The organism is Streptomyces curacoi (assembly GCF_001513975.1).
Classification (GTDB): domain Bacteria; phylum Actinomycetota; class Actinomycetes; order Streptomycetales; family Streptomycetaceae; genus Streptomyces; species Streptomyces curacoi.
The window spans coordinates 115,344-172,892 of sequence record NZ_KQ947995.1 but is presented as its reverse complement, the minus strand read 5'-3'; the positions used below and the strand labels follow the sequence as shown (position 1 = coordinate 172,892).

The 57,549-nt window shown below is 70.0% G+C and carries 52 protein-coding genes and 1 pseudogene (2 of these 53 running past the window's edge); 13 read left to right on the top strand and 40 right to left on the bottom strand.

From position 1 onward, the window contains the following. From AQI70_RS33275 to AQI70_RS40450, 7 genes are all read right to left on the bottom strand, one after another. On the bottom strand, positions 1-1,328 hold the 5' portion of the coding sequence (locus tag AQI70_RS33275; RefSeq protein WP_062156165.1) for a hypothetical protein. The gene continues 967 nt to the left of window position 1, outside the view; 1,328 of the gene's 2,295 nt are visible here — the first part of the coding sequence; the start codon lies at positions 1,326-1,328; its stop codon lies beyond the left edge, outside the window. Between the two features lie 15 nt (positions 1,329-1,343). After that, positions 1,344-1,820: a hypothetical protein gene (locus tag AQI70_RS33270; RefSeq protein ID WP_062156164.1), complete on the bottom strand. Its 477-nt coding sequence runs from the start codon at positions 1,818-1,820 to the stop codon at positions 1,344-1,346. Positions 1,821-1,991: 171 nt separating this feature from the next. Further along, the gene (mycP, locus tag AQI70_RS33265; protein WP_062156163.1) at positions 1,992-3,200 is read right to left on the bottom strand and encodes a type VII secretion-associated serine protease mycosin; all 1,209 of its coding nucleotides are present in this window, start codon (positions 3,198-3,200) and stop codon (positions 1,992-1,994) included. A gap of 1,842 nt (positions 3,201-5,042) precedes the next feature. Continuing rightward, positions 5,043-5,633, bottom strand: coding sequence for a hypothetical protein (locus AQI70_RS39865; protein WP_208607497.1), 591 nt, complete (start codon positions 5,631-5,633; stop codon positions 5,043-5,045). A 599-nt stretch (positions 5,634-6,232) separates the two neighbouring features. Further along, on the bottom strand, positions 6,233-7,186 hold the full coding sequence (locus AQI70_RS41010) for a UvrD-helicase domain-containing protein (protein ID WP_244181940.1): 954 nt from the start codon (positions 7,184-7,186) through the stop codon (positions 6,233-6,235). A gap of 159 nt (positions 7,187-7,345) precedes the next feature. After that, positions 7,346-11,590 (bottom strand): DEAD/DEAH box helicase, encoded by a 4,245-nt coding sequence (locus tag AQI70_RS33245; protein WP_244181930.1) that lies wholly within the window; start codon positions 11,588-11,590, stop codon positions 7,346-7,348. 9 nt (positions 11,591-11,599) lie between these two features. Next, positions 11,600-12,094 carry a hypothetical protein gene (locus AQI70_RS40450; protein WP_244181929.1) on the bottom strand — a complete coding sequence of 165 codons (495 nt, stop codon included), beginning with the start codon at positions 12,092-12,094 and terminating at the stop codon, positions 11,600-11,602. A gap of 611 nt (positions 12,095-12,705) precedes the next feature. On the opposite strand from AQI70_RS40450, the gene AQI70_RS33235 reads away from it, so the two are divergent. Next, positions 12,706-13,032: a hypothetical protein gene (locus AQI70_RS33235; RefSeq protein ID WP_062156160.1), complete on the top strand. Its 327-nt coding sequence runs from the start codon at positions 12,706-12,708 to the stop codon at positions 13,030-13,032. A gap of 9 nt (positions 13,033-13,041) precedes the next feature. Here AQI70_RS33235 and AQI70_RS33230 read toward each other — a convergent pair whose 3' ends face one another. Both AQI70_RS33230 and AQI70_RS33225 read right to left on the bottom strand, forming a co-directional pair. Next, positions 13,042-13,236, bottom strand: a complete 195-nt coding sequence (locus tag AQI70_RS33230; RefSeq protein ID WP_159042726.1) for a hypothetical protein — start codon at positions 13,234-13,236, stop codon at positions 13,042-13,044. Between the two features lie 33 nt (positions 13,237-13,269). Further along, on the bottom strand, positions 13,270-13,461 hold the full coding sequence (locus AQI70_RS33225; protein ID WP_062156221.1) for a hypothetical protein: 192 nt from the start codon (positions 13,459-13,461) through the stop codon (positions 13,270-13,272). A 289-nt stretch (positions 13,462-13,750) separates the two neighbouring features. Between AQI70_RS33225 and AQI70_RS33220 the strand changes: the two genes are divergently transcribed. Then, positions 13,751-14,203 (top strand): type II toxin-antitoxin system PemK/MazF family toxin, encoded by a 453-nt coding sequence (locus AQI70_RS33220; protein WP_062156220.1) that lies wholly within the window; start codon positions 13,751-13,753, stop codon positions 14,201-14,203. A 55-nt stretch (positions 14,204-14,258) separates the two neighbouring features. Here AQI70_RS33220 and AQI70_RS33215 read toward each other — a convergent pair whose 3' ends face one another. From AQI70_RS33215 to clpS, 7 genes are all read right to left on the bottom strand, one after another. Then, the gene (locus AQI70_RS33215) at positions 14,259-15,209 is read right to left on the bottom strand and encodes a PLP-dependent cysteine synthase family protein (protein WP_062156158.1); all 951 of its coding nucleotides are present in this window, start codon (positions 15,207-15,209) and stop codon (positions 14,259-14,261) included. A 16-nt stretch (positions 15,210-15,225) separates the two neighbouring features. After that, entirely contained in the window at positions 15,226-15,504 is a 279-nt protein-coding gene (locus AQI70_RS33210; protein WP_004000921.1) for a MoaD/ThiS family protein, read from the bottom strand. 116 nt (positions 15,505-15,620) lie between these two features. After that, entirely contained in the window at positions 15,621-15,716 is a 96-nt protein-coding gene (locus AQI70_RS40840; protein ID WP_020270288.1) for a putative leader peptide, read from the bottom strand. Positions 15,717-15,853: 137 nt separating this feature from the next. Further along, complete coding sequence (locus tag AQI70_RS33205; protein WP_062156157.1) at positions 15,854-16,276, bottom strand: M67 family metallopeptidase; 423 nt, start codon at positions 16,274-16,276, stop codon at positions 15,854-15,856. A 159-nt stretch (positions 16,277-16,435) separates the two neighbouring features. Beyond that, on the bottom strand, positions 16,436-17,872 hold the full coding sequence (locus AQI70_RS33200; RefSeq protein ID WP_062156156.1) for an amino acid permease: 1,437 nt from the start codon (positions 17,870-17,872) through the stop codon (positions 16,436-16,438). A 359-nt stretch (positions 17,873-18,231) separates the two neighbouring features. After that, positions 18,232-18,840 carry a DUF2017 domain-containing protein gene (locus AQI70_RS33195; RefSeq protein ID WP_062156155.1) on the bottom strand — a complete coding sequence of 203 codons (609 nt, stop codon included), beginning with the start codon at positions 18,838-18,840 and terminating at the stop codon, positions 18,232-18,234. Positions 18,841-18,904: 64 nt separating this feature from the next. Further along, positions 18,905-19,222, bottom strand: coding sequence for an ATP-dependent Clp protease adapter ClpS (gene clpS / locus AQI70_RS33190; protein WP_004000915.1), 318 nt, complete (start codon positions 19,220-19,222; stop codon positions 18,905-18,907). Positions 19,223-19,314: 92 nt separating this feature from the next. Between clpS and AQI70_RS33185 the strand changes: the two genes are divergently transcribed. Further along, positions 19,315-20,673 carry a nicotinate phosphoribosyltransferase gene (locus AQI70_RS33185; protein WP_062156154.1) on the top strand — a complete coding sequence of 453 codons (1,359 nt, stop codon included), beginning with the start codon at positions 19,315-19,317 and terminating at the stop codon, positions 20,671-20,673. 136 nt (positions 20,674-20,809) lie between these two features. Beyond that, positions 20,810-21,400: an isochorismatase family protein gene (locus AQI70_RS33180; RefSeq protein ID WP_062156153.1), complete on the top strand. Its 591-nt coding sequence runs from the start codon at positions 20,810-20,812 to the stop codon at positions 21,398-21,400. 114 nt (positions 21,401-21,514) lie between these two features. Here the strand turns inward: AQI70_RS33180 and AQI70_RS33175 are convergent, their stop codons facing one another. Together AQI70_RS33175 and AQI70_RS33170 are read right to left on the bottom strand one after the other, a co-directional pair. Continuing rightward, positions 21,515-21,859, bottom strand: coding sequence for a hypothetical protein (locus AQI70_RS33175; protein ID WP_004000912.1), 345 nt, complete (start codon positions 21,857-21,859; stop codon positions 21,515-21,517). Positions 21,860-22,004: 145 nt separating this feature from the next. Further along, a complete protein-coding gene (locus AQI70_RS33170) occupies positions 22,005-24,350 on the bottom strand; it encodes an immune inhibitor A domain-containing protein (protein ID WP_208607496.1) in 2,346 nt (781 codons plus the stop codon). Between the two features lie 398 nt (positions 24,351-24,748). Between AQI70_RS33170 and AQI70_RS33165 the strand changes: the two genes are divergently transcribed. Beyond that, positions 24,749-25,000, top strand: coding sequence for a hypothetical protein (locus tag AQI70_RS33165; RefSeq protein WP_062156218.1), 252 nt, complete (start codon positions 24,749-24,751; stop codon positions 24,998-25,000). Between the two features lie 6 nt (positions 25,001-25,006). Here AQI70_RS33165 and AQI70_RS38015 read toward each other — a convergent pair. Together AQI70_RS38015 and AQI70_RS33155 are read right to left on the bottom strand one after the other, a co-directional pair. After that, positions 25,007-25,712: pseudogene (locus AQI70_RS38015) on the bottom strand (RDD family protein). A 90-nt stretch (positions 25,713-25,802) separates the two neighbouring features. Next, entirely contained in the window at positions 25,803-27,407 is a 1,605-nt protein-coding gene (locus AQI70_RS33155) for an RDD family protein (RefSeq protein WP_062156151.1), read from the bottom strand. Between the two features lie 263 nt (positions 27,408-27,670). Here AQI70_RS33155 and AQI70_RS33150 point away from each other — a divergent pair, with 263 nt between their 5' ends. After that, a complete protein-coding gene (locus AQI70_RS33150; protein WP_062156150.1) occupies positions 27,671-28,084 on the top strand; it encodes an SsgA family sporulation/cell division regulator in 414 nt (137 codons plus the stop codon). 31 nt (positions 28,085-28,115) lie between these two features. Here AQI70_RS33150 and AQI70_RS33145 read toward each other — a convergent pair whose 3' ends face one another. Beyond that, entirely contained in the window at positions 28,116-29,522 is a 1,407-nt protein-coding gene (locus AQI70_RS33145) for an FAD-binding oxidoreductase (RefSeq protein WP_062156149.1), read from the bottom strand. A 92-nt stretch (positions 29,523-29,614) separates the two neighbouring features. Here AQI70_RS33145 and AQI70_RS33140 point away from each other — a divergent pair, with 92 nt between their 5' ends. After that, positions 29,615-31,078 carry a tetratricopeptide repeat protein gene (locus tag AQI70_RS33140; RefSeq protein ID WP_062156148.1) on the top strand — a complete coding sequence of 488 codons (1,464 nt, stop codon included), beginning with the start codon at positions 29,615-29,617 and terminating at the stop codon, positions 31,076-31,078. 48 nt (positions 31,079-31,126) lie between these two features. Here AQI70_RS33140 and AQI70_RS33135 read toward each other — a convergent pair whose 3' ends face one another. Then, positions 31,127-31,996, bottom strand: coding sequence for a phage baseplate protein (locus AQI70_RS33135; RefSeq protein ID WP_062156147.1), 870 nt, complete (start codon positions 31,994-31,996; stop codon positions 31,127-31,129). Positions 31,997-32,114: 118 nt separating this feature from the next. Then, positions 32,115-33,260: a 4-hydroxyphenylpyruvate dioxygenase gene (gene hppD / locus AQI70_RS33130; RefSeq protein WP_062156146.1), complete on the bottom strand. Its 1,146-nt coding sequence runs from the start codon at positions 33,258-33,260 to the stop codon at positions 32,115-32,117. A 138-nt stretch (positions 33,261-33,398) separates the two neighbouring features. Here hppD and AQI70_RS33125 point away from each other — a divergent pair, with 138 nt between their 5' ends. Genes AQI70_RS33125 through AQI70_RS33105 form a run of 5 tightly spaced genes read left to right on the top strand, consistent with a single transcriptional unit; the run spans position 33,399 to position 37,559 of the window. Beyond that, on the top strand, positions 33,399-33,875 hold the full coding sequence (locus tag AQI70_RS33125) for an Lrp/AsnC family transcriptional regulator (protein ID WP_004000902.1): 477 nt from the start codon (positions 33,399-33,401) through the stop codon (positions 33,873-33,875). 28 nt (positions 33,876-33,903) lie between these two features. Then, on the top strand, positions 33,904-34,551 hold the full coding sequence (locus tag AQI70_RS33120; RefSeq protein ID WP_062156145.1) for an ABC transporter permease: 648 nt from the start codon (positions 33,904-33,906) through the stop codon (positions 34,549-34,551). Further along, positions 34,544-35,794, top strand: a complete 1,251-nt coding sequence (locus tag AQI70_RS33115) for an ABC transporter ATP-binding protein (protein WP_062156144.1) — start codon at positions 34,544-34,546, stop codon at positions 35,792-35,794. Before AQI70_RS33120 ends, AQI70_RS33115 begins: the two co-directional genes overlap by 8 nt. Continuing rightward, on the top strand, positions 35,791-36,603 hold the full coding sequence (locus tag AQI70_RS33110) for an ABC transporter permease (protein ID WP_062156143.1): 813 nt from the start codon (positions 35,791-35,793) through the stop codon (positions 36,601-36,603). Before AQI70_RS33115 ends, AQI70_RS33110 begins: the two co-directional genes overlap by 4 nt. After that, positions 36,600-37,559, top strand: a complete 960-nt coding sequence (locus tag AQI70_RS33105; protein WP_062156142.1) for a glycine betaine ABC transporter substrate-binding protein — start codon at positions 36,600-36,602, stop codon at positions 37,557-37,559. The genes AQI70_RS33110 and AQI70_RS33105 overlap by 4 nt, the downstream gene beginning before the upstream one ends. A gap of 88 nt (positions 37,560-37,647) precedes the next feature. On the opposite strand, the gene AQI70_RS33100 is transcribed toward AQI70_RS33105, so the two are convergent. From AQI70_RS33100 to AQI70_RS33065, 8 genes are all read right to left on the bottom strand, one after another. After that, the gene (locus AQI70_RS33100) at positions 37,648-38,439 is read right to left on the bottom strand and encodes a S16 family serine protease (protein ID WP_062156141.1); all 792 of its coding nucleotides are present in this window, start codon (positions 38,437-38,439) and stop codon (positions 37,648-37,650) included. Between the two features lie 75 nt (positions 38,440-38,514). After that, positions 38,515-39,615, bottom strand: a complete 1,101-nt coding sequence (menC, locus tag AQI70_RS33095; protein WP_062156140.1) for an o-succinylbenzoate synthase — start codon at positions 39,613-39,615, stop codon at positions 38,515-38,517. Next, positions 39,612-40,391: a hypothetical protein gene (locus AQI70_RS33090; protein WP_062156139.1), complete on the bottom strand. Its 780-nt coding sequence runs from the start codon at positions 40,389-40,391 to the stop codon at positions 39,612-39,614. Before AQI70_RS33090 ends, menC begins: the two co-directional genes overlap by 4 nt. A gap of 72 nt (positions 40,392-40,463) precedes the next feature. Then, the gene (locus AQI70_RS33085) at positions 40,464-41,105 is read right to left on the bottom strand and encodes an IclR family transcriptional regulator (protein WP_037888473.1); all 642 of its coding nucleotides are present in this window, start codon (positions 41,103-41,105) and stop codon (positions 40,464-40,466) included. A 361-nt stretch (positions 41,106-41,466) separates the two neighbouring features. After that, a complete protein-coding gene (locus tag AQI70_RS33080; RefSeq protein ID WP_062156138.1) occupies positions 41,467-43,260 on the bottom strand; it encodes a DEAD/DEAH box helicase in 1,794 nt (597 codons plus the stop codon). 126 nt (positions 43,261-43,386) lie between these two features. After that, complete coding sequence (locus AQI70_RS33075; protein ID WP_062156137.1) at positions 43,387-43,767, bottom strand: type II toxin-antitoxin system death-on-curing family toxin; 381 nt, start codon at positions 43,765-43,767, stop codon at positions 43,387-43,389. Continuing rightward, entirely contained in the window at positions 43,764-43,964 is a 201-nt protein-coding gene (locus tag AQI70_RS33070; RefSeq protein WP_062156136.1) for a ribbon-helix-helix protein, CopG family, read from the bottom strand. The genes AQI70_RS33075 and AQI70_RS33070 overlap by 4 nt, the downstream gene beginning before the upstream one ends. 51 nt (positions 43,965-44,015) lie before the next feature. Beyond that, positions 44,016-45,479: an MFS transporter gene (locus AQI70_RS33065; RefSeq protein ID WP_062156217.1), complete on the bottom strand. Its 1,464-nt coding sequence runs from the start codon at positions 45,477-45,479 to the stop codon at positions 44,016-44,018. A gap of 197 nt (positions 45,480-45,676) precedes the next feature. Between AQI70_RS33065 and AQI70_RS33060 the strand changes: the two genes are divergently transcribed. Continuing rightward, complete coding sequence (locus AQI70_RS33060) at positions 45,677-46,927, top strand: LPXTG cell wall anchor domain-containing protein (protein WP_062156135.1); 1,251 nt, start codon at positions 45,677-45,679, stop codon at positions 46,925-46,927. Between the two features lie 236 nt (positions 46,928-47,163). Here the strand turns inward: AQI70_RS33060 and AQI70_RS33055 are convergent, their stop codons facing one another. The 9 genes from AQI70_RS33055 to AQI70_RS33020 all read right to left on the bottom strand — a co-directional run. Next, a complete protein-coding gene (locus AQI70_RS33055; RefSeq protein WP_062156134.1) occupies positions 47,164-48,360 on the bottom strand; it encodes an SUKH-4 family immunity protein in 1,197 nt (398 codons plus the stop codon). A 195-nt stretch (positions 48,361-48,555) separates the two neighbouring features. Further along, entirely contained in the window at positions 48,556-49,083 is a 528-nt protein-coding gene (locus AQI70_RS33050) for an AAA family ATPase (protein WP_062156216.1), read from the bottom strand. Continuing rightward, positions 49,083-49,205, bottom strand: coding sequence for a hypothetical protein (locus AQI70_RS40725; RefSeq protein ID WP_279616769.1), 123 nt, complete (start codon positions 49,203-49,205; stop codon positions 49,083-49,085). Before AQI70_RS40725 ends, AQI70_RS33050 begins: the two co-directional genes overlap by 1 nt. Further along, positions 49,202-51,511, bottom strand: a complete 2,310-nt coding sequence (locus AQI70_RS33045) for a xanthine dehydrogenase family protein molybdopterin-binding subunit (protein ID WP_062156133.1) — start codon at positions 51,509-51,511, stop codon at positions 49,202-49,204. Before AQI70_RS33045 ends, AQI70_RS40725 begins: the two co-directional genes overlap by 4 nt. Next, positions 51,508-53,154 (bottom strand): 2Fe-2S iron-sulfur cluster-binding protein, encoded by a 1,647-nt coding sequence (locus AQI70_RS33040; protein WP_062156132.1) that lies wholly within the window; start codon positions 53,152-53,154, stop codon positions 51,508-51,510. The genes AQI70_RS33045 and AQI70_RS33040 overlap by 4 nt, the downstream gene beginning before the upstream one ends. After that, entirely contained in the window at positions 53,151-54,044 is an 894-nt protein-coding gene (locus AQI70_RS33035) for an FAD binding domain-containing protein (RefSeq protein ID WP_004000882.1), read from the bottom strand. The genes AQI70_RS33040 and AQI70_RS33035 overlap by 4 nt, the downstream gene beginning before the upstream one ends. A 226-nt stretch (positions 54,045-54,270) precedes the next feature. Further along, on the bottom strand, positions 54,271-55,914 hold the full coding sequence (locus AQI70_RS33030) for a beta-N-acetylhexosaminidase (protein WP_062156131.1): 1,644 nt from the start codon (positions 55,912-55,914) through the stop codon (positions 54,271-54,273). A 1-nt stretch (position 55,915) separates the two neighbouring features. Next, positions 55,916-56,749, bottom strand: a complete 834-nt coding sequence (locus AQI70_RS33025) for a carbohydrate ABC transporter permease (protein ID WP_062156130.1) — start codon at positions 56,747-56,749, stop codon at positions 55,916-55,918. A 5-nt stretch (positions 56,750-56,754) separates the two neighbouring features. Then, positions 56,755-57,549, bottom strand: partial view of a carbohydrate ABC transporter permease gene (locus AQI70_RS33020; protein WP_079051580.1) — the 3' portion only. It continues 117 nt past the right edge of the window; the window shows 795 of its 912 coding nt (coding positions 118-912); its start codon lies beyond the right edge, outside the window — the gene reads right to left on this strand; its stop codon occupies positions 56,755-56,757.

Genomic DNA, 57,549 nt, shown 5'->3' with positions numbered 1-57,549 from the left:
GATTCGTCGCTGCCAGCGTGGGCGAGGCTGTCCGGGGCCCACTCGAAGTCCGTCTTGTTCAGCTCATCGAAGTAGTCATAGTCGAGCGATGCGTTCTTGTTGACAGTGCCGTCTTCGTTGTACACGGTGGGTGTGTCGGTGAAGAACTTCTTCGCGGCGTCCGGGCTGTGTCCGAGTCCTTCCAGCACGCTGGTGAGCGGGTCGTAGCCCGCGCCGTTCTTTCCGGACGGGTTGTAGCCCCAGTCGAGGTCGGATCCGGGAATGTCGGGTTTGCTGCTCATGAACCGATACGGGTCCTCGCGATGCAGCTGGACGACGTGCTCGGCGATGGGGTTGATGAACCGCGCATCGTAGTTGCCATAACGCAGGATTCCGCCCAAGACCTGATAGCCGTACGGTGCGCTGCTCCCACCGGGATAGAGCTGGAGCTGCTGCGTGCCCAGCTTGCGGAACTCCGTCGCCCAGTTCGTCGGCAGGTGCGACTTGTTGTCGGGGTCGGTCGCCGAGGCCAGGGCCACACCCATGTTCCGCTGGAGCTGTCGGGCGAGGGCGAGCCGCCCCTTGTCGTCGCCGATCGTGCCGTCCAGCGACATGCGGCCGTAGAACTCCAGCGCCTCCTTCGGGCCGCCGAGTGACTTGTAGAAGTCCGTGGAGAAGTCAGCGTCCTTGGAGTTGAACCTCATGATGGAGTTCAACTCCATGTACTGCTTGTCGCTCATCTTCGGGCCGAGATCGGCCAGTTCGGCAGCGCGTTGGGCCTGGGCGTCGTCGAGGGACTCGTACGAGCTGTGGCCGGCGTTGTGTTTATCCCCGCCGTGGCTCTTGCGCAGGGCGCGAGCGACCGACGCGTCGATCTCCGCGGCGTGGGCGAGAATCCGGTTGATCCGGTTCTCCAGCTCCTGCTTGGCGTCGAGCTGTTCCTGGGTGCGTTCGTCGCTGTCGCCGCGGATGTGCCGGAAGAAGCAGCGGACCTTGGCCTCGCCGATGTCCTGGACACTGATCCCGAGGTTCGCGGCGTCCGTCTCCACTGCGGTCCTGATCTGCTTCTGCAGTGAGATGAGTTCGGTGTGAGCGTCGGCGAGTACTTGGTGGATGCTGCTCGCCTCGGTGTGGAGGTCCGCGATCTCTTTCGTGGTCTTGGTGACGAAGCCCCGCGTGACGGTGGCGTTCACCCCGGCCCACCGGGCTTGGTCGGACTTGGCCTGCATGCCCTTCCGGGCGTTCTCCGCCAGGGACTTGAGGCCACTGACGGTGTCCTTCCAGTCGGAGACCGCCGTGCTGAGCTTGCCGAGGTCGACCTCAGACAGGTCCAGGTACGTGAAAGTCATCGCCGCGTCCCCTACCTACTTGAAGTACTTGCTGATCTCGGACACGGGCACGGCAGAGCCGTCGTCACGGCTGATCACGGCCGCGACCTTGGCGTCCTCCGACGCGTGCAGCTTCTTGCTGTAGTCGAGGTGGTTGGAGATATGCGCGCAGGCCTGGAGTACGGATTTGACCTGGGAGGTCCAGATCTCGACGGTCGTCTCCAGGGCGCCTCCCATTGCGAAGTTGTGGGACTTCAGCGAGGTGGCGGCCTGTGTCGTGGAACCGACGCCGTCCTTGTTCGCGCCCGCGCCGGCGACATCCGCCTCCCTACGGAGGCCCTCGCAGAGGAGGAAGGCCTCATGGCCAACGGTACCGAGGTCGTCCTGGTTCACCACCAGGTCACCGCCTCCGCCGCTCCCGCTTCTCTCCGCAGGCAGCTGGTTAAGTTGCATCTGCGTCGAGCGGCGCTGCGCCGCCTCAGCTTTGAGTTGCTCCCACTCGTCCCAAGCCATTCCCCCGCACCTTCCTTGGTCCCCGTGATGCGACAGTCCGCAGCGACTGGCCGCAGTGGCAATACCCAGCGCCTCAACCTACCAACGGTGCTGTTGCGCTAGATCACCTGAACGACAACACATGCATCATTGCTTCACAATTACACTGCCCGTTTCACGCCGCGGATCTGCCTACTGCCCCATGAACGTCGTGTTGCGGCGCCGGGCGCGCACTACAGGGACGGCGATTGCGGCACCCAGCAGAGCAGCAGCACTTACCCCTAGCGTGATCCAGAGAGCCGTGTCGCTGTCATCCTCACGTGCAGGGGCAGCGGCGGACTGCTTGGCCTCCCCGTTCTTCGTCCCAGCAGACTCGGAGACCTTCGGCGACGGCGACTTGGGCTCCGCGGCGGCCAGGTCGGGGAGCGGGTACTCGTCGGCAGGGCCGGGGTCGCCGGGGGTCTTCAGGGCGACCCGGGGACGCACAACTCCGTGGCCAATGTAGTCGTTTCGCTTGGCGCCGCTTGTGGGGCCGGCTGCGGTGTTGATCATGACCCTGAGGACCTGATTGTTGGTCCAGTCAGGGTGCTCCGACCAGATGAGGGCTGCGCTTGCGGAGGCAATGGCGGTGGCGTCACTCGTACCACTGGTCTTGCACAGGCCCGACTCGCCGCTGCACGCGTGGACCATGTCGACGCCTGGCCCTGCCAGGTCTACCTGGGGACCGTACTGTGATGCGGCGGTCTTGCGGAGATCCTGGTCCACCGCGCCCACTCCGACCACCCCCGGCGTGGCAGCGGGGTAAGCGAGAGACGAGTCTCCGTCGTTGCCGACGCCCGCGAAGACCAAAGCTCCCTTATCCAGGGCGTACTTCACAGCCTCGCTCTCTTGATCCCATTCAGCGCTCCCTCCTCCCGCCATGGAAATGTTGATGACCATGGCCCCTGCATCGACGGCGTACCTGATCGCTTTGGGGAATATCGCTGCGTTCAGGGACACACGAATGGGGAGGATCTTCGCCCCGGGGGCGAGGCCGAAAGCACCGTCCCCTCCCCCGCTCTCGCCGGTTCCGGCGATCAATCCGGCCATGCCCGTGCCGTGGTCCCGGTAATCGGTGTGCTGATCGCCTGGGGTGCTTGGCGCGAAGTCCTTTCCCTCCAGTACCCGCCCCAACAGGTCGGGGTTCTTGTCATCGACCCCGCTGTCGATCACCGCGACGGTGACGCCCTCACCCTTGGTGACCTTCCACATCTCCTCCGCCTTCATGGCGGTCAGATGCCACTGCTGGGCACGGATGGACTCCGCATGTGACGGCGTGGTGGCGACGCCCACCAGCAGGGCTGCCAGCACTCCCGGCAGCAGGGTCCTGTGAGTGACGCGCTGCATTTTGCTGGTGGGCATCGGCATTCCTCTTGCGGTCCTAACGAGATCAGTCCACGACAGGCGGTGTCGCGCGACGTACACCCTGCTGCCAGGTCTCTTCATCTTCAGTGAGGTAGGCGGGGCGCTCGCCTCGACGATCCTCAGGACGGGACTCCCCCGGGCGAGAGCCCGGCGGCACCACGGGTCCGCCACGCCCAACCGGTGCGGCACCGTGCTGTGGCTCGCCTGTCCGGCGCACCGCGCCTGGGGCCGAGGGCCCGCCGCGCGTGCCGCCCTGACCTGCAGGGCCCGCAGGACGTCCGCTGCCGCCCGAGACGCCGTGTACCGCTCCTGAGCCGCCTGGGGTGAAGGGGCGTGCGCTCCCCGTCCCGGCCTGCTGGGGACGGCCGCCGACGATGCCTCCAGTTTCCGAGGCGAAACGGCGACCACCCGTCCCACCGCCTGGCGCCGAGGGAGCCGTGCCACGCGCCGTGGTCGAGCCGCCGGCACTGATGGGGCGGGCGTTCACGCCTCCCGGTCCCTGCGGCCGGCCACCAACAATGCCCTCGGGCTGTCCTGCGATGCGCCGGCCGCTCCCCGTTCCGCCCTGGACGGCCCCAGGCCTTCCGGTACCGACAGGCTGGCCCGCTGGTCCACGGCCGTACACACCCTCACCGCCGATCACGGTGCCCCGGGGGATGCCCCCAGGGCCCCGTCCCGGAGACGGAGGCACTGGCCTTCCGCCCGTGATTCCTCCTCCTGCGGTGGGGCGCTGGGCGGCAGGCCCGGTGCCCATCGGAGTCTGCCCAGGGGCTACCGGGGGTCGGAATCCAGGAGAGGGGCGGCCCGCCCCTGCTGAAGGACCTGCTGGCCTTTGTGCGCCTCCAGTCGCCGGGGGCACCACTCCGGGAGGCATCATCGCAGTTCCCTCAGGCCGCCCCCCTGCCATCGGAGGGGCACCCGTCGGCCCCGACGGTGCGGTTGGCGCCTCAGGCAGGGTTGCAACGCTGTCGATTTCCACCCTCGTGGGTGGCTGCGGACTCGCAGCTCCTTCGGAGGGGCCTACGGGGGCATCGGCTGAGGTCTCGGGAGCACCAGCCGATCTGCTGGGTCCGTTACCTTGGCTTACCGAGCCGTAGGTCCGTCCACCAGCCGTAGCCGCTCCGGCCGTGCTGGCTGCGCCTGCGCCTGCGCCACCGGAGCGTGCGAGACCTTCGTTTGTGTCGTCGACAGTCGCCCGCGGCATCACAGCCTTGGGCGGCGGCGGAAACGCCGGCTTGTCCAACGCGTTCATCTGCTCCGCAGACAGCGTGTAGGATTCCCCGAGCTTCTTCATCTGCCGAGCAGCCTCTTGCCGCTCCGCCTCCCGCTTGGCCATCACCATCTGGATGTCCCGGGTGGCGTCACGGGTGACGGAAGCCGAATCGGCGTCCTTGGGCGTGGTCTTCGCTGCTTCCAGGTTCGCCTGTGCCGTGGTCAGGGTGGACTGGCCGTACTTGGTGTCCCGGGGGATCGACGCCTGGACGCTCCCGATCGTGCCAGCGGCTTCGGTGAGCCACTTCGATGCGCCGGAGCTATAGTCCGCCAGCCTCAGTGTCGCGTTCGCGAGGTCTGCGCTCCAGGTGCGGAACGCGTCGGCCCCCTCGCCCTTCCAGCTCACCCACTGCGGGCGCGTCTTCAGCTCCTCGCCAACCTTCTTGATCTCCGCGGCCACCAACACGAGCTTGGCCGCAGCGGCGAGCACCATGCTGGCGTCGGCCTGATCCAGCCAGGCAAGCATGTCCTCGTGGCTCATGTTCTCGAACGACGTCTTGCCGCCGCCCTTGCCTTTGTCGCCCATCTCGTCTCCCCGCTATCCCCGTGATGCGTGACGGGCCGTCATCAGAAGCCCGATGCGCCGGATGTGTCGCCGCTTCCGGAGGTATCGCCCGGCTTCGTGGTCGCTCCACCCGGCGCACCCGGAACCTGCGGCTCGTAGCTTCCGCCGTAGTGCTCGGTCGTGTCCTTGCTGATGGCCAGCATGCGCTGGCTGACGTCGGCGTCCACGTTCTCATAGCCCTTGTGTGAGGCCAGGACCGCGATGCTCATGCCCTCGATGGAGTCGGTGAGGAGCTTGGAGAGCTTCTCAAGCTCCGTCATCACCGTCTCGTACGAGCCAAAGAGGTTGGTTGCCTCGGCCCAACCGTCGGATCCGCCACCGAAGTTGGCTCGCGACGCCACGGTCTGTCCCACCTGCTTCGGACCGGCCGCGCCTTCCCGCAGGTCACGCAGGAGCGCGTCGATGCGGTCTCGGAACTTCGTGAAGGACTGAAGCTCGGTGATGACGTCCCCGACAGCTGAAACGGCTGCCTGGAGGCCTGACCCGACGCCGAATACATCTGCGGCCGCCGATGCTACTGGTCCCCCCAAAAAACCCTCCGCCCGTGCGGCTGGGTCCGCCAGAGGTGCGTCGATCGGCTCGTCCTCCGCCACAGCGTCCTCCCCGTTAGCCAAAGCGTCAGGTATCACTTTAGCTACGGGCACTGACAATTCGCGCCCCTTCTTTGCGGCTGCAAGTAAGTGCACAAGCGGGCAAGTTGGGTGCAGTCGGTCACAACTGAACGTCACGAGTTCGCGACAGTCACTCTCGTCGTCAGTACAACCGGTGGCCGAAAAGCGTTGCTGCCGACCGGTGGCCTCGCAGGGCGGATGCGCCAGTCCGGACCGCAGCCCGGTGAACCAACCGGCAGCGGAAGAGCCACGCCTTGTTTTCCAGCCAGAGCACGAATCCGACTCACGTCAGGTTTCGTGATGCGAATGCCGAGGACTCCCAAGCACCATTCCCTTTGTGCTGTTGGGGCGTTGACTGGTTGTGCGGATCTGGTTGAGCGGATGGTTCCGGACGAGTTGTGGGTCCTGTTCCGGCGGGTGGTGCCGACCGCGGAGCTCAAGCGTAGGCAGGGCGCAAGATCTGCCGGCGTCCGCCAGCCGAGGTTCTGGTGCCCTACGGGCATCACATCTTGTGCTGAAACACCTGGGGGCTTCCTACCCCCTTGTCGATGCTGTACATGATCTCGACACAGTGTGGTCAGTCAAAGCGAGGCATGCAAAAGGTCGGGGCCCTTTGCACCTGCTTCTTGGTGCCCTCTCAACATGTCCTCACTCGGTATTGGAGGACAGCAGGAACTGGCTGGCCTTCCCCGACCAAGTGATCGACAGCTGCTCGCGCGCGTTGCAGAGACGAAGAGCAGTGACTGCTCGCGGCGCAGGTCGGCGGCGTACTGAAGCCGATCTTCGGCCTCAGGCGTGAGGGCGGTAGGTAGCGGCATGTGCTGAGCACCGGTTCCGACGATGGCAACGGCACGGTACTCAAGTCCCTTGATGCGGTGCATGGTCATGGCCTGCACGCCCTCGTCGGGATCGGGGACGCGGGAGTCCTCAACCTTCACCGCGTCGAGCTTGGCGTCGCGCAAGGCTTGGACGGCCGCATCGGTCAGCGCATGAGTCCGGGCAACGACCGCGATCTCATGGGGCTTGATGCCCTCCTGCTGCCACCCTTCAACCCGGTGCACCAACGCGGTCATCTCTTCTGCGGGGGTGCGGTAGCCCTGAGTCTCGGGGATGGCTCCCGAGAGAACGGAACGGTAGCCGCGTAGCTGCTCCGGATTCCCGTCAAGGTCATCGTACTTGGCGTTCCCGAGTAGGTCGAGGGAGGCCACGAGGATCTGCCGAGTGGTCCGGTAGTTGAGGGTCAGCCGCTTGGCGCGACCGCGGATGTTGATGCCGTGAGCGCTGAGGGATGTCCGGTTGTCGTAGATCCTCTGGTGGGCGTCGCCGACGATGAAAAGGTCGTCGTCTCCTTCCGGGACCAGAGCGCGCAGCAGCTTCCAGTGGGCTGCGTGTAGGTCCTGTGCCTCGTCCACGACGATGTGCCGGTATGGCCGCTCCTCGTCCGACCAGCCGGAGGCGATCCGGGCCGCCTGAGCGGCGAGTTGGATGACACCCGCCGACTTCTCTCGGTCGAGTCGGCGCTCAAACTCCTCGATGAGGGACCAGACTTGGGCACGCTCGGGACGGTTGAGCCGTCGGCCACGTCCCGCGCGCTTGGCGACGAAGTACTCGTCGCGGCTGCGGATGTCCTGGGCGAGGACGACCTGCTTCCATTCGGCGTCGAGGAAGCGGCCGTCGAAGCAGTGCCCGGGCTGTTACTGAGCGAGTTCGATCCAGCGGTTGAGGATTTCGCTGTCCTTGAGCCTGCTCGGTGCCTCGGGCCCGAAGGTCTCCTTCACCGTGCCGTAGGCGACCTTGTCGATGTTGCGGACGTCGACCTTGGCCAGTAGCTGGGTGCCACCGAGGTCCTTGAGCTGAGACTTGAGCAGGTTGGCGAGGTTGGTGGTGAAGGTGGTCAGCAAGATGGCCTGGCCAGGCGGCAGGCGATCGGCGAGGGCCCCGACGCGGTGCAGCGCCACCACGGTCTTGCCGGTGCCGGGGCCTCCGGTGACGCGTGCGGGGCCTCTGTACGGGGTCTTCCGTTCGGCCAGGGCCCGCTGAGCGGGGTGGAGGAAGATCCGCCAAGCGGAGAGCGGTTCGGTCAGGATGCGTCCGAACTCCGCGATGTCGCCCGTAACCACGAAGGCTTCCTTGGTGGCTGGGCGCTCGATGGCAGCCTCGTAGTCCTCGGTGTCGATCTCATCCAGTTCCTGTGCCGCGAAGGCCTGGACCCCCTGGCGGGCCTCCTCGCTCATCGCAAGGAAGAGTTTGATGAATGCGGTGGACAGCTGGGCATGGCGGGCGGTCGCGACGTCGAGGAAGCGGCGGAACCACCCGTCTGCGGCCAGTCCCGGCCCGAAGAGCTCACCGATACGCGGTGGCATGGGGCGTTCGGGGATCGCTGTGCCTTCCCACAAGGTGCGGTCGGCAGCGCGGTCGAAGAGGAAGGCCAGGTACTGGCGGCGCAGGATCTCGGAGGCGTCCAGGTAGCAGTCCGGCGGGATGATCCGGCCGGCCAGCATGTGCTCGGGGGTGTGCAGGTAGTAGTGGTTGCGGTTGCCTCGGGGGACGAAGGTGGCAGCCAGGGAGTTGCCAGTGCTGCGTCCTGCTCGGCCGATCCCCTGGGCGTAGTTGGCGGGTCCAGGCGGCATGGAGGCCAGTAGCACGGCCGACAGGTCGCCGATGGCGATGCCGAGTTCGAGGGTCGGTGTGCAGGTGAGCACGTTCGGGTCGAACGCGGAGGCCCCGTTCTTGAAGGCGGCCTCGACCTGCTCACGCCGCTCCCGGCTCAGCGCACCTGTGTGTTCGGCGGTCAGCACGTCACCCGGCCGGTCGACGGTGTACAAGCGCCGGTAGTAGTCGGCCGTATAGTCGCGGTCGTCCTCGACGAACTGGCCCGAGCAGCGGAACCGCAGGCACGCGGTCCCCAGCCACTGCTCACGTCGCCCCGGCGGCACGGTCTGCCGCCAGGTGCAGGTGTTGCAGCGCACGCCGCACGCGTTGACACCGTCCTCGTCGGGTGAGGCGGCGTCGTCGATACGGTGTACAAGGACGTTGCGAGGCTTGAGGGCGTAGACGAGGGCCCCGCCCTCGGCGTGGTAGGTGGCCAGTACGGCGTGCTGAGCGAGCAGCTTCATGGCCAGTTCGGTCACCGCGCGCGCCTCGCGCCGGTCGCAGCCGAGTGTGCGGTGGCCCCAGGCCGCGAACCAGGTGTTGTCCCGGGTGAGGGAGTCGAAGCCGGTGGTGCGGATGCCCCCGGACACCGGGAACACCGGCGCAGCGAGGCTGCGCGGGAAGGCCGGCATGCCAGTCGGCCGACCTCCCCAGATCGGCCAGCGCCGCGCTCCGGCTTGGCGGATGTACTCCTGCAGCCAGGGGTGGAACAGCGCTCCGCGCAATCGCAGCCGTTCGGCCAGGCCCCGCAGGAAGACCTCGTACGCCGTGTCATCGGTCGGCAAGGAGATCTGTCCAGGGAGACGCTGATGCCGATCCCTCAGCTCCGCGCACAGCTGCGGAAGTTCCTTGAGATCGACCTCGACAGCCGCCGTACGGGTCAGCTCCAAGGTGCGGCCCAGGCGGGAGCGCAGGCCGAACTCCAGCAGGGTCTGGAACACCAGGCGGCTGTGGAGCATCTCCGCGCCGGCGTCGCTGAAGCTGTTCGACTCGTCCAGCAGGGTCTGGATGTCGGGGTTCTCTCGCAAGTCTGGGGGAACGATCGAGGCGAGTTCCTCGCGCTTTCCGCCACCGGCGGCCATGACAACGGCCTCTGCGGCATCGGCCGCGAGATGGTGCACCGCGATCGGCTGTCCAGGAGTGAGGTGCTTGGCGAGGAGACCTCGAAGGGTGAAGCCGAAGTTGCGGTTGGCGATAAACGCAGCCCTGTGGGTCGCGTCCTGCACCGCGTCGGTGAACACCAGCAGCTTCCGCTCGCTCTTCGCCAGTCCCCGCTCCGAGAACATCTGCGTGGTGGCCACCGATGCGAGGGTGGCCGTGCCGGCGCCGAGGAAGCGCATGCCATCGCCCAACCCGCATGAGGGGCACTCGTCATCGTTGTCGGCGGGCAGCGGCCCTTGCGGGGTGACGACCGCGACTGTGTCCTGCGCCGGGTTGGTCGACAACCGTTCGTTCTCCGCGTGCAGGTGCAGCACCGGGTACTCATCCGGCCGGGCTCGCAGCATCCAGCGCACGGGCCGCTTCTTCTGCGCGGCAGCCTTGTAGATCTCCAGCGTGTTCGTCTTTAGCTGCTGCCACTCCAGTTCGGTGGACAGCGCGGCCCAGCCCGACCGCCCGCAGTGACGGCAGTAGACCGCCGGAAGGTGGCGCCGGTACGGCGGCCCCACGGGGCGACGCGACGCGTCCTCCCGATCGCCGATCTCGCCGGCGCTGTCGACCTCCGTCGGCTGGTAGATGGCGAGGTGGGCCGGGTTCGGGCGTGAGTCACCTGTCGGGCCGTCGTCGTCGTACCAGCGGAAGTGCGGCTCGGCGGTCGCTGCCCGAATGACGCGCCGGACCTCTCGCACCCACAGCTGCGCCTCGACACGCAGGAACGGAACGGGCTTTCCCGTGACGGGATGCGGAGTGCGAGCGTGTGAAATCAGCGCGAGGATCCGCGCGAAGGCGAGTTCCAGCACGCCCGGGTCGCTGCGGGCCGCTTCGTCCCACGCCGGACCGCCACCGCGCTGCGCGAACTCCCTAGCGATCTCCGGGACGGTCACCGGTGTACTGCCGGCGACGTCAAGGATCGCCTTGACCAGGATGTGCTGCTTCAGCTTGGCCCCGACCTGCAGCGGATCGGTTATCGGCTGACCGAGCATGAGCCGCGCCAGCTCCACAAGGGCTGACTCGTCGTCCAGTGGATCAGGCAACGCGGCCAAGGCAGCGGGAGCCGGGCTAGGAAGCAGGAAGTCCGGTTCATCCACCACTTCCTTGGGCAGCAGCCGGTCCTCACCGACGAGCGCGGCATCCTGGAACGGTGTGCCGAAGACTTTCTCCGCGAACTCCAGCAGCAGTTCACGGTCGGACCGCTCGGGCCCCTCCGCGACCGGCCCGTCGGGCACGCTCCCGCCCAGCGTCGCCGACGTCGCCACCGGCGTGATGTCGCCGAGCGGACGCCCCTCACGTGCCGCTCCGGTCGCCGCTCCGAGGCGGCGCAGCAGCATGGCCACGTCAGTGCCCTGGGCGCCGTCGTAAGTGTGGAACTCATCGAGGACGACGTACGCCAAGGAATCGGACTGCCACAGCGGAACATCCGGAATCCGCTGCAGCAGCAGATCGAGCATCTTGTAGTTCGTGAGAAGGATGTCCGGTGGGTCGGCCCGGATCGCGTCCCGGTCGGTGATCAGCTTCTTGACCGTCGGGTCGCCGGCGAGGGACGTCGATCCGGTGTCACGGCCGTACGAGCCGGGCTCGTTCTCATCCCCGTCTGAGGCCGATCGAGGCCCGGAGGCACCGCCGATGTAGATGCCGGCCGTGACGTCCTTCAGCGCTTCCTCGGTGGCGAGGAAGTCGTCGATACGACGGGCCTGGTCGTCGGCCAGAGCGTTCATCGGGTACAGCAGCAGGGCCTTCACACCCCGCTGTCCTGCAGCCCGAGCCCGCGCGCAGTGCTCCAGGATCGGCACCAGGAACGACTCGGTCTTCCCCGACCCGGTACCCGTCGTGACGATTGTGGGTTCCGGCTGCTGCCCTGCCTTCGACGACAGCCGTTGCCAGGCGGCGGCCTGGTGGGTGTACGGCGTGAGCTCGTCCGGGTGCCAGTCGAGTGCCGCTTCCCATCCCTTCTTGGCTTCGCGGAAGGGCGTCCGGACACGGAGATACGGCCCACGGAACAGTCGGCTCTCCGGGCGCTCCAGGAATGCGTCAAGTTCCTCGCGCACGTCATCGTCGGCGAGCGCGAAGCTCGTCGTCAGGTAGGTGGCCAGGGCTCGACGCAGGTCCTCGGCGACCAGAGAGGGCAGCATGACGGCGGCTTACCTGCTTTCTACCGGAACGTCGGAAGGAGCCAGCTCGGTTTCGGCTCCGCCGAGGAGGTTTCCGTGATCCCCGTGCTCGGCGCCATACGCGGCGTAGTCCCCGTACTCGCCAGCCAGCAGCCGGCCCGTGAAGTCCGCATGAGCCCGGGCCATCTCAGCCTCGCGGTCAGGCTTCACCCAGCCCTCAGGCATATCGGGAGCCAGGTCGCCAGCTCGAGCGGCCTTCACCCATGCCTTGACGAAGAAGGTCTCTTCGGGAGTCTGCCGGATACCGACGTTGTGGGTCGCCGCACCAATCTTGTGCCCGTCTGCGGCGAAGAACATCTCCCACTCGTACTTCCGCAGAACCCCGAATTGCGACCGGTAAATGGCACAGAGTTGCTCGGCGGTCAGTCCCAGCATCACTGCGACGATCGCATCGATCTCGACGAGCGCCATGCGGCGGTCATACTCCGTGCGCAATGGCGTCGCCATGGACCAGGTCGGCTCCACGTCTTGGACCCTGAGCCGACATGCTTCTGTGGCGGCCCATCGATCCGCGAGCCAAAGGGGATCGAACAGCTCCTCCCACCGGGGCGCATAGTCGCGTGTCAGGCAATTGAGTCGCAGGGTGCGCACGAGGAGAGGGGTAACGAGGGGATGAGTGAGAGGTGTAGGGAAGCTGCGAGTCAGCTCAATGTTGACCTTGGTGGCACCAGATACCTTGACCAGATAGTCAAAGGGAAGCGACGCCCACAAACCAGCCACAATACGGTGCCTCGGTTTGAATTAAGCGCAAGCGTATGGACGTTGTCTACATGAGTTGGACCGGGAGGCGGTGGAGCGTTCGCTGCTTGATCCTCTATCTGACGGTGCTGTCGGCCCTTGGGCTGTGACCATGTGGAGGCCCTGGAGGAGAAAGCGGATCTCCGGAGCCTCCGCCGCGCCGATGTAGACGCTGCCCTGGTCCTGGAGCTTTGTTCTCCCGAGCCTATGTCCTGTTTGTTCATTCTTGACATAAGTTGGACTGTGAGGCAGGGGAGGTCGACATGGGTTGGAAAGCAGGCTCACTGCCAGGGTCACTGCACACAAAGAAGGAGCCCGAGGGTTGGGAAGCAGGGTCATTGCCCGCGAAGAAAAAGCCGAGGCAGGGGCCCATCAACAAGGTCAAGGCGGAAGTGGCGGCGGAAGCCGCACAGCATGCCATCGACGCAGGCCGTCACGTACTCGTCTACAAGTTCATCGAGGCAGATCAGGGCCGCTCATCTACCGGCCCCATGACCGGCATGAACGACCAGATCGAGGCGATCGAAGCTCTCGGCTGGACGCTCGACAAGATGTCCGTCACCCAGAGCGAGGTACTGACCGGATCGATCACAGGGTTCACCAAGTACGCAAGCCACCCCATGAATGAGCGCATCGCGCTGGTGTGTATCTTCCGCAGGTCGTAGCCACGACCCTCACTGATCAGCCGGACCGCCCTCCAACTGCCAGAGATCGCGGTAGAAAGCCACCACCATCCTGCACTTGTCGATCAGATCGAGAGCCTCCTCGGGCGGCGCGGTGTCGCAGTAGTCCCGGATGTCGGCGAGGATCTTCGCCAACGCCGGATCGATCTCCTCTGCGAACGCGAGTCCTTCGTCTTCGCTGGCCATGGTGATCACTTCTTCGCGCAGAGGCCGCGGCGCTCAGTCCCGGAGGTAGGGCCGGTGCCAGTGGCGTTCGCTGAGGACCTTGGTCCACTCGGCAGCGAGCCGCTCCCGCCTGTCGTCAGGAAGCTCATCAAGGGTGGGGCGGAGCCCCTCGATGATCTTCGCGACCTCCTGCGGGTCGCGTCGGACGGGCAGACCGAGGTGGTGGGCGATGGTGCGGAGAGTCATCGTGATCAGCTTCTTCGGGGTGGTGATTCCAGTGTGCGCCCCGCTCCGGGCATCCGGCCGAGGGCACATCGAGGGCACATCGGTGCGGGAAACGCCGCGAAACCGCGAGAACCACTGAGAGGCGTTTCCGCAGGTCAGAAGCCCTTCACCGGCATCCGTGCACCTCATAAAACCGCCCAAATCAGTCGCGGGCGAACTCACCTGTGGTGTCACGCGTTCGGCCGGAAGCGGGGCGCAGGAGGCGGGAGAGAGGGCGCGCGTCAGTGTGCGCGCCGGTACCGTCGTGCCCATGGACACGTCCTGGTGGCTGGCGCTCGCGGCGGTGGTACTGCTCGCGCTGGTCGCCGCGCTCGTGGACGGATGGGGGCGCGGGCGACGGCCGGAGGGGCGGCGGGCACGGCGGCCGGAGCGGCCGGACGGGGATGCGCCGGCTCGTCCGGAGCCCGCGGAGATCTGGTGGGCAAGCGTGCCGTACGAGGATGGGCCGGGGGCGAAGGACCGGCCGTGTCTGGTGCTGGCGGTGCGCGGGCAGCAGGTCACCGTCGCGAAGATCACCAGCAAGTACCGCGACGAGCGGTGCGGGGTGATTCCGTTGCCGCCGGGCTCGGTCGGGGACACCCGGGGGCGGGCGAGCTTCCTGGAGACGGGCGAGCTGCGGCACGTACCGGTGTGGGACTTCCGGCGGCGGGTGGGGGTGATGGACCCGGTCGTGTGGGACCAGGTCCGTCACCTCGCGACATAGGGCGCCGTCACTCACCCCCGTCAGGGCCTCGCGGGCCCGGAGCCGGCCGGCCGGCTCATGCCCAGAGCTGCCCCTGGAGCGTCTCGATGGCCTCTTCCGTCGTCGCCGCGGTGTAGACGCCGGTCGAGAGGTACTTCCAGCCGCCGTCCGCGACGACGAACACGATGTCGGCGGACTCCCCCGCCTTCAGCGCCTTCTTGCCGACGCCGATCGCGGCGTGCAGGGCGGCGCCGGTGGAGACGCCCGCGAAGATGCCCTCCTGCTGGAGGAGTTCGCGGGTACGGGTGACCGCGTCGGCCGAGCCGACCGAGAAGCGCGTGGTCAGGACGGAGGCGTCGTACAGCTCGGGTACGAAGCCCTCGTCGAGGTTGCGCAGGCCGTAGACGAGGTCGTCGTAGCGCGGTTCCGCCGCGACGATCTTCACGTCCGGCTTGTGCTCGCGCAGATAGCGGCCGACGCCCATCAGCGTGCCCGTGGTGCCGAGGCCGGCCACGAAGTGGGTGACGGAGGGCAGGTCGGCGAGGATCTCCGGGCCGGTGGTGGCGTAGTGGGCGCCCGCGTTGTCCGGGTTGCCGTACTGGTAGAGCATCACCCAGTCGGGGTGCTCGGCCGCGAGCTCCTTGGCGACGCGTACGGCGGTGTTGGAGCCGCCCGCGGCGGGGGACGAGATGATCTCCGCGCCCCACATGCCGAGCAGGTCCCGGCGTTCCTGCGAGGTGTTCTCGGGCATCACGCACACCATGCGGTAGCCCTTGAGCTTCGCCGCCATCGCCAGGGAGATGCCGGTGTTGCCGCTGGTCGGCTCCAGGATCGTGCAGCCCGGGGTCAGGCGGCCGTCCTTCTCCGCCTGCTCGATCATGTGCAGGGCCGGGCGGTCCTTGACCGAGCCGGTGGGGTTGCGGTCCTCCAGCTTGGCCCAGATGCTGACGTCGGCGGACGGCGACAGCCGCGGCAGGCGCACCAGGGGGGTGTTGCCGACCGCGGCCAACGGGGAGTCGTAACGCATCGGTGGTCAGCGGGCCTTAGACCATGCCGCCGGCCACGGCCGGCAGGATCGTGACGTTGTCGCCGTCGGCGAGCTTGGTGTTGATGCCGTCGAGGAAGCGGACGTCCTCGTCGTTCAGGTAGACGTTGACGAAGCGGCGCAGCTGCTCGCCGTCCACGATGCGGGCGTGGATGCCCGCGTGCCGGCTCTCCAGGTCGGCGAACAGCTCGGCGAGGGTGTCACCGCTGCCCTCCACCGCCTTCTGACCGTCGGTGTACTGGCGGAGGATGGTCGGGATGCGGACCTCGATGGCCATGGCTCAGGGCTCCTGTCGGGAGTAGTCAGTCGGGGGCGCGCGGCAGCGCAAGTACAGCGGGGTGGTGCGTGGGTGCGGCGCCGCGGCTCACGGCCGTACGGCGGCAGGGATTCGCCTCAACAGATGGCGCTGGCGAGCCTGCACAGGTCGACGTGCAGCCGCGCCACGAGCAGCATGCCCGGCGTCTTGTCGCTCACGTCGTGGAAAACCATGGGGTCATCGTATCGATTCCCGGTCCGGGTCCTGGAATGTGATCCCACATCGCGGACGCATTCCGGCCGGGGACTGAGACGTGCCAGGTGGGCGCCTGCGAGCCGCGTCCCCGTGCCCGGCCGTCACCGCGAGTGGATCAGTACATCTCGACCACCCTGACCTCCTCCTCCGTCACCTCGCCCTCGACGATCCGGAACGAGCGGAACTGGAAATCGCCGAGGCCGTCGGTGTCGGCGGTGGAGACCAGGACGTAGTGCGCGCCGGGCTCGTTGGCGTAGGAGATGTCGGTGCGGGAGGGGTAGGCCTCGGTCGCCGTGTGGGAGTGGTAGATGACCACCGGCTCCTCGTCACGGTCGTCCATCTCGCGGTAGAGCTTGAGCAGATCGCCCGAGTCGAACTCGTAGAAGGTGGGCGACATGGCCGCGTTGAGCATCGGGATGAAGCGCTCGGGGCGGTCCGAACCCGCCGGGCCCGCCACGACGCCGCACGCCTCGTCGGGGTGGTCCTTGCGCGCGTGGGCGACGATCTGGTCGACGAGGGCCTGGGTGATGGTCAGCATGTCGGTCAGGATAAGCAGAAGGGCCGTCCCGTACCGAAGAGTGGTACGGGACGGCCCATATGCCGGACACGGGACGCCCTGAGCGGCAGCCGGGAGGGGGCGCCACGAGTGCTCCCTCCCGGCTGGGCGTCCGTCGCCCGAAGTACCGTCGCCGAAGCGTCAGCCGACCTTCTCCAGCTCCGGGTCGCCGCGGCGCTCGGTGAGCTGCGGGTTGCGGCTCTTGAGGATCGCCCAGCCGATGCCGAGGGCGACGGCCCAGCCGGCCGCGACGTACAGGCAGACCCGCGCGTCCTTGTCGTACGCGATCATGCAGGTCACGCCGATGAGGAAGAGGAGTGCGACCCAGCTGAAGAGCGCACCGCCGGGGGCGGGGAAGGACGAGGCGCGCAGTCGGCCGGCGTCGACCGCGGCGCGGTAGCGGATGTGGCTGACGAGGATCATCATCCAGGTCCAGATGCCGGCCGCGGTGGCGACGGAGGTGACGTAGAGGAACGCCTTCTCCGGGACGACGTAGTTCAGGACGACGCCGATGCCCATGAGCGCCACGGAGACCGCGATGCCGACGGCGGGCGTCCTGCGGGCGTTGAGCTTGCCGAACGCCTGCGGTGCCTCGCTGTTGGCGGCCAGGTCGCGCAGCATCCGGCCGGTGGAGTACATGCCGGAGTTGCAGGACGACAGGGCCGCGGTGAGCACCACGAAGTTGACGATGCCCGCGGCGAGCGGGATGCCGATCTTGCCGAACGCGTGGACGAACGGGCTCTCACCGGCGGAGAACTCGGTCCACTTGACGACGGAGAGGATCACCAGCAGGGCACCGACGTAGAAGACGATGATGCGCCAGGGCAGGGTGTTGATGGCCTTGGGCAGGGTCTTCTCGGGGTTCTCGGACTCGCCCGCGGTGACGCCGACGAGCTCGACGGCGAGGTAGGCGAACATGACGCCCTGGAGGGTCATCAGGCTGGAGCCGATGCCGTTCGGGAAGAAGCCGTCGTGCGACCAGAGGTTGGAGACGGTGGCGGTGTCACCGGCGTCGGAGAAGCCGAGGGTGAGCACGCCGAGGCCGATGACGATCATGCCGATGATGGCCGTGACCTTGATCATCGAGAACCAGAACTCGACCTCGCCGAAGATCTTGACGGAGATCAGGTTGACGCCGAAGAGCACCACCAGGAACACCAGGGCGCTGACCCACTGCGGGATGTCCGGGAACCAGAAGTGGATGTAGATCGCGGCGGCCGTGAGCTCGGCCATGCCGGTGACCACCCACATGAGCCAGTACGTCCAGCCCGTGACGAAACCGAAGAACGGACCGAGGAACTCGCGGGCGTACTCGGCGAAGGAGCCGGAGACGGGCCGGTAGAGGAGCAGTTCGCCCAGGGCCCGCATGATGAAGAAGATGACGACGCCCGCGAGGGCGTACATGAGGATGATGCTGGGGCCGGCCTTCGCGATGTTCGCTCCGGCACCCATGAACAGGCCGACGCCGATGGCGCCGCCGATCGCGATCATCTGGACCTGACGGCTGCCGAGGCCGCGCTCGTACCCCTCCTCGGGGGCATCCGTGGCCTTCGCGTCAGTGACCTTCGAAGAGGTCATGTGTAGTGCGCCTTTCTCCATGCCGACCCGGACCTTTCGTCGGCCTCGGATCGGGTCTCGATCCCCCCGGAATGATGGAGCTGAGCGGGCTGGGTCCGCTCGTGCCTGACCGACGATCCGTCGGCCACGTGGCGCACCCGGCGGACATACGGGTGGTGTGCGCCGGGCGGTCGTGAAGATTTATCACGGCCGTAACAGTGATCGGGTAGGGAGCATGTGGCGCATCACACAAGAAGAACCGGACAAAAGCATCGCCGCCGCCCGTAGCGGGCGACGGCGTTGACGGGATCGTTATTCGGATTTGAGCGTCCTCTGAGCGAACACGGAATGGTCACATATCGCCACAAGAACGTTGCAAGCTACGGCATGAGCGTCGCGATCAGCGTCTCCTGGAGCCCGCCCAGCCACAGATACGCCATCACCATCGGCTTGCGCGGGTCCTCGTCCGGGAGCCGGTAGAGCAGGTCGGTGTCGTCCTCGTCGGTGATCTCCAGACGGGAGCCGATGGCCAGACGCAGGTCGTTCAGAGCGCCGAGCCACCGCTGGGACTCCTCGGCGGACAGCTTGAGCACCGCGCCGCCCTCGCCCGCGGAGGCGGAGCTGAGCTCGTCCAGGGAGCGGATCACCGCGAGGGCGTTGTCCCGCTTGCCGGCGCGCAGGTCGTTCTCGGTGTAGCGGCGGAACTCCGCGGAGTACGCCCGCTGCTCCTCGGCCTCCTTGGCCTGCGGGGTGCCCTCGGGGTCGCTGTAGGCGTCCGGGAAGAGGCGCCTGAGGACCGGGTCTGCCGGGGGTTCGCTCGGGCCCTCGGCGAAGAGCTCGGCGAGCGGGTCGTCGGAGGCGTCCCCGGCGGGGCCGGGTCCGATGAGTTCCAGGAGCTGGACGGCCAGCGACCGGATGATGGAGATCTCGACGTCATCGAGGGCGACGGCCGCGCCGCCGCCGGGGAGCGGTTCGAAGGTTCCTGGCATGGAGGCGATTCGCTACTTCCGGTCCTGCGGGCGGGAGGTCATGTCCGGTCCTTCGGGCAGGAGGTCATTTCCGGTCCTGCTGGAGGGTGGCCCACAGGCCGTAGCCGTGCATGGCCTGCACGTCGCGTTCCATCTCCTCGCGACTGCCGCTGGAGACGACCGCCCGGCCCTTGTGGTGGACATCGAGCATGAGTTTGGTGGCCTTGTCCTTGGAGTACCCGAAGTACGTCTGGAAGACATACGTCACATAACTCATGAGGTTGACCGGGTCGTTGTGGACGATCGTGACCCAGGGGACGTCCGGCTCGGGGACGGCGAAGACCTCCTCCGCCGACTCGGTGCGTTCGATCTCTACGGGAGCGGGTGACGTCACACAGCCCATGCTGCCACCGGAGGGGGGTGGTCGCACAAATCCTCGGGCCGACCCGGGACCTAAATCGTCAGACTGACGAAATGGGGGTAGCATCTGTCGTCATGAACACAGCGGACCTTGGGCTGCCGGTGGACGTCCCCTCGACGGCGCTCTTCACGGATCAGTACGAGTTCACGATGCTGCAGGCCGCCATGAAGGCGGGCACGGCCGGGCGACGGTCGGTGTTCGAGGTCTTCACCCGGCGGCTTCCGAACGGACGGCGCTACGGCGTCGTGGGGGGCACCGGGCGCGTCCTGGACGCCGTCGAGAACTTCCGCTTCGACGAGGACGTCCTCAGCTTCCTGCGCGAACGGCGGATCCTCGACGAGGAGACCCTCCAGTGGCTCGCGGGCTACCGCTTCTCCGGCGACATCTGGGGATACCCCGAGGGCGAGGTGTACTTCCCGGGCTCGCCGATCATGCGGGTCGAGGGCAGCTTCGCCGAGTGCGTGCTGCTGGAGACGGTGATCCTCTCCATCCTCAACCACGACTCCGCGATAGCCGCGGCCGCCTCCCGGATGTCCGCGGCCGCCGGCGACCGCCCGATCATCGAGATGGGCGCCCGGCGCACCCACGAGCTGGCCGCCGTCGCCGCCTCGCGCGCCGCGTACGTGGGCGGCTTCACCTCCACCTCCGACCTGGCCGCCGGCTTCCGCTACGGCATCCCCACCGTCGGCACCAGCGCCCACGCCTTCACCCTGCTGCACGACCGCGAGCGGGACGCCTTCCAGGCCCAGGTCAACTCCATGGGCCGGGGCACCACGCTGCTGGTGGACACCTACGACGTCGCCGAAGCGGTGCGTACGGCCGTGGAGGTCGCCGGCCCCGAACTGGGCGCCGTCCGGATCGACTCGGGCGACCTGCTGCTGGTCGCGCACCGGGTCCGGCAGCAGCTGGACGAGCTGGGCGCGACGGACACGAAGATCATCGTGACCTCCGACCTGGACGAGTACGCCATCGCCTCGCTGGCGGCGGCGCCGGTGGACGCGTACGGCGTCGGCACCCAGCTGGTGACCGGCTCCGGGCACCCGACCTGCTCGATGGTCTACAAGCTGGTCGCCCGCGCCGAGTCCGCCGACCCGAAGGCGCCGCTGGTGCCGGTGGCCAAGAAGTCCAGCGGCGGCAAGACCTCCATCGGCGGCCGCAAGTGGGCCGCGCGGCGCCTGGACGAGTACGGCGTCGCGGAGGCCGAGGTCGTCGGCACCGGTCCGGTCCCGGACGGGCTCGCCGACCGGCAGCTGCTGGTCGAGCTGGTCAAGGGCGGCGACGTGGTGGCCCGCGAGCCGCTGGACGTCGTACGGGACCGGCACACGGCCGCCCGCGCGAATCTGCCGATGTCCGCCACCCAGCTCTCACGCGGAGAACCCGTCATCCCGACGGAGTATGTCAACGGGCGCTCGGGTAGCCAGACAGGGGCGTGAAGCGAGCGCGCCCCGCGTGCTCACCCCGTGCCCCCTCCCGCGCCGGACCCGAAGTCTCTAGGCTCGGAAGTTCACGGCCGGGCCCGCTCGCTCTCACCGTCCCGACCCCAGCGTCCATAACCGAAGGACACCGACCATGCGCCGCGCCTTGATCGTCGTAGATGTGCAAAACGACTTCTGCGAGGGGGGCAGCCTCGCGGTGGCCGGCGGCGCCGATGTGGCCGCCGCCGTCACCGAACTGATCGGGCAGGCGGCCGGCTCCGGCTACCAGCACGTCGTGGCCACCCGCGACCACCACATCGCACCCGGCGGCCACTTCTCGGCGAACCCCGACTTCGTCCACTCCTGGCCGGCGCACTGCGTCGCCGGCACGGAGGGCGTCGGCTTCCACCCGAACTTCGCCCCCGCCGTCGCCTCCGGCGCCATCGACGCCGTGTTCGACAAGGGGGCGTACTCGGCGGCGTACAGCGGGTTCGAGGGCGCCGACGAGAACGGGGTGAAGCTGGCCGACTGGCTGCGGGCCAGAGAGGTCGGGGAGGTGGACGTCGTGGGCATCGCGACGGACCACTGCGTGCGGGCCACCGCCCTGGACGCGGTGCGGGAGGGGTTCCGCACGCAGGTACTGCTGGACCTGACCGCCGGGGTGGCCACGGAGACCACCGAGCGGGCGCTTGAGGAGATGCGCGAGGCGGGGGTCGAGCTGTCCGGGAAGCCGGTCGTCGCGTAGCGCTCCGCCGAGCGCTACGCGGGGTGCCGCGATGGGCCGTCGGGCGGCTGCGGGTGCGTCGTGGCTGGTCGCGCCCGCGCGGCGGAGCCGCATATCGACACAGCCCCGCGCCCCTCAGGGCGTTGCCGCGGGGCGTCTCAGTAGCGCTCTGATCGGGTGCCAGAGCTCCTGGGCCAGCTCGGGACCGGTGGCGACACCGTTGTCAGGTGCCGTTCGCCATATCAGGCCATCGGGGTGGTGGAGGACGGCGGTGATCTCGTCCGGGGTGGGCGGGGCCGCGTTGCCCCGCAGGTAGACCGCCCGCATGCCCAGGTTGCGGAGCCTGGTCAGGGCTCGGGCGCGGTTCTGGGCGTGGACGAGGACACGGACGCAGCCCGTGCCGTCGGCGGTGGGTCTGGGCAGGTTCAGCGCCACCACCACGCTGCCGGTCGGCAGCTTGCAGAAACCTCCTGCGGCCATGCGGTCACACCCCCGTGCGAGTCGGTGTCAGGGTCGGCGTCGGTGCCGGTGTCAATAAGCGAAGCACAGGGTGCACCTAAACACGATCGGCGGCAACCCGCCAGGGGGCTGCCGCCGATAGCGCTCTGACCTGCAGAAATGGTGATTACTTCACCGCAGGGCCAACCTCGACCGTGATCGTGGAGCCGTTCCCGGCCTCCTTGATGATCTTGATCTTGGTGTTGGTGTCAGTGACCTTGACGCCCGCGGTCGGGGTCGCCGCGTCGTAGTACGTGTGGGTGTGGTCATTGAAGACCGGCACCCCCGGACGCGACGGGATCCGGGTCGCGACGTCCGCGTTGTGCAGCGTCATGCCGTCCGTGCGGAACCGGCTGAACGGCGAGTCGTAGGACTGGATGCGGTTGCGCATCAGCGTGCCGTCGGACCACTTCAGCGGGGTCGGGTGGGAGTCGACCGGGAGGAGCAGGCCGACACCGGGGTGCTGGCTGGTGTTGTTGTCCGCCTGGGAGGTGTCCCACTTCCAGATCAACAGGCCGTTCTGGTACGGGTAGTGCTCCACCCAGCTCGGACGGGTCGTCGAGAAGCCGAAGTTGTACGGGCCGGTCTTCAGGGTCTTGTCGTACGACACGTACTGGCGGTTCTCGGCGATGTAGTACTGCGCGTAGTCGTCCGTGATGGAGGCGCCGATGCGCTTGAAGCCCTTCGTCCGCCAGGCGGCGTCCGCGCTCTCGGCGTTGTCGGAGAACAGCGCCGTGCCGTCGGCGGTCACGGTGATCCGGTCGGCCGCGAAGCCCTTCTGGGCCACGCCGCCGTCCGTCTGGTAGCGGAAGCGCAGGTCGATCTTCTTGCCCGCGTAGGCGTCGAGCGGGAAGACCAGCTTCTTGTAACCGTCCGCCGTGCCGGTCAGCGCGGGCTTGCCGCTGGCGTCACGCGGGAGCGCCGCACCGTCGACGGTGCCGTCGATCGCGGTCCAGTTGGCGCCGCCGTCGGTGGAGACCTCGGTGTAGAGGTAGTCGTACTCGGCCTCGATGTCGTACCAGCCGTCGAGGGTGAGCGATGCGGCGGACTTGCCGGTCAGGTCCACGGAGCGGGCCAGCGTGTTGGCGAGGTTGTCGCCGCTGCCGCTCCACCACTGGTTCGCGCCCTGCGCCGGGGCGACGATCTCCGTGGTGACCTTCTTCTTGGGCAGCTCGACCACGAGGGCCTGCTTGTGCCGGGTGTTGTACTCGGCCAGACCCAGCTTGTGCTCGGACTCCGTCGCGGCCTGCGCCGTGTCGTACTTGAGCCAGCCCAGCTGCAACTTGTCCCAGGCGGTCATGTCGCCGGGCATGTCGCCGATGTTGTCGCCGCCGGTGCCGAGCCAGGAACCGGAGGACATCAGGGTCCAGTAGCCGGTGGAGTTGTCGCCGTTGCCGGTGGTGTCGTAGTGGTCCGGCAGACCGAGGTCGTGGCCGTACTCGTGGGCGAAGACGCCCAGGCCGCCGTTCTCCGGCTGGACCGTGTAGTCGCCGACCCAGATGCCGGTGTCGCCGATCTGCGCGCCGCCCAGCTTGTTGCCCTCGGGGCCGGTGGCACCCGCGTCGGTGCCGAACGCGTACCAGCGGTGGGCCCAGATCGCGTCGGTGCCCTGCGCGCCGCCGCCCGCGGACTCGTCCTCACCCGCGTGCACGATCTGGAAGTGGTCGATGTAGCCGTCGGCCTCGTTGAAGTCGCCGTCGCCGTCGAAGTCGTAGCGGTCCCACTGGTCGAACCGGGTGACGGCCGCCTTGATCTCGGCGTCGGTCTTCCCAGCTGCCTTCTGCTGGGAGACCCACGCGTTCAGACCGTCGCTGACGACGTTCCAGACGCTGGAGCAGTTGGTCTGGCCGCAGGCGTTGTTGCCGTAACGGGCCTCGTTGTAGGGGACCTTGACCCAGTCGGAGACCTGGCCCTCGATCGAGTAGCGGCCCGAGGACTGCTTCTCGTAGTAGGTCTTCATCGACGCGGTGCCGTCGCCGAAGTAGAGGTCCTGGTAGTGGGCCTGGTTGTAGTCCGCCTGCCAGGCCGTGGAGTTGTCCTGGGTGCGGTCGGGCTCGGCTATCTGGTTGTGCGCCGGGCCGGGCGTGCCGCCGAACTCGCTGATCTTGTCGCCGAACTCGACCAGGATGGTGAAGATCTTGTCGGTCTTCTCCCGGCCCAGCTCGACGTACTTGCTGTCGCCCTTCTTGCTCTTGAGCTCGACGACCTGCGAGCCCTCGCGCTCCTTCACCTTGGCCTTGCCGGATATGACCTGGTTCAGGGCCTCTTCGCGCTGCGCCTCCTGGGTCTTGCTCAGGGGGCCTTCCAGGTCATGCTCGGCGTGAGTGTGCTCCGCCGGGTCGTGCCGCTCCACGGACGCCGCCGGCGCGCCTTCGTCGGCCTGAGCCACCGCGAAGGTCGAGAACGTCGCCGCGGCGGTCGCGAGCGCGACGGTGGTTGCCGCCGCTCTGAACGTCCAGGGTCTACTGGTCACTTGAGATCCTCCCCCGCGTTCGAGCGCGCGGAAGGAAGGGTCCTGGTCATGGAGGGCCGCGCGCGCGTGATCAACGCGTGTAGTCAAGTGACGACATTTGACTAGAGGTTAAGCAGAAAAAACAGACCTTGACTTGAACAGGTCAATTGCACTATGCGGAGTTGGTGTCCGCTTTACGAACACGGGCACTTCGGCCAACGGGCGCGTGCACCTGTCCACTTGATGGACGCCATGACTCCGTGCGCCCCCTGTGCACCGGCACTGTTGGTTAGGTCACGCTTACGGTTTGTTCCCCTCGGGCATGCACGCGGTTAGAGTCGGATGGCGGAACGCCCGGACGTCGGCGGAAAGCCAGGCCGAGACCCCCGTGCACCCCTGATTCCGAGGACACGATGATCATGCCTCGTCCGACTGCCGCACAGCTCGCCTACGGCTCGTGCACCGTGATCTTCTCCACGCTCGCCATGCTGCTGCTGTCACAGACGAGTTCGGGTGCGGGGATCGCGGTCATCGCCGTCTCGGCGCTCCTGCTCGGGCTGCTGGTCGCCATGACGGTCCCCATGCCGAAGAAGCCCCGCGTGGTTGCGGTCCGCAAGCCGGCCGGCGCGCAACAGGAACAGACCGAGGAACCGGTGCTCAGCCAGTCCTGACCCCCGTCAGCCGCCGGTACTGACCACCACCGTCTTCGCCGACTTGTCGTGCAGGCCCTGCTTGTAGGGCCGGTCGAAGAAGCTCCAGCCGCCGGAGATCGCGGTCCAGATACAGGCGCAGCAGAACGCGAACGGGATCCACAGCACCGCCGCCCGGATCAGCGCGGACTGCACGGACGGCGTGGCGCCGTTGTCGAGGTTGGCCACCCGCATGTTGAGCAGCTTCTTGCCGAGCGTCTGCCCCGTCTGGGCGGTCATGAAGGTGTCGTAGCCGATGAAGAGCACGGCGGCGATGACCGACTGCGCGAGGGACTTGCTGTACTCCACCTTGTCGGCGTCCGTGTCGTACTCGCTGACGCCGAAGCCCCACGTGAGCAGCCAGACGACGACACCCACCAGGATCATGTCGATGATGCGCGCCAGCGTGCGCTTGCCGCTGTCGGCGAGCGGGGGCATCCCGGCGAGCGGATCAGGGCGTGCCCCGCCACCGCCGTACGGGTCACCCCCGTAGGGGCCACCGCCGTAGGGGCCGCCGCCGTAGGGGCCGCCGCCGTAGGGGCCGCCGCCACCGTAGGGGGGGCGGGGGCTGGCTGCCGTACGGCGGCTGATCGCCGTACGGCGAACCCGAGCCCCCGGACGGCGGGGGCTGCTTCCTGAACGGGTCGTCTTCCGGGGGTTGCTGACCGGAGCCGGGAGGCGGTTCGCTGCTCATGGGCCGAGTCGACCGCGAACCGTGCGGCTTCGCATCTGGCGCGGGGCCGTCCGGAGTACGGAAATCAGATGGGCCGTACGGCGTATGCGCTCAGCCGGCGACGAACGTACGTGCCGCCTTGTCGTGCAGGCACTGGTGCCACGGCCGGTCGAACAGGCACCACAGCACGCCGACGACCCCGATGACGAGCAGGCCGGGGATGCTGTAGACGAGCCAGCGGCGCAGGGCCGCGCCGAACTCCGGGGGCTCGTGCGCCTCGATGTCCCGCACCTCCAGGCCGAGCAGCTTCTTGCCCAGGGTGCGGCCCCACTTGGCGGTCGGCAGGACCTCGTAGACGACGCCGAAGAGGAGCAGCACGGCCAGCACGATGCCGAGATACACCGACGTGGTGCCGTCCAGCAGCCAGACGGTGACCGTCTCGCCGGAGAGCTTGGCGGCGTCGATCTTTTCGTTGACGTGGTCGATCGCCTTGGTGCCCAGCGGCACGGCGGCCACGGCGGTGACGGCGGCCAGCACCACGGTGTCCAGCAGCCGCGCGGCCAGCCGCTTGCCGAGGCCCGCGGGGCGGGCGGAGGCCTGGCGCAGGGCGGCCGCCGCGAAGGGGTCCTCCCGCGGGGGCTTCCACGGGGCGACCGGCTGGTCCTCGCCGGACGGGCCGGCGAGGCGGTGGACCTGCTGGGCCCAGGAGGACTGACCGCCGCCCGGTCCGCTGGTCATCGGAGCGGCGGGCGCGGCGGCAGCGGCCGGGGGCTGCGGTCCGCCGGACTGCTGGGGAAGGCCCGGGGCAGCCTGCTGCGGGCCGGCGAGGGGCGTGGGGGCCGGGGAGCCGGGCTGGGCGGCGGAGGCGGCCTGAGCGCCTCCCTGGGCCGGTGCCTGGCCTTGGGCCTGGGCGAGGGCGGCACGCTCGGCGGCGGCCTTCCCTGCGCCGAAGCCGGGGCCCTGCGGGGCGCTCGCCGCCGAGGGGCGGTCGGCCTCCGGACGTGCGGCGCCCGCACCGGCGGACGCGCCCGTGCTTCCGGCCTGCGCCCCGGCCGCCCCGGCCTGCTGACCCGTGCGCGGGGACAGCGCGCGGATGGCCATGGTGCCGTCGACGGGAGCGGGGCCGCCGGGGGCCGGGACCCGGGGAGCGGCCTGGCCCGGAGTGCCGGCGGCGGGCGCTCCCCCGGACTCGGCCACCGGCCGGCGGATCATGAAGGTGTCGCCGGAGGCGGCGTCCGGGGCGGCCTGGCCGTCCGGGTGAGCCGGGTCGGCCGTGGCCGCCGCCGCGCGCGGGTCCGTCGGGTCGGTGCCCTGCGCGCCGCCCCAGGAGACCCGGCGGCCCTGGTCGCCGCCGAAGCCGGACTGGTGGGCACGGTCGGCACCCCAGGCGGACGCCGGCTCGGGGCGGCTGCCGTGCTGGGCACCGGCCGCGGGCTCCGCGGCCGACTCCTCGTCGAAGAAGTGCGGGCCCGTCTCCTCGACCGAGGCGGCCGGAGTGGCCGGGGCCGGTGAGGCGGGTGAGGCGGGTGAGGCGGGCTGCGCCGGGTGCGCGCCCGGCGGCGGGGAGAGCGGTTCGCCGTCCGTCGGGGCCGGACGGCTGGTGCCCGGCACCCAGGAGGCACCGTTCCAGTACCGGACATATCCAGGAATGGACGGGTCCGGGTAATACCCTTCGCGGGGCCTGTCGTCACCGGGGGCCGGGGTTGGGGCGCTCATGTCCGTCGTCCGGTATCTGCTCGAGGGTCTATTGGGGTCCTCCACATCTATCAGACCGGCGCAACAAGCACTGCCGGTCCCGCAGGACCCACCCCTTTCCGGGCAACCTCGCACACGGACTTCTCACGGATCGGAACCCGACGGGAACAGGCCCGGAAAAAAGTTCCGCGAACCCGCGTAATGATCCAGCCCCCTGCTCCCTCTCCACTCGTACGGGCCCACCTGCACGGCCCGTACGAGTCACCAGAGAGGACATATTCACCATGCACCACACCGTGGTGGAGCGCGAGCTGGAGCTCAAGCTGATCCTGTCGCCGGAGCGCAGCGTTCCCGTCCCGGCCCGGCTGGTCTACCGCAGCGACGACCCGTACGCCGTCCATGTCACCTTCCACATCAACTCCGACCACCCCGTGCACTGGACCTTCTCCCGCGATCTGCTGATCGAGGGGGTCTTCAGGCCGTGCGGGCACGGGGACGTACGGGTGTGGCCGACGAAGGCCGAGGGCCGCAGTGTCGTGCTGATGGCGCTCACCTCACCGGACGGGGACGCCCTGCTGGAGGCCCCGGCGCCGCAGGTGTCGGCGTGGCTGGAGCGGACGTTGCGGATGGTGCCGCCGGGGACCGAGGGCGAGCAGCTGGGGATCGACGACGCGCTCGATCAGCTGCTCGCCCAGTGAGCCGTACGGGTGCCGAGCCGGCACGGGGAGGTCAGAACAGCTTGCCCGGGTTGAGGATGCCCAGCGGGTCGAAGACCTGCTTGACCGCCCGCTGCATCTCGATGCCCACCGGGCCGATCTCGCGCGCCAGCCACTCCTTCTTCAGGACGCCCACGCCGTGCTCGCCGGTGATGGTGCCGCCGAGTTCCAGGCCGAGGGCCATGATCTCGTCGAAGGACTCGCGGGCGCGCCGGGACTCGTCGGCGTCGGCCGCGTCGAAGCACACGGTGGGGTGGGTATTGCCGTCCCCCGCGTGCGCGACGACCCCGATGGTGAGCTGGTGCTTCTCGGCGATCCGCTCGACGCCCTCGATCAGGTCGCCGAGCCGGGACCGGGGCACGCACACGTCGTCGATCATCGTCACGCCGCGCACCGCTTCGAGCGCGGTGAGGGACAGCCGGCGGGCCTGGAGGAGGAGTTCGGACTCGGCCGCGTCGTCGGCCGGGACCACCTGGGTGGCGCCGGCCGCCTCGCACAGCGCGCCGACGGCGGCGAGGTCGGGGGCGGGGTCCGGGGTGTCGAAGGCGGCCAGCAGCAGGGCCTCCGTCGTCTCCGGCAGTCCCATGTGCGCCAGGTCGTTGACGGCCTTGACCGTCGTACGGTCCATCAGTTCGAGCAGTGACGGGACGTGCCCGCCGGCCATGATCCGGCACACCGCGTCGCAGGCCGCCGCCGCGGAGGCGAACTCCGCGGCGAGGACGAGCTGCCGCGGTGGCTGCGGCTTCAGCGCCAGGACGGCCCGTACGACGATGCCGAGCGAGCCCTCGGAGCCGACGAAGAGCCGGGTCAGGTCGTAGCCCGCGACGCCCTTGGCGGTACGCCGACCGGTGGACATCAGGCGTCCGTCGGCGAGGACGACGTCCAGCCCGAGGACGTACTCGGCCGTCACCCCGTACTTCACACAGCACAGGCCGCCCGACGCGGTGCCGATGTTGCCGCCGATCGTGCACATCTCCCAGCTGGAGGGGTCCGGCGGGTAGTACAGGCCGTGTTCGCCCACCGCGCGGGAGAGGGTGGCGTTGATGACGCCGGGCTCGACGACGGCGATGCGGTCGACGGGGTTGATCTCCAGGATGCGGTCCATTTTGGTCAGGGACAGCACGATGCAGCCGTCGGTGGCGTTGGCCCCGCCCGACAGGCCCGTGCGGGCGCCCTGTGGGACGACGGGCACGCGCAGCGCGGTGGCGGTGCGCATGACGTGCTGGACTTCTTCCACGGTGCGCGGCAGCACGACCACGGCGGGGGCGCCGGCCGGGCAGAAGCTGGCCATGTCGTTGGCGTAGGAGGCCGTGACGTCGGGGTCGGTCAGGACGGCCTCGGCGGGCAGACCCGCGAGCAGCCGCTCGGTGAGGTCACCCCGGTCCTGGTCGGGTGCGGCTTCGATACGGCTCATGATCACAGCGTGGCACCCGGGGCCATCGGTGTGAACCCCGCGTACGGCAGCCGCCGTAACGCGCGGTGTGGTCGTCATATTGACGCACAGTGAGCGCCATGGAGAACGACGCCTTGGACGACGCCCCCGACACGCCGGACCGCCGGCGCGTCCGACGGCGGGTGCTGATCGCCTCGGTGGCGGGATGTGCCGTGCTCGGCGGAGTGCTGGCGCTGCTGCCCTGGGGGCCGGGCGAGCCGCGGGGAGCCTCGCCGGCGCCGGGGGCGCAGGCGCTGGCCGCGGTCACCAGCGGGGTGCCGGCCGCGCTGCCCGATCTGGCGGTGCTGATCGACGAGCGGGAGGCCCGGCTGCGGGCACACCCCGAGGACTTCCGGTCGTGGGCGGTGCTGGGGGCGGCGTATGTGGAGCAGGGGCGGCGGACCGCGCAGCCGGTGAACTACCCGAAGGCCGAGAAGGCGCTGCGTACGTCGCTGAAGCTGCGGGCCAGGAACGCCGAGGCACTGGACGGCATGGCGGCGCTGGCGAACGCGCGGCGGGACTTCCGGGCGGCGCGGACGTGGGGCGAGGCGGCGCTGCGGGCGGACCGCACGCGCTGGACGACGTATCCGCTGCTGATCGACGCCTACACGGGGCTGGGTGACCACAAGGCGGCCAAGCGGACCCTGGACCGGCTGCTGAAGCTGCGCTCGGGACCGGCGGTGCGGGCGCGGGCGGCGGCCGTCTACCGGGACCGGGGCCGGCGGGAGGACGCGGCGGCGGCGCTCTCCGACGCGGCGGCGGCAGCTCGGGCCCCGGCCGAGCGGGCAGCCTATCTGGAACGGGGCGGGCAACTCGCCTGGGAGCGCGGCGACCTGGACGTGGCCCTGCGGCACTTCCAGGAGGCGGTGCGCCTCGACCCCGACCAGCGGGCGGCGCTCGCCGGGCAGGGGCGGACGCTGGCGGCACTGGGCCGCACGACGGAGGCGCTGAACGCCTACCGGGTGGCTCTCGCCAAGCAGCCGTGCCCCGAGTACGCGCTGGAACTGGGCGAGTTGTACGAGTCGCTGGGGCTCGGTCAGGCGGCCCGGGTCCAGTACGACCTGCTGCGCGAGCGGGTGCGGCTCGCCGCGGCCGGCGGGGTGGACGAGGAGCTGGTGCTGGGCCTGTTCGAGGCCGACCACGGCGACGCGCGGTCCGCCGTACGCCGCCTGCGGGCCGAGTGGCGACGCCAGCCGGGGGTCGCGGTGGCCGACGCGCTGGGCTGGGCGCTGCACCGGGCCGGGGAGAACAAGGAGGCCCTGAAGTTCGCGAGGCTGGCGACCGACAGGGAGCGCGGGGGTACGGTGCGCAGCGCGCTGTACGTGTACCACCGGGGGATGATCGAGCGGGAACTGAAGCTGACGGGGCCCGCACGACGGCACCTGGAGGAGGCCCTGCGCATCAATCCCCGCTTCTCCCCGACGAGGGCACCCCTGGCCGAGGCGGCGCTGAAGGAGCTGGGGGAGCCGTCGGTGGAGGACGTGCCGGACATGGACGGGAAGGCCGGGCGGGGTGAACGGACGGGAGTGAACGGGCGGGGGTGAACGGGCGGGGGTGAACGGGGACGCTCCTCCCACGCTCCCGCTCCCGGTCTACGACCCGCGCTTCTCCTTGACGAAGATCGAGAAGCGGCGTGCTCCCAGGTTGCCGGAGGCGAAGCCGAGGTACACGCGTGGGTTCGAGCCGCCGCGCACCGCGATGCCCTCCGGTTCGCGGTGGGTGAGGCTGTAGCCGGCCTCGGTGCGCTCCTGCTGGAGCAGTTCGCCGGTGTGGATGTCGAGGCTGGACACATGCGTGTTGCCCCGCCGCGCGACCGGGTTGGTCTTCGCGTCGTAGGCCGTGCCCGCCAGCTGGTAGACGCAGTCGCGGTGGAGGGCGTAGCCCTGGAAGGGGATCCTGGGGTCGGGGTGGGCGCCGGTCTGGGCGAAGTCCGCGAGGGGGTTGTCGTAGGCGCGGGCGACGAAGGCGTCGAGGTCCCAGACGCGGTAGCGGGGCTCCTTGGCCGCGGTGCGGTAGCGCACGGCGATGCGCCGGGAGGCCATGCACACCGAGGGCTGGTTGTTGACGGAGCCAGGTATGGGGTGGCGGATCTTGACGTCCGCGCCGGTGCGGACGGCCCCGTTCGCGAAGTGGAAGCGGGTGACGCCCTGCCCGTAGCCGTTCTCGGCGTCGGCCTCGGTCCAGATCCAGGTGCTGCCGTCGGTGTCGTCGCGTTGCAGGCCCATGCTGACGCCGTGGCCGAAGCCCTTCAGGTACATGTGGCCCAGCCGGTTGCCCTTGTAGTCGAGCCTGTTCAGGCACAGGTCGCCGGCCGCGTGGCCGCCGGCGGTGACCTGGAGGACGTACAGGTGCTTGTGCGCCTCGTCGAAGGCGAACGACTGGAGCACCGTCGGCTCCTTCAGCGTGCCCTTCTGCCACAGCCAGCGGTGCGACGGCACAGCCAGGTTGATGCGCGTAGTCACTGAAGCCCCCAGATCCTGTGGATGCCCCCGTGGCACCCACAGGACATGAGAGCGTCAACCGCCGTCCGTTGGTTGCATGTTCTACGAAGTCACAGCTGCCCCACAGGCCTCAGCGGCCTCAGAGGTTGCCGCGCTTCGCCTGCTCCCGTTCGATCGCCTCGAAGAGCGCCTTGAAGTTGCCCTTGCCGAAGCCCATCGAGCCGTGCCGCTCGATGAGTTCGAAGAAGACGGTCGGGCGGTCCTGGACCGGCTTGGTGAAGATCTGCAGCAGGTAGCCGTCCTCGTCGCGGTCCGCGAGGATCTTCAGCTCGCGCAGGGTCTCGACGGGCACCCGGGTGTCGCCGACCCACTCGCCGAGGGTGTCGTAGTACGAGTCGGGGGTGTCGAGGAACTGGACGCCGGCCGCGCGCATGGTGCGGACCGTCTGCACGATGTCGTTGGTGTTCAGCGCGATGTGCTGGACGCCCGCGCCGCCGTAGAACTCCAGGTACTCGTCGATCTGGGACTTCTTCTTGGCGATGGCGGGCTCGTTGATCGGGAACTTGACCTTGAGCGTGCCGTCGGCCACGACCTTCGACATCAGCGCGCTGTACTCGGTCGCGATGTCGTCGCCCACGAACTCCTTCATGTTCGTGAAGCCCATGACCTTGTTGTAGAAGCCGACCCACTCGTTCATCCGGCCGAGCTCGACGTTGCCGACGCAGTGGTCGATGGCCTGGAAGGTGCGCTGGGCGGGCGGCTCGACCATCGGCGCGGCGGCGACGTAACCCGGCAGGTACGGGCCGTCGTAGCCGGTGCGCTCGACGAGGGTGTGGCGGGTCTCGCCGTACGTCGCGATGGCGGCCAGGACGACGGTGCCGTGCTCGTCCTTCAGCTCGTAGGGCTCGGCCACCGAGCGGGCGCCGTGTTCGAGGGCGTAGGCGTACGCGGCGCGCGCGTCCGGGACCTCGATCGCGAGGTCGATGACGCCGTCGCCGTGCTCGGCCACGTGCTGGGCGAGGAAGTGGCCCCAGGTGGTGGCGGGCTTGATGACGGAGGTGAGGACGAAGCGGGCGGAGCCGTTCTCCAGCACATAGCTCGCGGTCTCGCGGCTGCCGTTCTCCGGTCCGGAGTAGGCCACGAGGCGCATGCCGAAGGCGGTCGAGTAGTAGTGCGCCGCCTGCTTGGCGTTGCCCACGGCGAAGACGACCGCGTCCATTCCCTTGACCGGGAAGGGGTCGGCCTGCCGTGCGGTGTCGGGAGTGTGGTGTGTGGTCTGCGTCATAGGCGCAGCCTCACTCCGATGCGGCAAGGTGCGCAATAGTTCGCTCGATCACTGGGCAATATGACCAGTGCAGTGCTCGTTTCTGCGAGCCTTCTGTACAGGATGACCACTTCGAGCGATGAGACAGGGCAGGCTGCTGTGGCGATCGATCATCTGGACGGGCGGATCATCGTGCTGCTGGCGCGGGAGCCACGGATCGGGGTGCTGGAGATGTCCCGGCGGCTGGGAGTGGCTCGCGGGACCGTGCAGGCGCGGCTCGACCGGCTTCAGTCGAACGGAGTCATCCGCGGATTCGGTCCCGAGGTGGATCCGGCCGCCCTCGGGTATCCGGTCACGGCGTTCGCCACGCTGCAGATCCGGCAGGGCCAAGGAGCGGACGTACGGGCCCACTTGGCGACCGTGCCGGAGGTGCTGGAGCTGCACACCACCACCGGGACCGGGGACATGCTGTGCCGTCTCGTGGCGCGCTCCAACGCCGATCTCCAGCGTGTGATCGACCGGGTTGTCGGTTTCGATGGGATCGTCCGGGCCTCCACCGCGATCGTGATGGAGAACCCCGTCCCGCTGCGGATCATCCCGCTGGTGGAGCAGGCGGCGGAGGACCGGGAGACCTAGCCGACCCGACCCGGGGTGGTGCGCGCGTGTGAACTTCTGGGAGTACCTGGGCAACCGCCACCAGCAGTTGCTCGCCGACGCCTACCAGCACGCCAGCGCCGTCTTCCAGTGCATGGTCGTGGCGACCCTGCTCGGGGTGCTGCTCGGTGTCGCCACCTATCGCAGCGAATGGGCGGGGAACCTCGCCACCACGGCCACTTCGACCGTGCTGACCGTTCCGGCGCTCGCCATGATCGGTCTGCTCGTCCCGGTCGTGGGGCTGGGCGTCGCGCCCACGGTGGTCGCGCTGACGCTGTACGGGCTGCTGCCGATCGTGCGCAACGCGATCGTCGGGCTGCGCGGCGTCGACCCGTCGCTGGTGGACGCGGCCCGGGGCATCGGCATGTCCCGGCTCGCCCGGCTGCTGAAGGTGGAGCTGCCGCTGGCCTGGCCGCCGATCCTGACCGGGATCCGGGTCTCGACGCAGATGCTGATGGGCATCGCGGCGATCGCTGCGTACGCCTCCGGGCCCGGCCTCGGCAATGTGATCTTCCGTGGTCTCGCCTCGCTGGGCAGCGCCAACGCGCTCAACCAGGTGCTCGCGGGCACGCTAGGGATCATCGTCCTGGCGCTGCTGTTCGACGCCGCGTACGTCCTGATCGGACGGCTCACCATCCCCAGGGGGATCCGTGTCTGAGAACGGCAGTCACAGGGGCGATCACGGTGCCTCCATCGAGCTGGAGAACCTGACCAAGCGGTACTCCGGCAATCCGCAGCCGGCCGTGGACAACGTGAGCATGGAGATCAAGGCGGGCGAGGTCGTCATCTTCGTCGGCCCCTCGGGCTGCGGGAAGTCGACCACGCTCAAGATGATCAACCGGCTGATCGAACCGAGCGGTGGCCGTATCCGCATCAACGGCGAGGACGTCACCGACATCGACCCGGTGAAGCTGCGCCGGAAGGTCGGCTACGCGATCCAGTCCGCCGGGCTCTTCCCGCACATGACGGTCGCGCAGAACATCGCACTCGTGCCGAAGATGATCGGCTGGCCGAAGGCACGGATCAGCGCGCGGACCGAGGAACTGCTCGACCTCGTCGGGCTCGACCCCGGCGAGTTCCACGGCCGCTACCCGCGCCAGCTCTCCGGCGGCCAGCAGCAGCGCGTGGGCGTGGCGCGGGCGCTGGCGGCCGATCCCCCGGTGCTGCTGATGGACGAGCCGTTCGGGGCGGTCGACCCGATCACCCGTGACCACCTCCAGGACGAGTTGATCAGGCTGCAGCACGAGCTGCACAAGACGATCGTCTTCGTCACCCACGACTTCGACGAGGCGATCAAGCTCGGTGACCGCATCGCCGTGTTGCGCGAGCGGTCCCACATCGCCCAGTTCGACACCCCGGAGGCCATCCTCACCAACCCGGCGGACGACTTCGTGTCCGGGTTCGTGGGCGCGGGCGCGGCGCTGAAGCGGCTGAACCTGACCCGCGTACGGGATGTGGAGATCACCGACTATCCGACGGCGACCGTCGACGACCCGCTCCAGGAGATCTTCAACCGGCTGCGGGCGAGCGGCACGAACGAGGTTCTGCTGCTCGACAAGCGCGGGCGGCCGTACAAGTGGCTGCGGCGCGGCGACATGATGCGGGCCAAGGGTTCGCTGGCGCGGGCGGGCACGCTCGTGCACGACACAGTGACCAGGGACGCGACCCTGCGGGACGCGCTGGAGGCGGTGCTGACGGACAACGCGGGCCGGGTGGCGGTGACCGGGCGGCGCGGCGAGTACACCGGCGTCGTCGACATGGAGACGCTCATGAACTCCGTGCACGAGCTGCTGGAGGCCGACCGGCTGGAGGCGCTGGAGGCCCAGCACGAGCTGGAGGTCGCCCGGACCGGCCGTACGCACGCCGAGCAGGAGGGCGAGGGAGGGGGGAGGAAAGCGTGAGCGCTCCCGAGGCCCCCGGCCTGGCGGACACGGAGGAGGAGACCGCGCCGGCCCCCGCTCCCCCGAAACCGCCCGCCCGTAAGGTGAGCCGGCAGAAACTGACCGTCCTGCCCGCCTTCCTCGTCGCCCTCCTGCTCGCGACCTGGCTGTGGTTCCAGCAGGCCGACCTCGATGCCGTCTCCGAGAACGCGCTGACCGACGGCCAGGTCTCCCAGGCCCTGTGGGAGCACGTCGAACTCACGGTGATCTCCACCTTCTTCGTGCTGGTCATCGCGATCCCGCTGGGCATTGTGCTCACCCGGCGGGCGTTCCGCAGAGCGACCCCGGTGGCCATGGCGATCGCCAACATGGGCCAGGCGACCCCCGCGATCGGTCTCCTCGCCCTGCTGGTGATCTGGCTGGGCATCGGCCGCAAGGCCGCCCTGATCGGCATGATCGCCTACGCCGTCCTGCCCGTGCTGTCCAACACGATCGCCGGCCTGAAGGCGAACGACCCCACGCTGCTGGAGGCGGCGCGCGGCATCGGCATGTCCCCCCTGGGGGTGCTGACCCGGGTGGAGCTGCCGCTGGCGGTCCCGCTGATCCTGGCGGGCGTGCGGACGGCCCTGGTGCTCAACGTCGGTACGGCGACCCTGGCGGTGTTCGGCGGAGGCGGCGGGCTGGGCGTGCTGATCACGGCCGGCATCACCAACCAGCGGATGCCGGTGCTGGTGCTGGGCTCGATCCTCACGGTCGCCCTCGCCCTGCTGGTGGACTGGCTGGCGTCACTGGCCGAACTGCTGCTGAGGCCACGGGGGTTGGAGGCATGAGGCGGCATACGGCCCTGCTGGCGGCGGGGCTGCTGATGACGGTCTCGGGCTGCGGCCTGACCAGCGGCTCCCCCATGGTCGACGATGTGCGGGCCGGCCTGATCGGCCGCGGGGAACCGCTGAAGGGCGCCAGCCTGACGGTGACGTCGAAGTCGTTCACCGAGCAGCTCATCCTCGGCGCGATCATGGGCATCGCCTTCGAGGCGGCCGGCGCGGAAGTGCTCGACCGCACCGGCATCCAGGGCTCCATCGGCAGCCGCGAGGCGGTCGTCAAGGGCGAGGCCGACGCCGGGTACGAGTACACGGGCACGGCCTGGATCACGTACCTCGGCCACAGCGAGCCCATTCCCGACCCGCGTGCGCAGTGGGAGGCGGTGCGCGAGGCCGACGCGAAGAACGGGGTGAGCTGGCTGGCGCCCTCCGCGCTGAACAACACCTACGCCCTGGCGATGAACCAGGAGAACCACAAGAAGTACGGCACGAACACGCTGTCCGACGTCGCCGCGCTGTCCAAGTCCGACCCCGGCGCCGTGACGCTGTGCGTGGAGGTCGAGTTCGCCAACCGGGCGGACGGGCTGCGGGGCATGCGGCAGGAGTACGGGATGAACGTGCCGACCGGGGACATCACCCAGATGGACACCGGGATCATCTACACCCAGGCCGCGAAGGGGAGTTGCGTCTACGGCGAGGTCTTCACGACGGACGGGCGCATCAACTCCATGAACCTGGTGGTGATGCAGGACGACAAGAAGTTCTTCCCCAACTACAACGCCGCCCCGATGATCAACTCCCGGACCCTGAAGAAGTGGCCGGCGATCGCGGACGTCCTCGACCCGATCACCAGGAAGCTGAACAACTCCGTGGCACGGGACCTGAACGCCAGGGTGGACGTGGAGGGGGAGGATCCGCACCAGGTGGCGCTGGACTGGATGAAGGATGAGGGGTTTGTGAAGTAGGGGGCGGCCGGAGGGGTTGACGGCGGTCCAGGAGCGGCAGCTCGCGAGCCGACTCGCGCCGTAGCCGCTGCCTGCTAGCAGCTAGCCGCTAGCAGGCAGGTACCGAACCCTTCCCCGACTCCAGTGCCTCCAGCGCGCTCACCGCGCCCTTCAGCGTGGTCACCGGGATCAGCCGCAGGCCCTTCGGCAGTTCGGCCTTCGCGTCGGAGCACTCGTCCTTCGGTACCAGGAAGACCGTCGCCCCGTCCCGCCTGGCCGCCTGCGTCTTCAGGGCCACGCCGCCGACCGCGCCGACCTTGCCGCCGGCGTCGATCGTGCCCGTACCGGCGATGGTGCGGCCGCCGGTGAGGTCGCCGCCGTCGCCGTCGCCCTTCAGCTTGTCGACGATCCCCAGGGAGAACAGGAGGCCGGCGCTGGGGCCGCCCACGTCCGCGAGCCTCAGGGTGACCTTGATGTTCTTGTCCTTCAGGTCCAGGTGGTTCAGCGCGGCCTCGGTGGCGGCGTTCTGGGACTGCTTCATCTGCTCGGTGTTGTACTGCTCGATCTCCCGGGTGCTCTTGCCGCTCGGATAGACCGAGTCACGCGGCATGACCGCCCTGTCGGTGCGGAACCAGGCGTCGATCACGTCGCCGAGCGTCACGTCCACGTCGGGGGACGTGGCCACGATCGTCGTCATACGCAGCTGGCCGCTCGTCTCACGGGTCGGCGCACCGGAGATGGTGATCACCGGGTCGCCCTCGTCCTCGCCCAGTACGTTCGTGGTCTGACCGGGCTGCGCCAGCGAGAACGGCAGCGGCGCGAAGGCGGCCGTGGCGAGCAGGGCCACGACCGGCAGGGCGCAGACGGCGACGGCTCGGGGGCGCGTGAGGCGAGAGAACACGGGATCAATCTAACGTGGTGGTGAGTTCCGGCCAGGCCCAGGTCCGAGCTGCCCGGGTTGCCCCCGTCAGGTCACCTACAGGTCTCGCCGTTCCCTGGTGAAGCGCCGCAGCGCCTCGGGCAGCGGTTCGACGCCGATGCCCGGCGACCGTGGCACCGGAAGATGGCCGTCGACCAGCACGAACGGCTCGGTGATGTCCTCGGCGAAGTAGCGGCTGGACGCCGAGGTGTCCCCGGGGAGCGTGCAGCCGGGCAGGGCCGCGAGCGCCAGGTTCGGTGCGCGGCCGATGCCCGTCTCCAGCATGCCGCCGCACCACGCCGGCACCCCGTGCGCCTGGGCCACGTCATGGACCCGCCGCGCCTCCAGGTATCCCCCGACCCGGGCGGGCTTCACGTTCACGGCCCGGCACGCGTCCATCGCGATCGCGGACGCGGTGTCGCGGGCGCCCCGCAGGGACTCGTCCAGGCAGACGGGGGTCGTGAGGCGCTGCTGGAGGCGGGCGTGGGCGTACAGGTCGTGCTCCGCGAGCGGCTCCTCGATCAGCAGCAGCCCGAACTCGTCCAGCCGCCGCAGCTGCCCGGCGTCCGCGAGCGTGTACGCCGTGTTGGCGTCGACCTGGAGCGGCAGCCCGTCCCCGAAGCGCTCGCGCACGGCCCGTACCGGCGCCAGGTCCCAGCCGGGCTCGATCTTCAGCTTGATCCGCACATAGCCCTCGGCGAGATACCCCTCGACGGCGTCCAGCAACTCGGCGATCGTCGGCTTGATCCCGACCGACACCCCGGCCGGCACCCGCTCCCGCACCGCCCCCAGATACGTCGCCAGCGACATCCCGTACGACCGCAGCTCCGCGTCGAGGACGGCCGTCTCCAGCGCCGCCTTCGCCAGTTCATGCCCCTTGATCCTCGCCAGGGCGGGCGCGAGGGCGGCCGTGGTGAGCGCGGGCAGGGCCCGGGCACGCGGCAGCAGGAAGTCGCGCAGCACGATCTGCGCACCGGCCACGAACTCCGAGCAGTACAGCGGCTCGGGGTCGGCCGCGAACTCCGACCAGCCCTCGGCCGTGTCCGTGACGAGGTGCAGCAGGAAGGTGTCCTTCGTGGTCATCGTGCCGAAGGAGGTACGGAAGGGGCTGACGAGGGGGATCGCCACATGGACGATCTCGACACGCTCCAGTTTCACGCGGCGGCCTCCCCGCGGGTGAGCGTGTACCAGCCGTCGCGGGACATCGCCGTCGCCAGAAACCCGTCGGCGAAGGCCTTGGTGAACACCTCGCGCACGGCCCGCCGCCAGCGCAGCGCCAGCTCGGGGTCGGCGGCCCGCAGCGCCACCGCGTCGTCCGGTACGCGGCACCATATGCGCCGGTCGTCCAGGGCCCGGCGGGCGAGCGGGGCGCCGTCGGGGGCGGTGTGCGTGGTGGCTGCGGCGTGCCGGTCGCCCGCGTCGTCGTCCGGTTCCTCGTACGACGGTGAGGGCGCCGCCAGCTGCCAGGTCATCGCCAGCCGGTCGCTCTCGTCGCCGTCGTTGACGCCGTCGGCCATGGGGCCGTAGAAGTCGACGAGGTACTCGGTGCCGACGGCGCCCAGCTTGACCAGGTTGAAGCGGGCGTTACGGCCGACCAGCGGATCGAAGGTCCAGCGCATGCTCCGGGCCCCGTGTTCCAGGGCCCACTCCCGCTGGGCCTGCTTGACCTGGAACCCGAGCCCCCGTTCGGCGGCGGTCAGCAGGGAGTACGTCTCTCTCGACGCGGGCGGCCCGAACACCGCGACGGACGCCCCGACCAGCCTCGCCCCCTCGTGGGCGGCATGCACCGCGCCGCCCGCGTGGGCGAGGCTGTTCAGTGTTTCGGGCAGTAACGGCGGTGCGCTCCGCGGCGAGTTCCATACGTCACTGAAGTAGTCGGCGACGGCCGCGAACCCGGCGACATCGTGGACGGTGCGGATGCTGAGTGAGGTCATGCGTCGAGTGTCGGAGGCGGTGACGGCCCTGCCTAGAGCGCACGCGGGCCGCCGTCGCCGGCCGGACACCCCTCAGCGCAGGGCCTCCGCCACCTCCCGCGCCGCGTCCACGACCCGCGGCCCCACCCGCTCCGGCACCGCGTCGGCGAGCATCACCACACCCACGCTGCCCTCGACCCCCGTGACCCCGAGCAGCGGCGCGGCGGCCCCGCTCGCTCCGGCCTCGAGCTCGCCGTGGGTCAGGGTGTACCCCGGCTCCCGCATCGGCTGCTGCCGCGCGGAGAGGATCGCCCGGCCCGCGGCCCCGCGGTCCAGCGGGTGCCGGAAACCGGCCCGATAGGCCACGTGGTAGTCCGTCCACGTCGGCTCGACCACGGCGACGGCCAGCGCCTCCGTACCGTCCACCAGCGTCAGATGGGCCGTCGCCCCGATGTCCTCGGCCAGCGAGCGCAGGGCGGGCAGCGCGGCCTCGCGGACCAGGGGGTGCACCTGGCGGCCCAGGCGCAGCACCCCGAGCCCCACCCGGGCACGGCCGCCCAGGTCACGGCGTACGAGGGCGTGTTGTTCCAGCGTGGCGAGCAACCGGTACACCACGGTCCGGTTCACGCCCAGTTTGTTGGAAAGCTCGGTGACGGTCAGCCCGTGGTCCGTATCGGCCAGCAGCTTGAGGACGCGCAGTCCCCGGTCGAGCGTCTGAGAGGTCTCCGCGGTCACGACGCCCACTCCTTAGTGGTGAGGTCGGCGGCCCCCTCGCGGCGGATGCGTCACCGAGTCCCGTCAGTGACGCGCTTCAGAGGCCGCCGATCGGCCGGCGGCCCGGCCTGTACCGGACCGCGTCGCTTCACGGCTGCGCTCCGCGGCGGCGCTGCCACGGGGCGTGTGCGTAGCGGGACATTAGCGAAGGCGGTTCGCTGAGCGGAAGGCTCCGTCCAGAATCCGGGCAGTGGCCGGGACGGACTACTCCCGTTGATCCTGATATATGCGGCGCGTGAGCGCCCAAAGGGGCGCGCGGCTGGGTCGATGTGCGGCTCCGCCGCGTGGGCGCGACAGGCCACAACCGGCTCGCAGCCGTCCGTCACCGCATCCGGGTCGCCCACTCCTGCACCTTGGCGATGCGCTGCCGCAGCTGCCCCGCCGTGGCCTCGGCGCTCGGCGGCCCGCCGCACACCCGCCGCAGCTCGGTGTGGATCACACCGTGCGGCTTGCCGCTCTGATGGACGTACGCGCCGACCATCGTGTTGAGCTGCTTGCGGAGCTCCATCAGCTCCTTGTGCGTGACCACCGGCCGCCGCTCGGCGGGCAGTTCGAGCAGATCGGCCTCGGTGTCCGGCTTCTTGCGGCTGTGCGCGATCTGCCGGGCCTGCCGCTTCTGCAGCAGCAGCTGGACCTGCTCGGGCTCCAGCAGTCCGGGAATGCCGAGGTAGTCCTGCTCCTCCTCGCTGCCCGGGTGGGCCTGCATGCCGAACTCGGCGCCGTCGTAGAGGACCCGGTCGAAGACGGCATCGGACTCCAGCGCCTCGAACGGCAGCATGTCCTGCTCGCCGGTGTCCTCGTCCTGCTCCTTGTTCGCCTCCTCCATCTCCTTCTCGGACTCGGCGTACGGGTCCTCCTCGCCCTCCTTCTTCGGCTTGTCGAGGGCGTGGTCGCGCTCGACCTCCATCTCGTTGGCGAAGGTGAGCAGGTCGGGGATGGTCGGCAGGAAGACGGAGGCGGTCTCGCCGCGCCGCCGGGACCGTACGAAACGGCCGACGGCCTGGGCGAAGAAGAGCGGGGTGGAGATGGTGGTGGCGTACACGCCGACCGCGAGCCGAGGCACGTCGACACCCTCGGACACCATCCGCACGGCGACCATCCACCGGTCGTTGTTGTTGCTGAACTCGTCGATACGGTCGGACGCCCCGGCGTCGTCGGAGAGCACGAGGGTCGCCTTGGTACCCGTGATCTCCCGGATGAGCTTGGCGTAGGCGCGCGCGGAGTCCTGGTCGGAGGCGATGACGAGCGCGCCGGCGTCCGGGATGGCCTTCCTGACCTCGGTAAGCCGCTGGTCGGCGGCGCGCAGCACGGCGGGCATCCAGTCCCCCCGCGGGTCCAGAGCCGTTCGCCAGGCCTGGCTGACGGCGTCCTTGGTCATCGGCTCGCCGAGCCGGGCGGCGATCTCGTCGCCCGCCTTGGTCCGCCAGCGCATGTTGCCGCTGTAGGAGAGGAAGATGACGGGCCGAACGACACCGTCCGCGAGCGCGGAGCCGTACCCGTACGTGTAGTCGGCGGCGGACCGCCGGATGCCCGCGTTGTCCTCCTCGTACGTCACGAAGGGGATGGGGTTGGTGTCGGAGCGGAAGGGCGTACCGGTGAGGGCGAGCCGTCGCGTGGCCGGCTCGAAGGCCTCCAGGCAGGCCTCGCCCCAGGACTTGGAGTCACCGGCGTGGTGGATCTCGTCGAGGATGACGAGCGTCTTGCGCTGCTCGACCCGGTTGCGGTGCAGCATGGGCCGCACGCCCACACCCGCGTACGTCACGGCGACGCCGTGGTACTCCTTGCCGAGCGGCCCCGCGCTGTACTCGGGGTCGAGCTTGATGCCTATCCGCCCGGCCGCCTCCGCCCACTGCTTCTTCAGATGCTCGGTCGGCGCGACCACGGTGACCTGCTGCACGACATGGTGGTGCAGCAGCCAGGAGGCGAGGGTGAGAGCGAAGGTCGTCTTCCCGGCGCCGGGCGTGGCGACCGCGAGGAAGTCACGCGGCTGCTCCTGGACGTACTTCTCCATCGCCCCCTGCTGCCAGGCACGCAGCTTGCTGGCGGTGCCCCAGGGGGCGCGGCCGGGGAAGGCGGGGGAAAGGTGGTGGGAGGAGGAGGCGGCGGTGGTAGTCACGGTCTCCGGTTCGTGGGGTCGGCGGCTCGGCTGGGTATGACAACCGGGCCACCCTACCGGCGGGCCGCCCCTATGCACGCGCCAACGAGGCTGGGCCACCGGCGGGTGGGACCGAGGTCACATCCCTTACTCCGTCAGGCCCCGCAGAGCCTCGGCGATCACCTTCACTTCTTCCAGGCTCCCGGTCGCCACCGCGATGACGAGGCGCTCGGCCGCGTCGATGTCCGGGCGCAACTGCACGTCGTTCATCGCCAGGAAGACGACGCAGGACACCCATGCCGTGCGCTTGTTGCCGTCGAGGAAGGGATGGTTGACGGCAAGCGACTGCAGCAGGGCCGCCGCCTTGCCGAACAGGTCGGTATAGGCCTCCTGCCCGAACATCGAGGCGGAGGGGCGATGCACGGCCGACTCCAGCAGCCCCGCATCGCGTACGACGACGTCCTGGTCATCGACGGCGTGCTCGGCGATGGCCAGGACGTCCTCGGCCGACAGATAGACACATGTCACTTGAGCCGCTCCAGCAGCTCGGCCCACTTGGCGGTCTGCTCCTTCGCAGCCTTCCGGACCAGCGCCTCGTGAGCCGTCCTGGCCAGGTAGTCGTCCACGGCCCTCAGCAGTATGGCGTGCATGCTGGTGCCCTCCGCCTCGGCGCGCAGCTTCAGTGCTTCGGTCTGGTCGTCACGGAGACGCAGGTTCATGGCCATACCAAAACGGTACCATGTGAGGGGGTCGCATTGGGGTCACATTGGTACCAGTCAGGAATGCGAGGCCCGCAACCGCGTAGTCACCCAAGCCCCCGCCAACGCCACCCCCGCCATCGGCAGGAACACCGCCGCGAACGCCGCCGGATGCGACCCCGAACCGGCCACCTCCACCGCCGTATGACTCACCGCACCCCCGCCCAGCGCGGCGAACGCGGCGCCGCCCGCCGAGAGGAGGACGACGTTGGAGAGGGCGTCGGAGATCTGGAGCGCGGCCGAGTTGGTACCGGCCTCCTCGGGGGCGGAGAGGTGAAGCAGGAGCACGCTGCTGGAGGAGATCACCAGCCCCATCCCGAAGCACCCGAACGCCCACGACACGGCGACGGTCCAGGCGGGCACGGAGTCGATCAGCACACTCGGCGCCGCAGCGATCGCGGCGGCGACCAGCAGCATCCCGACCGTCATCAACCGCTCCCGGTACGGCTCCACCCTCGGCCGCGACTGCACCCACGACGCCAGCGCCCACGTCACCCCACCCGCCGCGAGCGAGAACCCGGCGAGCGTCGGCGACAGCCCCCGCTGGGTGACCAGCATCAACGGCACGAAGGACTCCGCGGCGATGAACGACCCCGCGGCGACCCCGCGCAACAGCACCACGGACGGCAGCCCGCGCACCGCCCGGTACGTGCCGCGCGGGAGCAGCCCGAGCACGGCCGGAACGAGGAGCGCGGCGCCGAGGACGCCGGGGACGAGCGAGAACCAGCGCAGGTCCTGGGCGGCGTACTGCAACAGCCCCGCCCCGAGGGAGATACCGAGGGCGAGCCGGATACGCCGCCGGTCGAAGGAGGCGCTGCCCGCCGAGTCGTCGACCGGCCCTGCCGCCCGGCGCCGTATCTGCGGCAGCGCGAGCGCGAGCGGGAACACGACGAGCACCGGAATCCCGACGAACACCCAGCGCCAGCCCAGATGCTCGGTCACCGCCCCCGAGGCCAGCGGCCCCACGATCGACGGCACGACCCAGCTCGCGGCGAACGCCGCCATGATCGCCGGCCGCAACCGCTCGGAGTAGGCCCGCCCGACGACGACGTACAGCGCGACGATGACCAGTCCCCCGCCGAGCCCCTGCACGGCCCGCCCGAGAATGAACACCCACATGACCCCGGCGGTCCCGGAGAGCAGCAGCCCGGCCCCGAAGGCCGCGATCCCCGTCGTCAGCGCCCCCAACGGCCCCCGCCGGTCCGACCACTGCCCCGCGAGCACCATCCCGAACAGGCTGGTGGTGAAGTACCCCGAGAACGCGAACGCGTACAACGACACCCCGTCCAGCTCCCGCGCCGCGACCGGCATCGCCGTCCCGACGGCCGTCGCCTCGAAGGCGATCAGCAGCACGACGGAGACGATCCCGATACTGAGGGCCCGATGAGACCGGCTCAGCACGCTCTCCGCGTCCTCGGGAACCGAGGGGACGGCGGATGTCTTCGCGACGTCGGCATCGCGCGGCTCGTCGAGGGGAGTCATGGTCGCCAGCGTAAGGGCCACAACTGACATTGACCCCTGTCGAGAGGCGGCCCAGCCCTGAGACCTTGGTCGTACGACCGCCGGCGATCTACCAACAGACAGCAGCACAACCCCAGCCGCCCTCCAGCTGTCCAGGACATGACCGAACGGCAATCCTCCGGTCGCCGTGCTTCCTGTCCCGACGAGGAGACCAACCCGTGCGCCAGCGCATCCGCCCCTCGCACATCCGCCGCTCGGCGGCCTTCGTGGCCGCTGCCGCGGTCGTCTCGGCCCTTCCCGCGGTCGCCGCTCCCACGGCGTTCGCCGAGGAGGGTGAGCCCTCTGTGGTGATCTCGAATCTGCCGAGCGCGTCTCCCAAGCCCGGCGAGGTGTACGACGAGTCCGTCGTCCTCACCAACAACGGCACCGCGGCCGCGGACGGCGTCACCTTCCGGATCCGGCTGACCCGGGGGCTCGACTTCCCCGAGTCCGTGCAGGGCTGCACCTACTCGACCGTCGGGGACCAGGTCAGGCAGGCGCTCTGCGAGCTCGACACCGTCATCGAACCCGGTGCCTCCATCGAGACGCCCGTACGGTTCAAGGCACTGCCCCACGCGCTGATGGAAGCCGTCGAGTACGGCACCGGACCCACCGGCGAGACGCCGGTCGAGGGCTTCAGCGACAGCTACCGGCGCCTGGCCCTGACCGCGGACAGCACGGCCGACCTCGCCGCGGTCGGCGAGTGGACCGAGGCGCTGGCCGGGAACAAGCAGTCGGTCACGGTGCGGCTCCGCAACGACGGTCCCGGCTGGATCCAGAACAACGAGAGCGACGACCAGCCGGCGCTCATGGTGCAGATCCCGCCGGGCGCCTCCGCCGTGGAGGTGCCCAAGGACTGCGCGCCGTTCGCCATCGACGGCCCGTCCGGCCCCGGCGGAACGCCCGGCAAGCCCACGTACGTCTGCTCCCCCGCCGACCACACCATCGAGGTCGGCGAGTCGCTCGCCTACACCTTCATGCTGAAGATCGACGCCGGCGTGCGGGGCACCATCAAGGGCGAGGTGAAGGCGACCTCCGTCTACGACATCCACCCGGTGTTCGACAAGAACACCGCCAACGACAAGGACTGGCTCCGCATCGACATCCCGACCGACTACGAGGACGGCCCCACCACCTCCGGCGGCTCCTCCACCGGCGGCGGCTCGACGGACGGCGGCTCCACGACGGGTGGCGACGGCAACGACCCCGTCGGCCAGTCCACCGGCGGCACGGGCGGAACAGGCGGCACGGGCACGGCCGGCTCCCCGTCGGCCGGCGGCTCCGGCACCGGAACGGTCAACGGCAACCTGGCGAGCACCGGCTCCGACGGCACCCCGCTGCTCGCCGGTGCCGCAGCCGCCGCGGCAGCCCTCGGCGGTGTCCTGGTCGTGGCCGTACGGCGGCGGCGCTCGATCACCGAGTCCTCCTGACGGCGCCGGTACCCGGCCTCAGGGATACGGCGTCGTCCGTGCGACGTGGGCCTGGAGCAGGTGCGGCGAGGTCCCTCGCCCTCGCCGGGGTCTCGGTGATCAGCCTGCCGCCCAGGCCCCCGTCGCGCGCCTCCAGGACGACGTCCAGCCGCCAACTCGCCGGGTCCGCCCGGGCGGATGGTGATGTCGTCCGTACGGGCCTTGTGGATCTGTCGCACCACTGCCCGCCGGTCGTCTCACCGCACCCCGCCCACCGATTCGAGCACCCCGCTCGACTCGTCCTGGAACACCTCCGTCCAGTAGTGCCGGCCGTTTCTGCCGGCTCTGGTGCCGGTCGGGTCGACCGTCGACAGGACCTGGAGCATCGTCATGGCCAGTTGGTCGTATGTGCCGGTCGTCAGCTCGTGGCCCGACTCCTCGTCGATCGCCTGCTCGCGGTGGAGCAGCCAGAGCGTGAAGGCGAGGGTGGAGACATCCGTGTTCAGCGGGAACAGCCTCGCCTCGGGCTCGCTCCAGTTCAGGACCGCGCCCGTCTCGCCGTCGACGAGCAGGCTGTTGTCCTCGACGAGGGGGCCGAGGCGTATCAAGTGGTCGGCGTGGGAGGGGAGTTCGGTAGTCGGGTTCTCGTCGGCGTAGTACTCGGCCAGCGTCTGCAGCGGCACATCGATGTCGAGGGAGAACAAGTAGCCGTCCTCCGGCAGGCCCACCTCGCGCAGGAAGCGGCGGGTCGGCTCGTGCGTGAGCGTGGCGGGGAAGTCGACGTCCTCGAAGCGCGCGACCTTGCCCTGGCCGAACTCCTGGTCCAGCAGGCGCGGCGGCAGGTCCAGGGCCAGCCCGGACGCGCCGGCCCGGCCCGCCACGAGCGTCAGGGGGCGGATCAGGGCCGCCATCTTCCACAACGGCGCCGGCTCGCCGTCCGTGCCCTCCTCGAACACCGCCAGCAGGTGCCGCGAGGCCTCCGCGACCGCCTGCGGGCCGTAACGGCCGACGTAGGAGGCGAACTGGCCGCGCAGGCCCGCCAGTTCGTCCGTCGCCTCCGCGAAGCGGACCAGTGTGCGCAGGGACGGGGCGAGGGGGCGGCGGTCCATCAGGTCGGGGCGGTCGTGCAGGAAGTGCGTCGTCGAGACCTCGCCGGTCGCGCCGTCGAGCAGGACCGACTCCGTCTCCAGGCCGCCGGGGCCGAGCAGTCCGCCTATCACCAGCTGGTCGCGCAGCTCCGCCGCCAGCCGGCCGTCCGGATCACCCGTCGAGTCCGCCACCGTCCGCAGGCCCTCGCGGCACAGCTCGGCAAAGCTCAACACGCCGCTGTCGCCGGGCAGTCCGGGTCCCGTCAGCCAGCGCCGCGTCGACGCGTGCGTGACGTACGGGCCCAGTTCGGCCTCGGTCAGGATGATCGCCGTATCACCGGCGTATGTCGTCATCGTCGTGCTCATGGCTCCCCCGCATGCGCTTGCTCACCGCCCCGGGCAGCGGGACACGGCCGACCGGCCGACCCACCGGAACCGGCGGCCGTCCCACTGCTCAGAACACTACGCGCCACCACTGACAACGACCCTGGGATCAGCCCGACCACATCAGAAAGCCGGGATCGGCACGGCCGCTGACAGCGCTTCACATCACCAGGACGCTCAGGCCACCCTCGCGCGTTCCCGCCCCGCCACAATCGCCTCCACCGTCTCCCCCACGGTCAGCTCCGACGAGTCCACCCACAGCCCGATACGCGGCGTCCGCGCCCGCATGGCCCCGTCCAGGTCCTCGACCGTCCAAGCCCCGTAGCCCGTCTTGGCCCGCCCGGCCTCCCGCGCCGCCACCGCCGCGGGGCTCGGCGCAAGGACGACCACGTGCAGCGGACGCGTGCGCACCAGCCTTACGTACGCCGCCAGTTCGGCACCCAGCACCACGTCCTGCACGACCGCGGTGAATCCGGCCTCCGCATAGGCGTCCGCCGTCGCCGCCGACAGCCGGTACCGCAGCCGCAGCTGCGCCTCGCCCTCGCCGCCGCCACCGGGTTCGTACTCCTCGCGGCCGGAGACGATCATGCGCCGGAAGACGTCCCCGCGGACATGAGCCGCCCGCGGCAGCCGCTCCGCCAGCGCCTGCGCGACCGTCGACTTCCCGGCCGCCATGACGCCGGTGATGAGCACGACTCCGCGCATCATGTGAGGTACACGCCGCCCAGGACGACGGCGATCGCGGCGAGCAGGAACAGCAGGATCCACAGCGCCAGCCTGCCCACGCCTGGGGCGGGTTCGTAGCGCGGCGGATCCGGCTCGGTCACTGCCCCGTCACCACCGCCGCCTGCGGGCGGATCGGCAGCCGGTTCACCGGACGGCCGGTCGCGGCCCGTACAGCCGACGCGATCGCCGCCGGCGAGGTCACCACCGGCACCGCGCTCACCGCCTTGGCGCCGAAGGGAGCGACCACGTCGCGTTCCTCGACGAGCTTCACGATCCGGATGTCCGGGGCGTCCAGGGCCGTCGGCAACGCGTAGCCGGTCAGGTCCGGGTGGCGGATCACGCCGCGCGCCGAGCGCAGGTTCTCCGTGAGCGCTACGCCCACGCCCTGTGTCACGCCCGCTTCGAGGCGCGCCTCCAGCTGGGCCGGGTTCAGCACGCGGCCGACGTCCTGGGCGAGCGCCAGCTCGACCACGCGGACCGAGCCCAGTTCGATGTCGACGTCCACCACCGCGCGGATGGCGCAGAAGGACATGCCGACGAAGGCGTCGCCCTGGCCGGATTCGTCCAGGGGTTCGGTCGGGTGCGGGCGGCACTGGGCCGTCGCCCACAGTTCCTTGCCGTCCAGCGCCTCCGTGACGGTGGTCGACAGGACGCCGTCGTACGAGGTGATCTTGCCGTCGGTGATCTGGAGCAGCTCGGTGGACATGCCGAACTTGTGCGCCAGGGGCTGGAGCAGCTGTGTACGGACCATCTTGGCCGCCCGCTCCACCGCGCCGCCCGACACCCAGGTGTGGCGGCCACGGCAGCCCGCGCCCGCCGGTGGCTGGTCGGTGTCCACGGGCGCCACGTGCACCTCGTCGATGCCCAGCGTCTCCTGGACGATCTGCCGGGCCAGCGTGGTGAAGCCCTGGCCGGTCTCCACCGCCGCGCACAGCACCGTCGCCACGCCGTCGTGGACCTTGACCGTCGCCGTGGAGACCTCGTCGGCGCCCTCGGCGCCGAGCATGTGCACCATGCCCAGGCCGTAGCCGACGCCGCGCCGTACGGCGCCCGGTTCGCCCGCGCCCTCGGGGCCGCCGGGCAGCAGCCACTCGTCCTCGGGGGTGTCCTTGGGGAGCGGCGGGAGGGGATAGTCCCGTACGGCTTGGAGCAGTTCGGCCACGGGGGCCGGGCAGGTCACCGTCTGGCCCGTCGGGAGGACGTCGCCCGTCGCCATGGCGTTGCGCAGGCGCAGCTCCGCCGGGTCCACGCCGAGCTTCTTGGCCAGCTTGTCCATCTGCGCCTCGTAGGCGGCGCACACCTGCATGGCGCCCTCGCCGCGTACGTGGCCGGAGGGCGGGTTGTTGGTGCGTACGGCCCAGCCCTCGATGAAGGCGTTCGGGACGACGTACGGGCCGCAGGCGAAGGCGACCGCGGCGGCCAGGGCGTCGGAGGACGTGTCGGCGTAGGCGCCCGCGTCGAGCAGGATCTGCGCCTCGACCTTGACCAGCCTGCCCTCGGCGTCCGCGTGGTGGCGGTAGCGCAGGAGGGTCGGGTGCCGGTGGGTGTGGCCCAGGAAGGACTCCTCGCGCGTGGCCGTCAGCTTGACCGGGCAGCCGGTCTTCAGCGCCAGCAGGCCGAGCGGGAGCTGGAAGCCCTGGTCCTCGCGGTCGGCGGTGGCGCCGGGGACGCCGGTGACGACGACCTTGACGCGCTCGGGCTCCAGGCCGTAGCAGGCGGCGGCCCGGTCGCGGTCGGTGTGCGGGTCGGTCGAGGCGAGGTAGAGCTCCACGCCGCCGTCGGGGCGCGGAACCGCGAGGCCCGCCTCGGCGCCGATGGGGGCCGGGTCCTGGCGGCCGATGCGGTACAGGCCCTCGACGACGATCTCGCCGACCGCGTCGGGGTCGCCGTGGCGCAGCGGGATGTGGCGGATCAGGTTGCCGTCGGGGTGCAGCGGCTGGGCCTCGAAGGCCTGCTCGGGGTCGGTGACCGGGTCGAGTACCTCGTACTCGACGATGACGGCCGCGGCGGCCAGGCGCGCGGTGTCGGGGTGGTCGGCGGCGACGGCGGCGATGGGCTCGCCGTGGTGGCGTACCACCTCGGAGGCGAAGACCGGGCGGTCGGCCTTGCCGCGGCCGCACACCGGGTTGCCGGGGACGTCCTCGTGCGTGACGACGGCCCGGACGCCGGGCATCTCGCGCGCGTGGGAGGTGTCGATGGACGTGATGCGCGCGTGCGGGTGCGGCGAGCGCAGTACGGCCGCCCACAGCAGACCCTCGGCCCACAGGTCGGCCGCGTACGGGAACGTGCCCTCGGTCTTGGCGCCGGCGTCGGCGGCCGGCAGGGAGGCGCCGAGGCCGTGCGGGATCGGCTCGGGGGCGGGTGCTGCCTCCGCGGCTGTGGTCGCGGTGGCGGCTTCGTTGCTCACGCCTGGCCTCCGTCCTGTCCGTACGCCTGGTCATGCGGTCCCATGGCGCCGGGCGCCTCGAACACCGACGGGTGGATCCCGCCGGCTCCCGGGCCCGCCTGGTGAGGGATACGCGGCTCGTCCCCGTCGTGTTCGCCGCCGTCGCCCGCCGTGTGCGCCTCGCGTTCGGCGACGACCTCCTGGACGGCCTGGACGACGCCCCGGTAGCCGGAGCAGCGGCACAGGTTGCCGCACAGCGCCTGGCGGGTCTCCAGCTCGGTCGGCGCCGGGTTGCCCTCCAGCAGGTCGTGCACGGTCATCGCCATGCCGGGCACGCAGAAGCCGCACTGCACGGCGCCGCACCGCGCGAGCGCCCGCTGCACGTCGGAAGGCTGCCCGTCGGCGGCCAGGCCCTCGACCGTACGGACCTCGCTGCCGGCGGCGGTCACGGCGGGCACCAGGCAGGAGGCGACGAGCCGTCCGTCGACCTGCACGTTGCAGGCGCCGCACTCGCCCTGTGAGCAGCCGTCCTTGGCGCCGGCGAGGCCGAGCCGCTCGCGCAGCACATAGAGCAGCGACTCGCCGATCCAGGCGTCGGAGACGGGCCGGTCGACGCCGTTGACGCGCAGCACGTAGGAGGCGAGGGGGTGTTCCTCGCCGGGGGGTGGCGGTACGTCCTCGGAAGCGGCCGTCTCCGAGGGCTCCGCTGCCGACGCCGCCTCGGGCTCCGCGTCCGGCGCGGGGTCCGCGGCGGGTTCGGCGGGGTCGTCGGCGGCCTCAGCGGGGTTCTGGGCGGCTGGTGTGCCCTGGCTGTCGTCCGCGGCCTCAGGGCCCCCGGGAGCGGGCTCTGAGCCGTCCGTGGCGGGTTCCGTGGGAGGCCTCGTGTACGCCTCCGCGGAGACCTCGCCGGGGGTCTCGGCGGGCCGCTCGTGCGGGTGCGCGGCCGGATCGGCGGCATCGGGCGTCACGCGCGCGTGCGGGTCCGCCGGGTACGCGTCCGGGCCGGGCTGCCCCGGTGCCTGCGCGTCGGGCCGGTCACCGCCGTGTGCCACCGGCTGTTCCGGTGCCTGCGCGGCCTGCGCCTGCTGCCCCCACGGCTGTCCCGTCGCCTGCGTCGCCCAGGGTGCGGGCGCGCCGCCCGGGAGCGTGGCCGGAGGTGTCCCGCCCCACTGCTCGACCAGCGCCGAGGTGGTGAACTCGCCCGATTCGTCCGGGAGGTCACCGCCGGCGACGGGGATCGACCACTGTCCGGTGACGTCGTGACCGGGCGCCGCGGCCGCCTCCTGGCCTGCCGCGGTCTCCGAGAAGTTCCACTGCTGGGTGGCCCCGGGCTGGTACGTGAAGCGGTCGCCGCCCGGGTCCTGCGGTACGGCGTTCGGGTCGGGCCACTGGGCGCCCTCGGCGGGCACGCCCGCGACCGGCCAGCCGCCGGGGGCCGCGGGGTCGGTGCCCGCGGTCGACCCCGGCGTGACCGTTATCTGCGGCGGCACATACCCGTGACCGGGCGCGGCGAGCGGGCTGTCGGAGGAGGCCAGGAGGGCATCGACGCCCCCTTCGGGGAGCTTGACGAAGGCGGTGGCGCCGTCGTCGTAGTCGCCCTGGGGCAGCGGGTCCCAGCGGCCCGCGCCCTGGGGCGTGCCCTCTCCGTGCTGGTCGTCGGTCACGACAGTGCCCTCCCCAGTGCTCGTCGGGCCAGCGCGGCGACGGTGCGCCGCAGGTGCAGTACGGCGGGCGGATGCTGTTGCACGGAGCCGTCCTCGGCCGGGGCCGGGTCGGGGATGCAGGCCGCGGCGACGTACTCGCCGAAGGCGTGCAGCGCCTCGGGGACGATCGTGCGGTTGTTGTCCCAGTCGATCAGCTGGGCCACCCAGTGCTCGGCCTCCAGGGGCCTGAGCGGCATCGGCGCTATGGCGCCCACGGCGCACCTGACTCCGCGCCGGGCGGGGTCGAGGACGACCGCGACGGACGCCATGGCGCGTCCCGGGCCGGTGCGGCCGGTGGCCTTGAGGAAGACCTGCGGGGCGTGCAGCAGGGGCACGCGCACGTAGCCGATCAGTTCGCCGGCGCGCAGCATCTCCATGCCTGCCAGCAGGTGTGACACCGGGATCTCCCGGCGGGCTCCGCCCGGGCCCGCGATGATCAGGGTCGCTTCGAGGGCGGCGAGCACCGGCAGCGCGTCACCGGTCGGGGACGCCGAGGCGATGTTGCCGCCCAGGGTGCCCGCGTTGCGGATCTGCGGCGGGCCGGCGGCGCGCGCGGCGGCGGCGAGCGCCGGGATCAGGGCGGCGAAGTCGGGGCGGCCCATGCGCGCGTGGGTGAGGCCGGCGCCGAGCAGGGCGTGGCCGTCCTGGTACTGCCAGCCACGGATCTCGCTGATCCGGCCGAGGCCGACCAGCGCGGCGGGCCTGAGCTGTCCGGAGTTGACGGCGGCCATGAGGTCGGTGCCGCCGGCGACGGGCACGGCGGCGGGCATGGCGGTGAGGGCCGCCACGGCCTCGTCCAGCGTCGTGGGCAGCGTCACGGCCTGCGCCGCCTGCGGTGCGCTCGTGGTCAAACCGGCTGCCCCTTCCCGCTGCCCCACATGGTCCCACCTGTGCTGCCGTACGGTACGTGCTGACAGGGCGGACGTGGCAACTCTGGCACATCTTCGCAGGACCCGAAGACAGGGGTCCGCTAGGAGGCATTCGCCCACCTCACCAGGGGGATGGTCCGTTTTCGTACGGCATCACCGGTGAGTACCGATTGACACTCTTCGGTGACCCCTTGCCGGGTTTTTTCCATTACCTGTTCGGGGGCGGGCCGTCGATCGGGCGGCCGAGCACACCGGGGCGCCGCTGCCACGGCCGAGGCCCCGCGGGCGGGCGGTAGGCGACTCCCAGGGCGTCAAGTCGCCGGTAATGGGCGGCCATCCGCCCCTCGAAACCGGCGAAGTCCCGCTGCGCCGGGGCGGGCAGGCGGCTCCAGGCCACCTCCGCGAACGCGGCCAGGCGCGGGAACGTCTGGTAGTCCACGCGCGCGTGGTCCTCCATCACCTCGGTCCACACATTGGCCTGCGTACCGAGCACGTGCCGGGCCTCGTCCGGCGTCAACTCCGCGGGAACGGGCTCGAACCGATAGACGTCCTCCAGGGTGCGGACGTAGCCGATGGGGACCGGCTCGTCCGCGCCCGCGTCCTGGCGGTGGTCCAGGTAGACCTGCTGCTCGGGGCACATGACGACGTCGTGCCCGGCCCGCGCGGCGGCGACCCCGCCCGCGTACCCGCGCCAGGACGACACCGCCGCCCCGTCCGCGAGCCCGCCCTCCAGGATCTCGTCCCAGCCGATGAGCCTGCGCCCGCGCGCGGTGAGCCACCTGTCGAAGTGGCCGACGAACCACGCCTGCAGCTCGTCCTCGTCCGCGAGCCCGAGTTCGCTGATCCTGGCCTGCGCGGCAGGCGACCGCTGCCACTGGTCCTTGCGGCATTCGTCACCGCCGACATGAACGAACGCCGAGAACTCGGCGGCGTCGGCGGGGAAGAGATCGAGGACTTCCTCGAAGACCCCCTCGTAGAAGCGCAGGGTGTTGTCAGTGGGGGCGAGTACGTTCGGAGAGATCCCCCAGTTGTCCCAGACGGAGAGGGAGTTGGTGTCGATGACGTCGGTGTTGCCGAGTTCCGGGTACGCGGCGATCGCGGCCTGCGAGTGGCCGGGTACGTCGATTTCGGGGACGACGGTGATATGCCGCTCGGCGGCGTAGGCGACGATCTCGCGGATGTCGTCCTGGGTGTAGTGGCCACCGTGTGGCTTCTCCTCCCACAGCGGGGAGGCCCGATGGCCGAATTTCGTGCGCGCCCGCCAGGAGCCGACCTCGGTGAGCCGGGGGTACTTCTTGATCTCGATGCGCCAGCCCTGGTCGTCCGTCAGGTGGAAGTGGAAGACGTTGAGTTTGTGGGCGGCCATCAGGTCCAGGTAGCGCAGGACGCCGTCCTTGGGCAGGAAGTGCCGGGCCACGTCGAGCATGAGGCCGCGCCAGCGGAAGCGGGGGGCGTCCTCGATCGTGAGGTGGGGCACGGCCCAGGTGCGGTCGCGGCCGATCGGGGCCCTGCGGTACGCGTCGGGGCCGAGGAGCTGCCGCAGCGTCTGGGCGCCCCAGAAGACACCGGCCGCGCCGCCGCCCTCGATGCGGACGCCGCTCCCGTCGCTGACGAGGCGGTACTCCTCGCGGCCGAGCCCGGGGTCGAGTCGGAGCCGGATGCCGTCGCCGTCCGTGTCGTCGGGCTGCCGCCCCTCGCGCAGCGGCAGGCCGGTCGCCTGCTGGAGGACGGTGCGAAGCCAGTGCCCGACGCCCTCCGTCGCGGTGCCGGCGTAGAGCTGGGAGTGCGCCGTCAGCCGCACTTCGCCGGGACCGGCGACGACGCTGCGGGGCTCCGGAATCAGTTGGGTCACATCAGTCCTTTACCGCCCCGCCCAGCCCCGACACCAGCCGTCGCTGCACGAGCACGAAGAAGATCAGCACCGGGATCGTCATCACCGTCGACGCCGCCATCACCCCGCCCCAGTCCGGCTCGTCCGGCTTGTAGAAGACGAGCAGGGCCATCGGCAGGGTCGACTGCGAAGTGTCGCTGATGATGAAGGACTTGGCGAAGAGGAAGTCGTTCCAGGCCGAGATGAAGGAAAACACGCTCGTGGCCACGAGCCCCGGGAAGACCAGCGGGAAAAGGATCTGCCAGAGGAATCGCGACCGGCTCGCCCCGTCCATGTACGCGGCCTCCTCCAGGGCCTCCGGAACCGCCTTCACAAAGCCCCGCAGCATCCAGATCGCGAACGGCAGCGAGAAGGCGATGTGCGGCAGGATCAGCGAGCCGAGCGTGTTCAGTTGGCCGAAGTCCCGCATGAGGAAGAACAGGGGGATGGTCAGGGCCTCCACGGGCACCGTCTGGGCCACCAGAAACATGATCAGCAAGGTGGTCCGGAAGCGGAACCGGAATCGTGTCACCGCGGTCGCCGCGAGAAACGCGATCAGCGCGGAGGCGATCACGACAGTGCACGCGACGACAAGGCTGTTGAGGAAGTAGCGGCCGAATTCGTTCTGCTCGAAGACCCGCCGGAAGGAATCCAGGGAAGGGGACGAGGTCCACGGCCGGGGCGTGCTCGACTCGATCTCCCCGGCCGGTCTGAAGGCGCTGAGCACCATCCAGTACAGCGGAAACACCACCGCCGCCGCGATCAGCAGCGCGGACGCCTCCGCGAGCAGCCGCCAGGGACGCCGTACGAAACTCACGGACCTCACAGCTGGGCCCCCTGTCTGCGCAGCAACCGCAGATACACCAGCGTCACCGCCAGCAGGATCAGCAGCATCACCACGCCGATCGCCGAGCCCAGGCCGTACTGCGAGGACGCGAACGCCTTCTGGTAGGCGTACACGTTCAGCACGAGGTTCTGGCCCGCGATGCCGCCGCCGTTCGTCATGACGTAGATCTGCGTGAAGACCTTGAAGTCCCAGATCACCGACTGGATGGTGACGACCACCAGGATCGGCCGCAGCATCGGCGCCAGCACCGACCGCCAGATGCGCCACTGCGAGGCACCGTCCAGCGCGGCGGCCTCCAGCACCTCGGCCGGTACGGCGCGGATCCCCGCGTACACCGTCACCATCACGAACGGGAAGGAGCACCAGACCACTTCGAGCAGGACCAGGAAGAAGGCGCTGAACCGCCCGTACGTCCAGGAGTGGTCGCCGATTCCCAGGACGCGGTTCACCGGCCCGAAGTCCGGGTCGAACAGGAACAGCCACACCGTCGACCCCGTGACGGCCGGGGTCGCCCATGCCCCCAGCGCCGCCAGCATCAGCGCGAGCCGCGGCACGGCCCGCACGCGGGTGAGCAGCACGGCCAGCGCACAGCCGACGGCGAGGGTCGAGACGACACAGGCCGCCGCGAAGACAACCGTCGCCAGCAGCACCTGCCAGAACTGGTCGTCGGCGAACAGCTCGGTGTAGTTCCCGAGGCCCTGGAAGGTGGTGGGTTCGCCGCCGCTGACCTGGGCCTGGGTGTACTGGAAGAGGGAGATCAGACCGAGCTG

Excerpts from the sequence above, each read along its gene's own strand:
- AQI70_RS33205 (WP_062156157.1), bottom strand. The coding sequence starts at position 16,276 with ATGCTGACCATCACCCAGGCCCTCGTCGACCAGATCGTCGCCCACGCG.
- AQI70_RS33210 (WP_004000921.1), bottom strand. The coding sequence starts at position 15,504 with ATGGCCATCGAGGTCCGCATCCCGACCATCCTCCGCCAGTACACCGAC.
- AQI70_RS33105 (WP_062156142.1), top strand. The coding sequence starts at position 36,600 with ATGAGGCGGCATACGGCCCTGCTGGCGGCGGGGCTGCTGATGACGGTC.
- AQI70_RS33165 (WP_062156218.1), top strand. The coding sequence starts at position 24,749 with ATGCCTCGTCCGACTGCCGCACAGCTCGCCTACGGCTCGTGCACCGTG.
- AQI70_RS33070 (WP_062156136.1), bottom strand. The coding sequence starts at position 43,964 with ATGGCCATGAACCTGCGTCTCCGTGACGACCAGACCGAAGCACTGAAG.
- AQI70_RS33195 (WP_062156155.1), bottom strand. The coding sequence starts at position 18,840 with ATGCCAGGAACCTTCGAACCGCTCCCCGGCGGCGGCGCGGCCGTCGCC.
- AQI70_RS33050 (WP_062156216.1), bottom strand. The coding sequence starts at position 49,083 with ATGCGCGGAGTCGTGCTCATCACCGGCGTCATGGCGGCCGGGAAGTCG.
- AQI70_RS33140 (WP_062156148.1), top strand. The coding sequence starts at position 29,615 with ATGGAGAACGACGCCTTGGACGACGCCCCCGACACGCCGGACCGCCGG.
- AQI70_RS33270 (WP_062156164.1), bottom strand. The coding sequence starts at position 1,820 with ATGGCTTGGGACGAGTGGGAGCAACTCAAAGCTGAGGCGGCGCAGCGC.
- AQI70_RS33215 (WP_062156158.1), bottom strand. The coding sequence starts at position 15,209 with ATGCGTTACGACTCCCCGTTGGCCGCGGTCGGCAACACCCCCCTGGTG.
- AQI70_RS33155 (WP_062156151.1), bottom strand. The coding sequence starts at position 27,407 with ATGAGCGCCCCAACCCCGGCCCCCGGTGACGACAGGCCCCGCGAAGGG.
- clpS (WP_004000915.1), bottom strand. The coding sequence starts at position 19,222 with ATGGGCTGTGTGACGTCACCCGCTCCCGTAGAGATCGAACGCACCGAG.
- AQI70_RS33185 (WP_062156154.1), top strand. The coding sequence starts at position 19,315 with ATGAACACAGCGGACCTTGGGCTGCCGGTGGACGTCCCCTCGACGGCG.
- AQI70_RS33245 (WP_244181930.1), bottom strand. The coding sequence starts at position 11,590 with ATGCTGCCCTCTCTGGTCGCCGAGGACCTGCGTCGAGCCCTGGCCACC.
- AQI70_RS33150 (WP_062156150.1), top strand. The coding sequence starts at position 27,671 with ATGCACCACACCGTGGTGGAGCGCGAGCTGGAGCTCAAGCTGATCCTG.
- AQI70_RS33200 (WP_062156156.1), bottom strand. The coding sequence starts at position 17,872 with ATGACCTCTTCGAAGGTCACTGACGCGAAGGCCACGGATGCCCCCGAG.
- AQI70_RS33065 (WP_062156217.1), bottom strand. The coding sequence starts at position 45,479 with ATGACTCCCCTCGACGAGCCGCGCGATGCCGACGTCGCGAAGACATCC.
- AQI70_RS33055 (WP_062156134.1), bottom strand. The coding sequence starts at position 48,360 with ATGAGCACGACGATGACGACATACGCCGGTGATACGGCGATCATCCTG.
- AQI70_RS33220 (WP_062156220.1), top strand. The coding sequence starts at position 13,751 with ATGGACACGTCCTGGTGGCTGGCGCTCGCGGCGGTGGTACTGCTCGCG.
- AQI70_RS33230 (WP_159042726.1), bottom strand. The coding sequence starts at position 13,236 with ATGGCCAGCGAAGACGAAGGACTCGCGTTCGCAGAGGAGATCGATCCG.
- AQI70_RS33225 (WP_062156221.1), bottom strand. The coding sequence starts at position 13,461 with ATGACTCTCCGCACCATCGCCCACCACCTCGGTCTGCCCGTCCGACGC.
- hppD (WP_062156146.1), bottom strand. The coding sequence starts at position 33,260 with ATGACGCAGACCACACACCACACTCCCGACACCGCACGGCAGGCCGAC.
- AQI70_RS33180 (WP_062156153.1), top strand. The coding sequence starts at position 20,810 with ATGCGCCGCGCCTTGATCGTCGTAGATGTGCAAAACGACTTCTGCGAG.
- AQI70_RS40840 (WP_020270288.1), bottom strand. The coding sequence starts at position 15,716 with ATGGTTTTCCACGACGTGAGCGACAAGACGCCGGGCATGCTGCTCGTG.
- AQI70_RS33090 (WP_062156139.1), bottom strand. The coding sequence starts at position 40,391 with ATGACCTCACTCAGCATCCGCACCGTCCACGATGTCGCCGGGTTCGCG.
- mycP (WP_062156163.1), bottom strand. The coding sequence starts at position 3,200 with ATGCCCACCAGCAAAATGCAGCGCGTCACTCACAGGACCCTGCTGCCG.
- AQI70_RS33175 (WP_004000912.1), bottom strand. The coding sequence starts at position 21,859 with ATGGCCGCAGGAGGTTTCTGCAAGCTGCCGACCGGCAGCGTGGTGGTG.